Here is a 57,671-nt window from a genome sequence, read left to right on the forward strand (position 1 = left end):
CCCTGCGGTGGGCCGCACGCAGCTCAGCTAGCTCTTCATCGCTCAGTCGGTAGTCGTTCATGCGCTGGAGATTACCATGGTGAGCAGACGGTTAACGAGGGAGCCTGAGCCGAAAATTCGTATGAGACGGGTATATCTATAGCGTTAACCCGTGAAATCAATGAATAATCAATAATAAAGCATCTGCAAATAGCGGTGGAGCATATTTGAAATGGCGTTGTTTTTGAATTGAGGTCGAATTTTCCTGGTTTGGAAATTTGCAGGGGAGAATAGGTGTTTTTGAAGCGATATTTTGTGCTGGTTTGCGCCAGCTAAAGCAAACCCCAAAACAATTTTATCTACCCGGTCTGGCATTCCTCTAAAAATCAGGAAATTTCAGGAATGGTGTTGCCCCAACTGAACTCCGGGAGATCCTTGGGTTTGCGGATGTCGCCGATGATGGCGTTGTGTTGGCTGCTGGCATCGACGACTCCACAAGCAGGCAAGCTATCGGAGGCCACATGTGTCGAACTGTGCGAGGAAGGCCGGCTGTGAAATGGCGGATTGGAATTGAACGCGGTTCATGCGCATGGCAGGATCCTTATGGGAGCGTTGGCCGATTGAGTATGCGCTATTTTTTGGCGAAAAAATGACTCGGTTGAGGAATTTTTCTAATCAGTTGATGTTACGCAAGATGTCGATGAACTGCTAGATTGCGCGGATGAACCAAGATTTTTTCGAAATCTACATTGGGTTGGCCACGGTCATAGGGTTGGCGTCGATGCTTGATGAAGTCGTCAGTCATGATCAGATTACGTGTTTTCTGTCCGGGAGCGACTGGGCGTCATGAGACCTACTCTGCGCATGCAGTCCAATCATCTGTTCCTATCGATCTGCGCTGTCTTAAAGCTCGAATGCCTAAATCTAGTTCACACGTTTAATTGCTTCGTGTTACGCGCGAAACTCTATGTCGAGGCGCTTCAGCATGCCTTCAGCGAGCACAGGCACCTGAAGGCGGCTGCGTAACATCAGTAATCAAGTGATTGGAATGGCGAAAGGCGTTCTCGCCGATGCCCTCGACTCCGTGTGTGAGTAGCGTGAAGCCGTGCATATTTTGATGAATGGTGCCTATATGTCGCAAATTGACTCGAGCACTGGACTGCAGTAAGGCAAGTGGGTGGGAGGCACGTTTTCGGGCAACCGGGGATGTTCTCCAAACGGACTTCAACGCGGCTCTGAATGAGATCAAGCGGTTCACAGCAACCGGGACATGAAATGTGCCGGCGTGTTTTCTGGCGCAACTGAGCGTCAAGGGGCTTGAGTTAGACGACTCGTCGCGTCAACCAAGTGCGGATAAATCCGCCTAGTCAATTTTGACTGGGTTTTTTAGAGCAGAGTCTAGTCAAGATGCGAACCAACCTGCCTGTCACACAGATCGAGCACCAGATGGAGGACGCTCAGCTGATCGTCTCGCGTACCGATCTCAAGGGGCGAATCACGAAGGTCAATCTCGATTTTGTCGAGATCAGCGGCTTCACCGAGGAGGAGTTGATCGGCGCTCCGCACAACATCGTGCGGCATCCGGACATGCCTGCGGCGGTCTTCGAGGACCTGTGGAGTACCGTCAAGATGGAGCGTCCCTGGACGGGCGTGGTGAAGAATCGCTGTAAGAACGGCGACTTCTACTGGGTGGAGGCCAACATCTCGCCGTTTCACGAACAGGGCGACGTCGTCGGCTACATCTCGGTGCGACGCAAGCCAACCCGCGAGCAGATCGCCGAGGCCGAGGCGCTCTATGCCCGTTTGCGGGCGGGCAAGGCGGCCAAGCCGCTCTATGCGCGTATCCTCTCGCGCATCAACGATGTCTACATCACGCATGCTCTGTCTGGAGGTCTCGTCCTCATCGCGCTCCTGTTCACCCTGGCGTCGGGCGTGTCGCTTCTGAGTCTTCAGCATGCGACCGAGCGCATGATTCAGCTCACGGACAAGATTCAGGTACTGGATGACTCGAAGCAGGTGAAGGCGCTCTTCGAAGACGAGCGCACGAAATTGGAATCGATCGCGCGTCGTGCCCAGATTCAGGCGGTTGCCTATACCCTGTTCGCCATGTTTTTTTCGGCGTTGCTCGGCATCTGGCTGGTTCGCAAGATCTCATACCCATTGAAGGAGTCCTCGCGGCATCTGGACGCCTTGGCGGAAGGCGATTACAGCAAGCCGATCGTCGCTGGCAGTCGTGACGAGCTCGGCAATCTGTTGATGTCGCTCAAATCGGTCCAGGCCCGACTCGATTTCGACATGCAGGAGACCAAGCGCGTCGCCTTGGAGAACTTCACCATTCGCAGCGGGTTGGACAACGTCTCCATCCCCGTCAGCCTGTCCAACGAGCTGAATCAGCTCACCTATTTGAATCGGGCGGCGGAGGCGTTCTGGAACCAGTTGTCCGGCGACATCTCGCGTCGTGTTCCTGGCTTCAGCGTCGATCGATTGCTCGGGGCCAGTCTGGCTGATTATTTCGAGGACGAGGACGTTGGTTCGGCCTATCGCGAGAAGCTGACCGCGCTGCGGACCTTTGACATGGTGCTCTGTGAGCGCAACCTGCGTCTGACCGCTATTCCCATGTACGAGGCGTCCGGTAAATACCGAGGGCGCGTGACCCAGTGGGAGGACCGCACCTTGGAGGTGAGGGCGGAGGGTGAGATTGCGCGACTGGTGGTCGCCGCTTCTCAGGGTGATTTCGGTACCCGTCTTGAGTTGGAGGGTAAGGATGGCTTTTTCCTCCAGCTCGGCGAGGGACTGAACCGGTTGCTCGACATCATGTCGGCTGGACTGGCCGACGTTGCCGCCGTACTCAACGCCGTTGCCCGGGGCGATCTGACCCAAGGCATCGAGGCCGACTATGTCGGTACCTTCGGTCAGCTCAAGGATGACACCAACCTCACCGTTGGGCGTCTGCGCGAGGTCGTCGGGCGCATCCTTGAGGTCTCCGAGACCATCCGCAGCGCCGCCGGCGAGATCGCCGCCGGCAACACCGACCTCTCCGGGCGCACCGAGGAGCAGGCCGCCAGCCTGGAAGAGACGGCCAGCTCGATGGAAGAGCTCAACGCGACCGTCAAACAGAACGTCCAGAATGCCGACCGGGCCAACACCCTGGCGCAAGGTGCCAATGACATCGCCGCCAAAGGCGGCGACATGGTCCAGCGCGTGGTCGAGACCATGGGCGAGATACAGGACTCGAGCCGACGGATCGCCGACATCATCAGTGTCATCGACGGCATCGCCTTCCAAACCAACATCCTCGCGCTCAACGCGGCGGTCGAGGCCGCGCGAGCGGGCGAGCAAGGGCGCGGGTTCGCTGTCGTTGCCGCCGAGGTGCGCGCTCTGGCGCAGCGCAGCGCCCAGTCGGCCAAGGAGATCAAGGGCCTGATTACCGACTCGGTGGGTAAGGTCGAGGGCGGTGCAACGCTGGCCGGTGAGGCTGGGACGACGATGCAGGAAGTGGTCGAGCGCTTCAGTCAGCTGGTGCTGCTGGTCGATGAGATCACGCAGGCCTCGCGCGAACAGAGCGCTGGCATCGATCAGATCACGCTCGCGGTGGCGCAGATGGATGAGGTGACGCAGCAGAATGCGGCGCTGGTCGAGGAGGCGGCCGCAGCGGCCGAGAGCCTGGACGATCAGACAAGCGTTCTGGTCCGGGCGGTGTCGGTGTTCGATCTGGGCGATGGCTCAAGGCGGTCCAGCGGTGGCTCTCGGACGTCGTCCGCTTTGGCGGCGTTGTCGGCGCCGAGTCAGTCCGCTCCGTCGGTTTCTGAATGAGCGAGCCCGTGGGACGCCTCTGCGCGGGGAGCGGACTCAGATCGGTTCCAGCTGAGTTCGAGTCGCTCCGGCACGCCCGCTGAAGACGCGTAGATCCTCATTGATGCGTTCCCAGCAGGTTCCGCTCAGACGGTCGATCGGCCCCGAGACGCTGGCCGAGAGATGCAGGTCGGGCTCCAGCAGATAGAGCTTCAGCAGCAGCTCGATCGGTTCCTCGGTATCGCGAGGGTAGAGTTCCAGCTCCAGCTCGAAGGAGGTCGTGGCCAGACGCGGGCGTCTGGTCTCGACCCTGGCCAGGTCGCAGCTCGGCTCCGTGCAGCGCTGGCTCAGGGCGTAGGCCAGCTCGCGATCGCAGAAGACGCAGATCTGGGTCTCGATGTCGGCCAGATGCCGTTCGGCGTCGCGCAGTCGCTGCGGTGTGTCCACCTCGTCGCGGATCTGATTGCGCAGCACCCGACGCAAGCGATCGAACGCCTTTGGCAGTGTCCCGCTGTGGAATCCGCGTCGTAGGAATCCGCGCATGGTTTCGCCGTGGAGTCCGACGATCGCGGGTTCGATCAGGGCTTGGGGTAGATCCGGTCGGCGCACCACCATCAGTTCCGGCCTAGGTCCAGGCTTGTCAGTAATCCGCCCGTGGTTCGCGGCATAGACCTTCCAGTTTTCCTTCAGCTCCCAGACCAGGAAGCCGGCCAGACCCGGCAGAAGCAGCACCGTGAGCGTGATGAACGGATAGGCGATCCACTTGGGAAGCAGGGGTTCCAGAAGGTCCAGCATGAAGCCGGTGATGACCGGCAGGAAGGGCAGCATCAGCTTGTGTGCGATGGTCACGAGCGGGAAGTGCTTGACGGGGTTGATCTGTGGCTCAACCAGCACCGTGACGTAGAACTGGATCAGCGACTGGAGCAGGCTCCAGATCGGTACCAGCAGCGACTTGAGGGCGAGTTGCAGGATCGATTCGCCCAGATGATGGCTGAGGAGTTCCTCGATACGGTGCAGACCCTGCTGGAAGCGGCGGGTCAATTCTTTGAAGAACAGCATCAATTCCTTGATCAGTCCCATCACCAGGGCCTGGTTCAGTCGGCGCAGGGCCTGCATGCTCGAACTCGCCAGATTGTCGAGCAGTCGCCGTCCTCCAGGCGTGTTGTGGGCCAGCGTCCCCAGCGCGAGCGTGAGTGCCAAGAGCGAGACGCTGGGTTCGATCGGCTCGTCTTGGATGAACGAGGCGAGCCCGGCCACGGGCAGCACGATCAGCGAACCGGTCAGCGCGGGCCTCATCAGATAGCGATCCACACCTCGGATCAGGTCGGTGTTGAGCAGGGTGCTCACCGGACGCCAACGCAGCAGCCGACGCAGCCCGTCGTAGAGGACGAGTCGCAGTGTCCACCAGAGCGAAACGATGAAAACGTGGAATCCGGTCCGCCCGACACGGGTATGGGCGATGCCGTTGATTGCGAGTCCCAGGGCACCGACCAGCCAGAGGGTTGCAAGATGGAGCCTGGAGTGATGGTCCGTGATGAGTGCTGCGACGACATCGATCGTCTTGAGGCCGAGAAAGGCGAGGCCGAACGGTAGGATCAGATGACGCAGCACCAGACGTCCGGGAGGGGTGCCGAACAGCGGGGCACTGAGCTGCTGCAATCCCTTGATATAGAACTCGCCTGGTTGATAGAGCCCGGGTAGGCATCGCGCGGCCTGTCGGTCGAAGCGCGACAGTCGATCGCCGAGCATGAATTCGCGTGGACGGAGGTCCTGCAGCCGCAGTGCATTGCGCGCGACCATGTCGCGGAAATCCGTGAATCGGAGATGGCGCCGCCGCCGCACCACGTCCATGAGTTCGCACAGCAGCTTGTTGAAGGCGACCTGCTCGCGGTGATTCGACGGGGTGAAGTCGGCCTGTCGCAGCGCGCGTTCCAGGAGGGGCTTGAGTTTCTTTTCGTTCTGCACACTAACCCGTTCGGCGAGTGCCAGCAGTGTGCGCCTGTAGCCTTCTGTCTGCTGCGCGGACCAGCCTAAGCGTTCCAGTCGATTCATGGCGCTGTCGAGCGCGCGTAGTGCCTTGAGGTTCGCCTGGAAGGGAAGGATTTGCCGCAGCGGATCCCGGCCTAGGGTTAGCATCCAATGCACTGGGCGCAGGCGATAATAGGTCGTGCGGCTCTCCAAAAGGACGCGCTCGAGCGTCTTCAGCAGGCTGCAGGCGGTTCGGGATCGGCGCGACTCATGCACCGCCTCGCCCAGACGCTCGGTCAATCCGTTCAGCTCATGGGCGGTGAGTGGGGAGAGCTTCCATTGCGCCGCCAGCAGGTCGGCCAGCGCCTGCTCGATGTCGGATCGGCGCCGCGCTAGGATCTGTCTGACGCGATCGGCATCTGGGGCACAGGGCTCGCCCATGGCCTCGAAGCGGTGCTGAGCGCGGGCTAGGCGCGCGATGGCGAGCGAGTGGCGATCCTGATGCTCAGCCCGTTGGGCAAGTCGAATCTCGCGGCTGAAGAGGGTCAGATGGGCGCTCAGACGCATGCCTCTTGCCGGTTTACGCGGCCTCCAAGGTAAGCGGAAGAGGCCGGTGAGGACCAACATCAGGTTCAGGAAGGGGACTGAGAACGCCAGAAACAGATCGTGCAACCCGGTCCGCCAGTTGCGGCGCGGCAGCTGTGATCCCTGACGTAGTGCTGCCAGACAACGCGCCTCGGCGCCGTCACTCGCCCCCTGGAAAGGCGTCTCCAGGGAGACTTCATCGAGCGTATTGCTCTGCTCCCGATGCGATATCAGGGAAGGGGGCGAGCCGTTTGCCAGTGACGGATCCGTTTCGCGGTCTGGATCTCCGCTCAGATAGCTGAGTCCGAGTGGTAGGGGCGTGTGCCGCGCCGAAGGTCCGCAACGATGGTCGGGCCGGGAGCGTTCGAGCAGTTGGGGCAACGGGCCGTTCGTTTCTGGCGGTGGTAAATCGAGTCCACTCTCGGTCAGCCAGCGATCGAGTTCCGCCCAATCGCGGATGGCCGGAAAGAAATAGCCGCGAATACCTGGACTGAAATAGCGCAGCCGTGCAATCAAGGCCACGAAGGCCCGGCAGACCGGTGCATCATCCAGTCCGGGGGGTACGATGTCGTCGTGCTCCAGCACCTCACGGACCTCGGCGAAGGCGCGCAGTCCGATCATGCCCCGTAGCGCGGTCGGGCCGAAGCGTTCCTGGTCCTGATTGTCGTTGCGTGCCTCCTGCCAGGAGCGTGCAACCTCGCCCTCGAAGCGTCGCGCCCAGTAGTCTCGCAGCAGGCGGGTGAAGCTTGCCGCGTCAGATCGAACGCTGAACGGCGTCGGCAGCAGAATGACCTGATTCGGCAGATTGAGTCCCTCGACGACCGCCAGCGCCTCTGGATTCTCCGTCTCCAGCACTTCGAGGAATGACCGGGTCGGCATCAGGTAATAGGGCAGGGCCGGGATCGAGCCGTCGAGATCCGTGTCGTCCAGATGCTGGGCGATCAGGCGCTCCATGGCGCGAGGATGGAAGAGAAAGATCCCTTCGGCGGGTTTGAAGACGCGTGCTCGGAACTGCCGCTCTGCGGACTCGGCGGTGGTCAGAGGGGGGTGATGTGACACGGTGGCGCGATCCGTTGGCAGGTGAGGGCGGGCTCGGGCGGCTCGGGGTGCCTTTCAAGGGCCGATGAAATAGTCGATGTCGACGATGATTGCGGACAGGATCAGCGGTATAATCAACCGCTTCGGGGCATTTCGGATTACTTTAAGGAGCAATGACCCTCGATCATGCACTACCGAGTCTTCTATCTGTTCGAACGGTCCGGGGAATCCATCTCATCGGCGAGTGCCGTCGAGATGAGTGCCCGCGCCATTTGCGAGCAACTGCTTCCGCGTCTGCAAGGCGCGGACGACTATCTGGGTATCATCGATAGCCAGGAGAATACCTTGCAGATCCTATGCGATCCAGACAGCGACCGTTATTGGGTCGAATTGCCGCTCGACGCGGCCAAGGCATCCTATGGGCGCCACATGGGCTTCGACGAACTACGTGATCTCATGTTGACGCTGCCGGAGGTGTTCGACCGCGAGGCCATTCCAGGGCTCGAATATCGACCTTGGTGAGAGGTCACCTCATTATTGCGGGGGCTCACTCTTCATGGTGCCTCGCACCAGCCGAATGAGCCCATTCTGCGCTTTTCCGGGGCGATAGTAGCTTCCCTTGAAGAAACTGACGCTCCACACCCGTCCTAAACCACCGCTGTCGATCGATGAGGTCCAAAAAAGCGATCCTTGAGTGTTCGGGAACACTTGGGGGTTGATTGAGGGCGATGGGTGGCAGCGCTCCACGATGCTGAGCAACTCCTCGCCGGTCGGTAGACGCCAGCCATCCTTCGTTTGCGCCTCGATGAGTCTGTTGGCCCTGTCCCAGGTGACCGATTTGGGACGACCGCTACAGACGTTCTTTTTGGCGTCCCACGTCTGACCCAACGCGCACCGCTGCCACTCCAAACTGGTGGTTTTGTGCTTTACGGCCTTGCCGTCCTCGATGACCGAGAAGTCGCTCGATGGCGTGGTCTCGGCCACGCCCTTGAGGCAGGCATCTGCGGCGTCCGGGATGTCGGCTGCGAGTACCAATCCTGTCAGCGATAGGGTCAGGCATCCGGTCGAAAGAAAGGTGAGTGCTCGTCGCGGAGGTGTCATCGGGTTCGTCGAAGGTGTTTCAACGGATCCTTAGCTGAGATCGGTCCGCTCAGGGTAACAAAGTGGTGCCCTTGTCTTCAGCATGTGCGGATCGGTTCTGTGATCTGGTTTGAATCCTGAGTATGCTCTGACTTATTGAGCCACTCGGTGCTTGGTTGCGCCCGAGAGGCGGCGCGATCGATTCCTGGCGCGGTTTGCGTCGATCCACGGGATTCATGCGGTCAATAGGTCGCGATGCAAGAGGGTTTTCGAGGTCGGATGGATCCTGTCCGCAATCCCAGGCATGGGGTTCGCTGTTTCGGGACGTGCATGGACAGACTTGTATCCCGTGCGATTCGACCCACCTCGGTTATGGACAGTGCTGTGAATTCGTTAAACTGGCCCCATGATTATCGACGCACCAGAGTCATGGATCGATGGGTTGCAACTAAAATGGCCGTTTCGACCTGACGCTATCGATCTTTTTTCGCCGGGTGTCGCCGCTTCAGCGGATTCGGACACCAATCCATGCGTCTCCCGTCGAGGCGCTTCAATCAGGAGGATCAGATGTTGAGAAAGGTTTTCACCAGACTGTGTGTTGGGGTGCTGACGGTTGGGTCGCTCGGCGTCCTACCTATGGCCAGTGCGCAGACGTCCGTCCCGGTCGCGGGGGCCGCTACCAGTACCACGTTGAGCGGCACGGTCACCGTGGTCAATGTGGAGAAGCGCATGCTGACCATCAAGACGGATGAGGGGCGCTTCGTGGTGCTTCGTGTTCCGCCCGAGGTTAAGCGGCTCGATCAGATCAAGATCGGCAATGCCTTGACCGTCACCAAGACCCAGCTGTTGCTGCTCGATCTCGTGAAGGGCGATGCCCCCGCCGGGGTCGGTGTTGACAAGGAGTCCTCCATGATTCAGGGGCCAGCGAACAAACCTTCGGGCGCGATCATCGATTCGGTCACGATCAAGGGAGTCGTCGAATCCGTCGATCAGAAGGCGTCGACCGTGACGGTCCGCGGCCCCGCTGAGGTGCGAACCTTCAAGGTCGAGGATCCCGCCCTGCTGGATGCGGTCGCCCCGGGCGACGGCGTTACCGCGACCTATGCAACCGTCATTGATGGCGAGGTCACATTCCAGTAAGCGTTACGCCATCAAGCCTTGATGGCGCTTGAGTCCGCACCGTTCTCCGTGGGGGTCACCTCCACGGAGAACATTTGACCAAAATCAGCTAGCATGTTGCTGCTGCTCTTGGACGGCGAAAGATCGAGGATGCCCGGTTTCAATGGGCGCATCCTGTACCTGAAATCGCAGGCTGTTCAATAAATAGGTGGCAGCCGTGATGCGGACTGCTCGACCCCCCAAAAACCCCATCGGCTCGGTCGCCGGCCTCAGCGTGTCTCCCACGATCAGGCCCCGATCCACGCTTCCTTTTTTCATGCTTTTCGATCGTTGCGCTCAACTGGCGACGGAACACGATGTCTTGCGTTGCGAGACGGTTTGGACGGTGTTCTCGGCCAAGAACGACGAGCGTTTGGATTCGAGGGGCGCAAAGAGGTCTGCATCATGTCTGGGTCCATAAGACGAATAGTGTTGGCGCTTGCGGCCTTGATGGCGATTGCGTCGCCCGTCTGGTCGCAGACGTTCCTGTTTGCGGATGCAAACGAGGTCGGCGTTCCCGAGGCGTTGCGCGATTGGATTCCCTGGGTGCTCGACGCAGGACAGGGGGGCGATCGTCGTGCCTGTCCATCGGAGCCGAACGGCCCCGCCCGGATCTGCGTCTGGCCAGGTCCTCTGATGCTGGATCTGGGCTCGCGGGGCGGACGCTTCTCTCAGGATTGGCATCTGTTCGCCGAGGATTGGGTTCGGCTTCCCGGCGACGCGGATGCCTGGCCCAGGAATGTGATGGATGGTGATCGTCCGGTTCCCGTGGTCGAGCGGGACGGACACCCGGCGGTGAAGCTGGATGCTGGGTCTCATGCATTGACTGGAGCGTTCGTCTGGTCGGAGACGCCGGCCTCGCTCGCCACCGCCCCTGGCACCGGGTTATTGAACCTGACGCTGGATGGCGCGCCGCAATCGCAGCCGCGTCTGGAGGGAAAGGGGCGTCTCTGGCTCTCCGATGCGGCGCGGTCGCGTTCTGCGGATCTGGAGGAGCGGCTGAGTGTTCAGGTCTTTCGACGCCTGGACGACAGCCTGCCGTTACGGGTTCTGACGCGTCTTGAGCTTCAGGTCTCCGGTGGGGTCAGGGAAGAGCGCCTGGGTCCGGTGACCTTGCCGGATGGCGTCCCCATTGCGATCGAGAGCCCGCTTCCCGCGCGGCTTGGGTCGGACGGCTCATTGCGACTGGAGGTGCGGCCTGGTCGCTGGGTGGTCGAAGTGACCGCCTACCATGCGGGCTCGGTCCAGTCTTTGGCGCGACGCCAATTGCCGTCGCCCTGGCCGGCGCGGGAGGTGTGGGCCTTCGCCGCGCATCCCGAGCTGCGCCGAGTCGAGATCCAGGGCGTGGAGTCCATCGATCCCAGACAAACCCCCATTCCAGACGATTGGGCGCGTCTGCCCATCTATCTCGTCGGTCCCGAGGACCGGATGCGTTTGGTCGAGCAGCGTCGGGGCGATCCGGATCCAGGTCCGGATCGACTCGCCCTAGAGCGTGACATCTGGCTGGATTTCGATGGCGCGGGCTACAGCGTCCGGGATCGGATGCGGGGGGATCTGAACCGGCTTTGGCGTCTGGATGCCGACTCCGAGCTGCATCTCGGACAGGTCAGGGTGAACGGTACGCCATCGCTCATCACCCGGCTCGATTCCTCGGCGCCCGTCGGTGTCGAGGTGCGTCAGGGTCGGTTGGATCTGGTCGCCGACTCTCGGATCGAGGATGAGCCGGGTCGGCTTCCGGCCTCTGGGTGGCTGCCGACACTGGATCAGGTGCGCGCCCATCTACATCTTCCTCCTGGCTGGGATCTGCTCGCCGTGTCGGGCGTCGACAACGATGCCCGGACCTGGTTGACACGCTGGACGCTGCTGGATCTCTTTCTGGTGCTCATTCTGACACTCGGCGTCGGCCGAATTTGGGGATGGGGTTGGGGTCTGCTGGCCTGGGTTGGACTGAGTCTCACCTGGCACGCCCCGGGCGCACCCCAACTGGTGTGGTTGAACCTGCTGGCCGCCGCAGCCCTGCTCAGGCTGCTGCCTGCGGATGCGATTCAGAAGGGCGTGACGAGGCTCAGATGGCTGGTGCTCTGGTACAAAAGACTGACGTTGGTCGCGCTACTGGTCATCGGATTGCCCTTCCTGGTCTCTGAGGTGCGTAGCGCGCTCTATCCGCAGCTTGAGCGCGGTGGCGGCGGGTTCGGGATGGCGGACACCTTGGTGGGAGGCTTCGGGCGCAATGCAGTGCCGGAAGCAGCGCCCAATGCCGACTTTGAGGAGATCCTTAGCGATACAGAGGTCGCCGTGAAACGCGCGCCGGCCTCGTCTGCTCGGGTACCCGAGCCGCTGCCTCCGCCTCCGATGATGGATCCGAAGGCACGCATCCAGACCGGACAGGGCGTGCCCGACTGGCACTGGAGCCGCTTCGATCTCACCTGGAACGGGCCGGTCGGTACCTCGGACGTGGCGCAGCTCTGGTTGTTGACGCCGACCTGGAATCTGGTGCTCTCCCTCCTGGGATGTGCGCTGCTGATTCTGCTCGGTCTGCGTCTGGCCGGGATCGATTTCCCCAGACGCGTGGGGCGTTTCGCCACCCTGCCAATCCTGGTGCTCGGCGTCTGGACGGCGGCCCCGATGGACTCTGCGGTTGCGGCCGAGGTTCCCTCGCCCGAGCTCCTGCGGGAGCTTCGAGCACGCCTGCTCGCTCCCCCTGATTGTCTGCCGAGCTGTCTCGACCTCCCGATGCTCGGAGTGCGCGCGACGCCGGATCGGCTGACCCTGGAGCTCACACTGGATGCCGCAGTGGACATGGCGGTACCCGTGCCGGGCGGTGGCGACTGGATGCCCGTCGATGCGCGGCTCGATGATCGGCCGCTCAAGGGTATGAGCCGGGATTCGGCGGGCCATCTGCTGGTCCCACTGGAGGCCGGTCGGCATCGGCTCAGGCTCGAGGGCCCGCTACCCGCGACTAATCAGCTCGACCTGTCATTGCCCCTGGCGCCCCGAGCCATGACGCAGGATGTCGAGGGTTGGCGGCTCGAGGGTTTGGATGCGCGAGGGCGTGCGTCCGGTCAGATTCGGTTCGTTCGTCTGTCCGAGACGCGACTTTCGGCCGAGCGGGAGCTGGTTCAGGGGGCCTTGCCGCCGCTGATCCAGGTCGATCGCCGTCTGTCGTTCGGGCTCGATTGGCGGGTCCAGACCCGGGTGATCCGGCTCTCATCGCCCGACTCTCCCATCGTGACCGAGATACCCTTGCTGCCGGGCGAATCGGTTCAGACGCCGGGTCTGAGGGTGCGTGACGGGCAGATCCAGATCGCGCTGACTCCAGGACAGACGCGTCTCGATTGGTCCTCGCGCCTTGAGCCGAGCGCCGAACTCGATCTGACGGCGACGTCCGATGCGGGCGTCGCCGAGGTTTGGCATCTGAATGTCGGCCCCATCTGGCACCTGGATTACGAGGGACTGTCACCGATCCATCATCCGGGCGAGGGACGGACCTTGCCGACCTGGAGACCCCTACCGGGCGAGCAACTGCGACTCCGAATCGTCCGTCCGGTCGGAGAGCCTGGCCCCACGCTGACCATCGATCGTGTCGACCTCAAGGTCGCGCCGGGACCGCGCGGGAGCGATGTTCACCTCGACCTGGCGGTGCGTAGCAGTCAGGGTGGTTCGCATGCGATTCGGTTGCCCGAGGGGGCTGAGCCGGTCGAGGTCCGTGTCGATGGACGCAGTTTGGCCGTGTCCTCCGGGACGCGCCAGATCGATCTGCCGCTGGTTCCGGGCGAACAGCGGATGCAGGTCACCTGGCGCGATCCGGCACCGCTTGCGCTCGGTTTTACGCCGGCCGGGCCGGATCTGGGAAGCACGGCGGTCAACCTGAATCTGTCGCTGCAACTGCCTCGGGATCGCTGGGTGCTTTTTGCCACGGGGCCGCGACTGGGACCGGCGGTGCTCTTCTGGGGTGTGCTGTTGGTTCTGACCGTGCTGTCCTGGGGGTTGGGGCGCAGTCGGATGACGCCCTTGCGGATGCACGATTGGTTGTTGCTGGGAATCGGGCTGGCGCTAGCCGAGGTCTGGGTCGGACTGCTGGTCGCGGGTTGGCTCTTCGCCCTGGGGTGGCGGCGTCGGCTCGACGAGACCGGCAGCGCTTGGCGCTACAACCTGACTCAGGTCGGTCTGGTGCTCTTGACCCTGGTGGCGCTGGCGGGTCTGGTCGGGGCGGTACAGCAGGGATTGCTTGGCCGGCCCGAGATGCAGATCATCGGCAATGGGTCATCCGGTACCTTGCTGCGCTGGTACGCAGACCGAGGTGGTCCGACCCTGCCGGAAGTCTGGGTGCTCTCGGTGCCCATGTGGGTCTATCGGGCGCTGATGCTCGGGTGGGCGCTCTGGCTCGCCTTCCGTCTGCTCGATTGGTTGCGCTGGGGTTGGGAGGGGTTTGCCCATCCCCAACTTTGGCGTGAGCGTAAGGCGGTCAAGGTGGCCGCCGATCAGACGGTTGGCGATCGGGCGCCTGGTCGACCATGACCTGAGTCAAGGCGGCCGTCGACTCCTCTGTCGAGAATCGAGGTATCGCAAGCCACCAGCGACGGTCATCGATCCACAGACGACCCTGGTGGTCGAAACCTCTGACCCAACAGGATCCGGCCATGTCTTCTCGTATCACCGACGCCTTTTCTCAGGACCACCACCGCTGCGACCATCGACTGGCGGCGGCCGAGTCAGCGGCGAAGGACAGCGACTGGGCGCGCATGACGGGGGCCGCCCAGGATCTGGTCGAGGCGATGGAGCGACATTTCGAGCAGGAAGAGTCCTCGTTGTTCCCCGCCTTGTCGGAGTGCTTCCCGGCTTCGGCGAGTCCGATCGAGGTCATGTGCTCCGAGCATGCCCAGATGCGCCATCTGTTCGAGGATCTCCAGGAGTCCGTTCGGGGGCAGGATCGCAGCGCCTATCTCGGTATCCTCGAAACGCTGCATTTTCTGGTGCAGCAGCACAACTACAAGGAAGAGAGCGTGCTCTATCCCCTGGCGGACAGGGCACTGGGCGCTCGCGCGGGCGATTTCGCTGAGCGTATGGCCGATGTCTGAACCCGTCGTGCCCCAGGTGTTGGATGTCAGTCGGCTGGCGCCTCCGGAGCCCTTGGAGCGCGTGCTGGACGCCCTGGCGGATCTGCCGGCCGGGCGACCGCTCTGGGTGCTGCATCGGCGCGAGCCCTTTCCACTCTACGACCTGCTCCGGCGCATGGGGTACGGCTGGCGCACGCTAGGCGAGGATCCGCGTGTCGAGATCCTCATCTGGCCGCTCGCCAACCCGCCCTCGGAGGCCGAGTTGGCCTGGAGGATTCCGTCCTGAACACCGCTGGGCTCAGTCTCGATCAGGCCCCGCCGATCGGCATTCCGTTCGCCTTCTTCATGGCGGCTCCCCTGTTCGCGCTGCTCGCAGCCCTGATCTTGGTGCTGGAGGGCGATCAGATTCTCGCGACGCGCTGGAGCCCGGCGACCCTGGCGACGATCCATCTTCTGGCGCTGGGATTTCTGACCCAGATCATGTGCGGCGCGCTCTTTCAGATGCTGCCGGTCTTGGCCGGTTCTCCTGTGGCGCGCGCGCTTCTGGTCGGGCGTGCGACTCAGATCCTGCTGACCCTGGGAACACTGTTCCTCTGTTTTGGGCTCTATTGGGGTCATCAGGGACTGCTGGTGCTCGGTGGGCTGACGCTCGCCGTCTGCGTGCTCCTGTTCGGTTGGGCGATCGGTGCCGCGCTGCGACGTGCCCGGGGCGCCCAATACACGGTGATGGCGATGCGTTTCGCCCTGATCGGTCTCTTCGTGACGCTGGCGCTTGGACTCTTTCTGATCGCCGGGCTGCTGGGTGCCGAGAGCGTCCGTTTTGCGCGATCCGACTTCGCCCGTTGGGTGGATCTGCATCTGGCCTGGGGGTTGCTGGGCTGGGTCGGGGTGCTCGTCATGGGCGTCGCCTATCAGGTGGTGCCCATGTTCCATGTGACGCCTGGCTATCCGCGCTGGCTGATGCGGAGCGCGGTTCCGGCCGTGGTTGCCGGGCTCTTGATCGCCACACTGGCGATGGGGCTCGGTATGGGCGTCTGGGCCGGGTTCGGTTTGGCCCTGACGGGCGTCCTTGTCTTCGCGCTGGTGACCCTGGACCGTCAGCATCGGCGCGAGCGGCCGCGGGTCGATGCCACCTTGCTCTATTGGTGGACGGCGATGACTTCGGCCATGCTGGCCGCACTGCTTTGGGCGTGGGGCGGTCGGGCCGAGCCGATCGGCGTTCTGGCCTTCGTCGGGGTGGGCATCGCGCTGCCGAGCGGGATGCTGTTCAAGATCATGCCCTTCCTCAGCTGGTTCCATCTCCAGTATCGGCAGCTCTCCGGGCGCCGTTTCGACGTGCGCATCCCGCACATGCACGCCTTTATCCCCGAGCGTTCGGCGCTGATCCAGTTCGGTCTCTATCTGGTGTCTCTGGTCTTGTTGCTGCTGGCGGCGATTTGGCCGGAACTCGCCTTTTCGGTCTGGCTCGTCCGGCTGGGAGGGCTCGCCACAGCAGGCGCGATCGGCTTTCTCTGGTGGTTGCAGCTGCGCTGCTCCGCCCAGTATCGAAGCTTCAGCCGGCGCTTGGCCTGATCGGCGGGCGGTCTTCCGCCTCGCTCAATCGCGAGAGGAGGATGTCGATCAGTCCCGGATGGGTTCCGACCAGTGGGGCGATGTGAAGCCGCAGCTCAGGGTGGCGCGTCTGAATGGCGTCGCAGATGTCCCTGATGTCGCCGCCGGGACCTGCATGTCGTCCCGGCCCGAGAAAGAGCATGGAGAGTCGAATCGGGCCGTGACTCTTTCGGGCGATGCGGTCGAGTACCGCTTCGAGCAGCGGGCCGTTGAAGTCGTACTCAGAGCCTGGGCGGCGTTCCATCACCGCCTCTTGGAGCTGAACGTCGGGGCCGAGTCGTTCGGCGAGACGCGCGCCGAGCCAGCGGCGGACCTGGTTCACCTCCGGGTTGGGCGAGCCGTGATCGACCAGGACAACGCTCGCCCGTTCGATATCCGCCTCTCGAGACGCCTGATCGAGATTGTCGAACAGGATATCCACCAGACGTGGTTCGCCTTCTGGCAGTGGACAGAGTTCGGGTGCGATCCGCAGCCGGCAGGGGCCGAATCGACGCTCGACTTCGGAAACCGATTCGGGAATGAACCGCGAGAGCGCGCGTGTCGGGCCGAAAAAGAGCGGGAGCAGGACGAGGTCGCGCTGGTCCGCTGCAAGCAGCTGTTCGAGCGCCTGGGTGAAGGTCTCGGCGGGTTGTCCGTCGAGTTGCTCGGGATCGATGTGGTCCGAGTGGAGCAGTGAGACGGGCTGGACCGGCTCGCCGATGCGCTCTGACAGCAGACCGGCGAGCCGGCGCAGATTGAGCGTCGATGCGGCGCGCTTGGATCCGTTGTCGACCAGCAGGATGCGGCGCATCGTTCAACCTGGCGGATTGTTCGACGAGGCGTCCGAGGCCGCCCGGTTGCGCGACCAGGCGTTTGGATCGAGCGTCACCTTGGCCTGGGTCGGTGTCTTGTGCGAGCCCTCGGGGCGGGTGCCGATCCAGAGCGCGACCAGTCCGAGGATGCCGCCGACCAGCAGGGCGATCGGCCAGGTCGGTCGCACGATCAGGATCCAGATGAGCAGGCTTGAGCTCATTCCGATGATGGCGGCCTTCTTCCCGGTTCGGCAGATTTCTCCGCTCTCAAGGAAGCGTCGGATGGATTCGCCGAAGCGCGGATGATTGACCAGGAAGCGAACGCGTTGGGGGTGGCTACGTAGCCACAGCCAGGCCGCGCAGATCCAGAAGACGGTGGTGGGCATCAGCGGCACCAAGATGCCGACGAATCCCAGGCCGAAACAGAACCAGGCCAGCAGGTTGTAGACCATGCGCCGTCGCGGACTGATCTGGGCGTGTTTGGGTTCGAGTGGCGGCTTGTCGGCCTGCATGCGGGGCTGCTCCGGGTTGGTGTCTTGCGTCCGGTCCGCGAGTCCGCCTTGATGCGTGCTCGAATCTCGACGCGCGATGCGCTGGAGAAACCGGATGAAATCGGTAAGTTTTAGGCGAGCAACTATAGCCGGTTTCAGGCCAGGTTGTCTTTCGGGCGCGCCTGGGTCAACTCGGGTCCGGGCAGGATTGGAGGTGGGAACCGCGGAAAGGGCACGGCGAGGGCCGTGCCTGCGCTTTTGCGTGGATCAGGATCCGGGTCGAGTCCGCGACGGAACCTGAACGCCGTGATCCGCCAACCACTGGGTGTCGAGCTGCCAGTCCACACTCTTCACTTGGGGTTGGGCCAGCATCAGCCCCATGGCCCGCTTTTGGTGATTGATGAGATCCTGCTGGGCGGCGACCATTTTGGGGTCGTCCTGCGCTAGGCCTGCGAGATTCGGATGGATGATTTCGAGGAAGCGCATTGCGGGGATGTCGTAGGAGCGTGGTGTCGAGATGGTGGCCACGCCGTTCTCCAGCGAGCGCACGCGGAACTGGTAGGGATAAGAGGCGAGCGTGGCGTCCGATGTCAGGATCTTGTCGAGATCCCACGTATGCGGTTGCCAGGAGGATTTGATCCAAAACACCAAAGCCACCATGATGAGGAGGCCGAGCGCGATACTGTAGTTTCGTGTAAAACGGTCCATGCGTTTTCTCGATTAGGTCAGAGTTTTCGAAAGGGTTGCGCCGCTGGAATGGCTTGCGACAGCCGAATGCGGTGCGCGTTCTTTATAGAATGGCGCTATTGACGGGGTAAGACCCATGAAGATTATCAATTTATAGTCTGACGGAGTGAGTTTGCGGCTATGCAGCACACAGACAGACAGTTGCTACTTGCCGGTTTGACTGGCGCCCTGGAAGGGTTGAATGGGATAGCAGCTCCTGCCCAGCTTGAAGAGGCTGTCCGCGAGCGTATCGCGGCGAAGCTTGTCGATTTTCTGCAGGCATCCAAGACGGTCGTGGGGACTCAGGCCACCGTTCTGATCGCGGATCTGCGTGGTTTTACCGCCATGATGGAATCGCTGCCGACGATCCAGATGGTGGGGCTTCTAAATCGTTTCTTTACTGCAATGTCGCAGGTCGTGGAGCGCAACGGCGGTATCGTCGATAAGTTCATGGGCGATTCGGTCATGGCGCTCTTCGGTGCCCCGGTGCGGCGTAGCGACGATCTTTTGCGCGCCTTGATCTGCGCGGTCGAGATGCAGCAAGCCATGGCGGATCTGAACCGCCAAAGCGAGGCCCAGGGCGAGCCCCGGATCTACGCTGGAATCGCGGTCAGTACGGGTGACGTCATGGCCGGCAGCTTCGGCTCCGACGTCTATCGCGAGTACACGGTGATCGGCGATCCGGTCAATCTGGCGGCCCGGATCGAGTCCTATACGTTGCGCGGACAGATCCTGTTGAGCGAGGCGGCCTATCGTGGCGCGGTCGAGCAGATCAAGATCGGTGCCGTTAACGAGGTGATGGTCAAGGGTAAGTCGAATCCAGTTAAGCTCTATGAACTGAAGGCGGTCACCCACCCTCGAACGCTTGCGGTACCCTCCATCGAGGTGCGTAAATCGCCGCGTATCCTCGTCGACTTCCCGGTCGTCTTCCGCCGGATCGAGGACAAGCGCATCCTCTCCGAGCGCTTTGTCGGCAAGGTCAACGACCTCGGCTACTTCGGGATGAGCGCCGATCTGCCATTGATCCTGCCGACCTATTCCGAGGTGATCATGTCCTTGTCGCCGGGCTTTGCCGGCGAGAATCCGGTCGAGGTCTATGCGCGCGTCCTGCGTTCTAGGCGCGACAGGGGCGGCTATCGCACCAATCTGCAATTCACGACCATCGACACCCCAGGGCATCTCAAGGTGAAGCAGTATGTCGATCACATGCTCTGGGGGAAGTGAGACCGTCTTTTGTTAGGCGTCGGAGCGACGGATCTCGGCGAGGAACTCGGGAATGCGCTGCTCCAGCCAATAGACGGGGTGTCTGGGTGAGCGTCCGGCGACGAAGCCGACATGCCCGCCATGCTCGGCGAGTTCGAGTGTCACTCCCGGACCGAGTTCGTGCTCCCAGGGTAGGGTGGTGGGGAACATGAAGGGGTCGTCCTTGGCCTGGATGATGAGAGTGGGAGTGGCAATGGTCTGCAGGAAGGGGCGGCAGCTCGCTCGATTGTAGTAATCGAAAACACCGTCGAATCCGTTCAATGGGGCTGTGACCAAGTCGTCGAACTGATTGAAATCCCGGATTTCGTCCAGATTCACCGAGAGCGGCATGGAGCGGCTGGCGAACTTACGTCGCAGATTGAGCCTCAGCTTGTCCAGCAGGTAGCGCCGGTAGATGCGCGATGCCCCCATGTCGAGACGGAGCATGGCGTCGCGCAGAACGAATGGAACCGAGACGGCGATCCCTGCTCTAACGAGCGGCGTGGTCTGCTCGCCCAGATACTTGAGTAGCAGATTCGCTCCGAGCGAGAAGCCGATCGCGGCCAGCGGCATTCCCTCTGGATCCTGTTCGAGTTCAGCCAGAACCTCGGCCAAATCCTCGCTCGCCCCGGAATGGTAGGCGCGGTCTAGACGATTGGGCTCGTCCGAGCATCCACGTAGATGCATGAAGATCGGCTGGTAGCCGGTGGATTCGAGCGCCTGCAGCAGCGTGCCGGCATAATGGGATTCGAGATTGCCTTCAAGCCCGTGGATGACCAGGACGCGCGGTCCGAGCGGACGTCCGACGGCCAGGTCGATGAAGTCCCCGTCGGCGAGTTCGATGCGCCGTGGGGTCAACGGCAGCTTGGGCCGAGGTCGAGTCAGGCTCGGCCAGAGCGTCTGAAGATGGGGTCCGGGCAGCCACCAGGCTGGCTGGAAACTGCTTTCGATGATGTGTCCGTGGTTTGGGGCGAGGCGTTCGTCGGCGCTGTTCACTGGAGATGTTGTCGGAGATTCTGGGTGCCCCAGTGTCGCACAAAGAGAACGTTTACAGTGATCGATGGGGCGAAAGCAGATCTGACGCCATCCGCTGGTCGGCCGTGCGCTTCGTCGACGCGTTGAGGGGGATAGCACTTGTCCCCTATACTGATTACTTATATGAATATGCGGTTTTTCCGCTTGGATCAGGAACCAAACAGTGATGCGGAAACTCTTTCCGGCCCTCTTCGCCCTATGCCTCTGTGGCGTCGCCAATGCAGAGGATCTCCTTCAAATCTATGACATGGCGGTGGTGAGCGATCCCGCTCTGCGCGAAGCTGAGCAAACCCTGTTCGCGACCCGAGAGGCGAAGCCCCAGGCGCGTGCACTGTTGCTCCCATCCTTCAGTGTGTCGGGTGACGTGCAATATCAGGACGTGGATTCATCCGGCCATTCAACCGGGGGATTCGCCTTCGACCGCCAGGATAGCTACGCCACTCAGGGGCTGCAGGCGGTAGTCAAGCAGTCCGTCTACAGCCGGGCGAATTGGCTCAGCCTCAAGCAGTCTGACAACGTCATCGCTCAGGCCGAGGCCCAGTTTCGAAATAATCAGATCGATCTCATGGTGAGAACCACCGAGGCCTATTTCGACGTCCTGCGGGCCGCCGACGCCGTCACCGTTCAGGAGGCGTATCTGCGCGCCAACGAGCGTCAGTTGGAACAGTCCAAGCAGCGTTTCGAGGTGGGGCTGGTCGCCATCACCGACGTCAACGAGAGCCAAGCCGCTTACGATAGCGCGCGCGCCGAACTGATCACGGCCAAGAATGTCCTGAACAATGCCTGGGAGGCATTGCGCACTATCGTGGGGCCGGCGAATGTGCCACTCGCGCGATTGGGGGACAAGCTTCCACTGGCGCCGCCGAAGCCCAATTCGCTCGATGCCTGGGCGAACACGGCGATTCGGAGCAACTACGGTATCATCGCCGCGAGCGAGGCGGCGAATTCGGCCAAGCGTGAGATCGATATCCAGCGCGCGGGTCATTATCCAACGGTCGACCTCCAGGCCGGGTATGACCTGTCACGCTCCGACGCCGAATACAACACGGATTCCGACACCGCCTTCGTGGGTCTTTCGGTCAACGTGCCCATCTTCCAGGGTGGTGCCGTGACCTCGCGAACCCGCCAGGCCGGCTATCAGTTCCGGGCCGCACAAGATCGTCTCGATCAGACTCGGCGTTCCGTCAATCAACAGGTTCGCGATGCCTTTCGTGGCATCCTTTCCAGTATCGAGGACGTGAAGGCCCGGCAGGCGGCGATCGTTTCGGCACGCTCGGCCCTCGAATCGACCCAGGCAGGACTGGAGGTCGGTACCCGTACCCAGGTCGACGTGCTCAATGCGCAGCGCAATCTGTTCCAGGCCGAATACGACTACCTGAGCGCCCGCTACAACTATATTATCAACGGGGTCAAACTCCATCAGGCGACCAGCACACTGACGCGTGATGTGCTGGCCAAGGGCAACGCCTGGTTGAATCCTTCGGACCTCATTACGCCTCCTGTCAACTGATCATGTCTGGAAGCAGTTTCGGAAAGCTCTTCGTCGTCACCGGATTCGGTGAGAGTCATGGTCCGGCGATCGGTGGTGTGGTGGATGGCTGCCCACCCGGGCTGGAGCTCTCGGCGGCGGATCTGCAGGTCGATCTCGATCGGCGCAAGCCGGGGCAGTCACGCCATACGACGCAGCGCAGGGAGTCCGACACCGTCGAAATCCTGTCAGGGGTCTTCGAGGGACGAACCACGGGCACGCCGATCGGGCTGCTGATTCGCAACGAGGATCAGCGCTCGAAGGATTACTCCGAGATTGCCGATCGCTATCGTCCGGGGCATGCCGATTACACCTACGAACAGAAGTTCGGTGTGCGCGACTATCGTGGTGGCGGACGTTCGTCGGCGCGTGAGACGGCGGTGCGCGTCGCGGCCGGGGCCATCGCCAAAAAATATCTGGCCGAGCGCTGCGGTATCCGGATACGTGGTCATCTGTCGCAGCTGGGTACGATCCGTCCGGTTGGTTTCGATTGGGATCAGGTCGAGCGGAACCCCTTCTTCTGGCCCTGTGCCGAGTCGGTTCCTCAGCTCGAATCCTACATGGACGATTTGCGTCGCGAGGGCAATTCGGTCGGTGCGGCGGTGACCGTCGTCGCAAGCGGTGTCCCGACCGGTCTTGGCGAGCCCGTCTTCGATCGGCTGGATGCCGACATTGCGCACGCCATGATGAGCATCAATGCCGTCAAGGGTGTCGAGATCGGCGACGGCTTCGCCTGCGTTGCGCAGAAAGGGACCGAGCACCGCGATGAGATGACGCCGGACGGTTTCCTCTCCAATCATGCCGGTGGCATCCTGGGTGGCATCTCGTCGGGGCAGGACGTCGTCGTGCGGATCGCGCTCAAGCCGACGTCGAGCATGCGTCTTCCGGGGCGCAGCATCGATCGCTCCGGGTCTCCGGTCGAGGTCGTCACCACCGGGCGTCACGATCCCTGTGTCGGCATTCGCGCTACGCCGATCGCCGAGGCCATGCTGGCGCTGGTGCTCATGGATCATCTACTGCGCCAACGCGGTCAGAACGCTGACGTGACCGCGCCGATCCGGCCGATTCCGCCCCTCGCATCCAGCTGATGCCGCGCTTGGGTCCGCCTTCGTCGTTTTGATACGGCGGCGTGGCGGACCGCTTCCCTCTCCACTCCCCGACAAGGACCTCGTCCAGGTCCCTGATGAGCCCTCATCCCATGCCCTACTGGCGTCTGTCCGGCTACTATTTCTTCTATTTCGCCTCGCTCGGTGCGCTCGTGCCCTTTTGGGGGCTCTATCTTCAGGCCGACGGATTCGATGCGCTGGCGATCGGACAGTTGATGGCCATCCTCTCGGCCACCAAGATCGTTGCCCCCATGCTCTGGGGGCACGTCGCCGATCGGACGGGGCGGCGAATTCGCTTGGTTCAGCTCGGGTCTTTGCTGTCGCTGCTGGGCTTTCTCTGTGTCTTCGTCGTCGAGGGCTTTTGGGGCATGGCCCTGGCCCTGCTGCTGTTCAGTTTCTTTTGGAACGCCTCGTTGCCGCAGATGGAGGCCATTACCTTCAATCATCTGCGTGCGCGTCCGACAGGCTATGCGCTGGTCCGTGTTTGGGGTTCGGTCGGCTTCATCCTGGTGGTGGTGGGGCTTGGGGCCTTCGTCGAGCATGGCTCGCTGGAGAGCGTGCCCGTCTGGGTGCTATTTCTGGTTCTGGGAATTTTCGCGACCACCTTGGTGATTCCCGACAACGCTTCGGCGGCGGGCGATCGCGCCTCGCCGTCGCTGCGAGATCTGCTGAGTCGGCCGGAGGTCCTGGTCTTTTTTGCGGCCTGCTTCCTGATGCAGTTCAGCCACGGCATCTATTACGCCTTCTATTCCATCCATCTCGAATCGGCGGGCTATTCCAGCGCGGCGGTCGGTCAGCTTTGGGCGCTCGGCGTCATTGCCGAGGTGATCGTCTTCCTGGTGATGCATCGTTTGCTCGAACGTTTCGGCGCGCGACGGGTGGTGCTCTGGAGTTTGGGTTTGGCCGTGGTGCGCTGGTGGGCGATCGGGGCCTTCGTCGATATTCTGTTCATTCAGATCGGTGCGCAGCTCCTGCATGCGGCGACATTCGGCACCTTTCATGCCGCGGCAATCCATCTGGTCCATCATCTCTTTCCGGGGCGAACCCAGGGGCGAGGTCAGGCACTTTATAACAGTATCAGCTTCGGTGCCGGCGGGGCGGCGGGAAGCCTGATCGGCGGGGTTCTCTGGGCCGGATCTGGGCCGCTCGTCACCTTTGGCGTTGGCGCGTTGGTGTCGGCTCTGGGGTTTTTCATACTGTGGCGTTGGACGCGGGAGTCGTTCGGGCAGGGTGCATGAGCGTCTTTCCAGGCATCTTGGATCGGTCGGCGAAAAGGAATGACGCGTCGCTTCAGCATGTTATGATCGACAAAACTCACGCCCGGCGCATTATCCGGTGTGGCTGTCCGGCTACTCGTTGCGTTCAGGCAATCCCCATTTCATCACGTACACATCGACAGGCGCACCGCTGCCATGCCAGTCTCTCAGGGTTCTTATCGCGTTCGTTCGGGGCGCCGTTATCCTCCAGGAGCGACTGTGGAGGACGACGGGGTCAATTTCTCCGTCTTCAGCCGCCATGCCACCGGGGCCGAGCTGTTGCTCTACGAGGGCGCCGACAGCGAGGAGCCTTTCCAGATCATTCGGTTGGATCCTAGGGTCAATCGCACCTTCTTTTCCTGGCATCTGTTGGTCGTCGATCTTCCGCCAGGGACGCATTACACCTGGCGCATGGAGGGGCCGAACGATCCGCATATCCACGGCTGGCGATTCGATGAGCGTATCGAGTTGGTCGATCCCTGGGCGCGAGGGGTCAACGTCAGCGCCTGGGATCGTTGGCGTCGGCAGCGCGAGGGCGTCATCGACCACGATTCTCCCAGGGGGATCGTGTTGGCCGAGGAATATAACTGGGAAGGCGATACGCCGCTGCGCCTGGCGTCAGAGCAAACCATCATCTATGAGGTGCACGTCGGCGGCTTCACGCGTCATCCAAATTCGGGCGTTCGGCATCCGGGTACCTTTCTCGGCCTGATCGAGAAGATCCCCTACCTGAAAGCGCTGGGTATCACCCATATCGAGTTGATGCCGGTTATGGCCTTCGACGAGCAGGACGTTCCGGAGGCCGGCTGGGATGCGGGTCTGCGCAATTTCTGGGGCTACAGCACCTTCGGGTTCTTCTCGCCTCATCCAGGCTACTGCGTCACGCCGGAACAGGGCACGCATCGTCGCGAGTTCCGCGATATGGTCAAGGCCCTGCATCGGGCTGGCATCGGGGTGATCCTCGATGTGGTCTTCAACCATACCAGCGAAGGCGGCGGCGAAGGGCCGGCCCTGACCTTCAAGGGGTTCGGCAACGAGACCTTCTATTGTCTGGACGGCATCGATAAAGGCATCTATCTGGACTTCACCGGTTGCGGAAATACCGTCAACGCCAATCATCCGCTAGTGACCCATTTCATTCTCGATGCGCTGGAATATTGGGTGCGCGAGATGCACGTCGACGGCTTCCGCTTCGATCTGGCGAGCGCCATGGCGCGCGATGCCGACGGGCGTCCGATGGCCAACCCGCCGGTGCTCTGGGAGATCGAACTTTCCGATACCCTGGCCGCCTCCAAGATCATTGCCGAGGCATGGGACGCGGCCGGGCTCTATCAGGTCGGCAGCTTCCCCGGCTATCGCTGGATGGAATGGAACGGACGCTATCGTGACACGATTCGTCGCTTCGTCCGAGGCGACACGGGGTTGGTGCCGGAGGTGGCGACCCGTCTATCGGGGAGCAGCGATCTCTATCAGGCCAATCTGCGTAAGCCGACCAACAGCATCAATTTCGTCACCTGTCACGATGGCTTCACGCTCTGGGATCTGGTTTCCTACAATCGCAAGCACAACCTCGCCAATTGCGAGGGCAATCGTGACGGGACCAACGACAATCTGAGCTGGAACTGCGGCGTGGAGGGCGAGACGCAGGAAATCGAGGTGTTGAGTCTGCGTCAACGCCAGGCCAAGAACCTGCTCTCCCTGCTGTTCCTGAGTCAGGGCATTCCCATGCTGCTGGCCGGCGACGAGGTGCTCCGGACCCAGAAGGGCAATAACAACGTCTGGTGTCAGGACAACACGCTCGGTTGGTTCGATTGGTCGCTGGTCGAAACCAATGCCACGATGCTGCGGTTCGTCCGTGGGCTGATCGCGCTGCGCAAGCGTCACCCGAGTCTACAGCGGCGCCATTTCCTGTCCGGTCAGTCGGTTTCCGGCAGCGATCTGCCGGACGTGACCTGGCACGGCGAAAAAATCGGCGAGCCCAACTGGGACGATCCCGGGAACCAGGTTCTGGCCTTCACGCTCGGGCCGGCCAATTCGGACGAGGCCATGCTGCATGTGATGGTCAATATGAGCTCAGGAGCGCGCCGCTTCGAGATTCCCTCGACCGATGATCTGAACTGGTATCTAGCCCTGGATACGGCGCGTGCTGCGCCGACCGACCTCATCGAGCCATCCGCTCAGACACTGGTCGAGTCGAGCGCCTTGCTGGTTCGTTCGCGTAGTCTCATGGTCCTGGAAGGCCGTTGACCCGGCGTCTTCGATAGGCCGGGGTTCGCGGCGAGCCTTGCGGTTCGGCCTTTGACCCTCATCCGAGCTTTGTTTAATGTTGTCGCGAGCGGCGCCCGATCGCTTACGCGACTCTTTCGCTCGGTCGATCGCTCGTGGCTGGCTGACCGTTGACTGAGATGCTGAGGGTTATGCGGTCCGCTCACTGTGAGGATTCATGACTGCGACCAACCTCTATCACGCGCTCGGTCTGCATATGCATCAGCCTCCGGGGAATCTGCGTTCACTCATTGAATGCAGTCCGGACGAGGCCGATTCGATCATGCGCTGCTACGAGCGCGCCGTTCGCCATGCCGAGCGATACCGGGACGTGGCCAAGCTGCACGTCGGATTCTCGGGTGTACTGCTCGAGCAACTGCTGGATCCGGACATCGTCGATCGGTATCGTCATGTCGTCGACATTCCCCTTATGCTCCAGCGTTATCGTGACGCCGAGAATATCGAGCTGGTCGGGACGGGCTACTATCATCCGATCTTTCCGCTGATTTCTAGGCTGGATTGGCCCGAACAGCTTGAGCGCGGCCGCGCCATTATGGAGCGTGTATTCGGTCGCGCCCCACGCGGTTTCTGGCCACCAGAGCTGGCCTTTTCGGTCGAGATGATCCCGGATCTGGTTCGCGCCGGCTACGAGTATGTCGTCGTCGACGGTGTCCACGCGCGCCCCGAGGACGGTCTCAGCGATATCTTCCGACCCTATAAGGTCTGTTACGATGGGGTCTGTATCAGCGTTGTCCCGCGCGACCGCGATGTGTCGCAGGCGCAGGGGAGCGGGCTGGATCTCGTCTGGTTTCAGGATGCGGTGACCCGGCGCGTCGCCGGCTCGCCGCGCCCTGAGGCTCGACGCCTGGTGACGAGTTGGTCGGATGGTGAGAACGGTGGCTGGTTCCGGCAGCTGCAGGAGTCTTCGGGGTTCTTCGGCGATTTCTTTACCCCTTACATGGAGGCGCGGCGTTCCGGGAGCTGTCCGATTGAACCTGTGTGCCTGACCCAGTATCTCGCCGAGATGCGCTCCCTGCCGTGCGCGAGCTTTCAGACCAGCGCTTGGGGGGCGGTCGAGGGAGAAGATCTGGCGCGCTGGGCTGGAAACCCGCTTCAGAGTGAGGCACTTGCCGAGGTTCGGCGACTTGCCGCGCGTTATTGGGAGTTCTGTCGGGCCAGGCCCAATGGCTATGAGGTCGCCGCCGAGGCCATGGTGCGCGCGCGGCGTCTGATACTGGAGGCCGAGACCAGCTGCTTTCTTTTCTGGGGAGATGCCTGGCTTCCGCATCTCTATGCCCGCACCCAGCCGGCCGAGCAAGCCTTGGACGAGGTGGAGCGGTCCTTGCTGGGACAAAGCGGCATGGATGACGTCTAGATACCTGGCCCCATCGACTCGCCCCTGGGCTCGAGTCTTCGATGCATAGGATTCCAAAACCTTTTGATTCGACAACCAGTGTTTGACTCGGCAACCCAAAGGGTTGCACTGTTCCTGCGGGGGATCTGACAATCGACAGCCATTCGGATCTCAACAAGGGGTGTGTGGATTCTGGCGCTCGCGCTCGGGACGCGACCGCCGATTCGAAAACAGCTCCCGACCTGTCTCCTCCCTCACATCGGCTCGATCCGGTCTTCCCTCACATCATCAGCGGGACGCGGGTCGCCATCTTTACCGGCGAAGGTGGTCGGCTGCACGCCAATTGGGCTCTGCAACCGAACGATCTCTCCAGGTTCGTCGACGCCTTTCCGCCGGATGGAGGGACGCTGTTCCCGGTCCTGCGTCTACAGCGGCTGGAGGCGGAAGGTCGGTCGACGCCGGTCGAGGAGAAACGGCTGTTTTTGCCGGGGATTGGCGGGGAGGGCGAGACCATCTTCCAGTTTGGACAGGACCATGCCCGCTTCCAAGTCGAACTTGGACTCGTCAACGCCAATGGCGGGTGGCTATCGCTGGCCCGTTCGAACGGGTTGCAGCATGTCTCCAGCCTCGGTCTGCCCTTTTATGATGACGAGGGTCAGACGCATGTACGAGAGGGAGCGGGGCTCCTGTCCTATGCGTCTGAGGCGAAGGGCTCCGACGGGTCGTTGGCTATTGACCACCATGGCTCGGTCGAGTCAACTCCGGCCGATTCATCTCAGGGCGGCGTCGTTCGGGCACCGGGTGCGGGTGCGGGAGAGGCGGAATCGGTCGATGACGAACATCGCTCGGCTTGCGACGCGCACGGTGGCCTGGAGCAGCCATCGCCGCAGACTGAGACCGATCACGCATTCCAGATCCCACGTTTGGATTATGGTAAGCCGGTATCGAGAGGAACTCAGCTACTGCTTGAGGCCGAGCTTCGCATCCAGGGTTGGGCGGAGCCCAATTCCGAGATCGATCTGTTCGGCCATCGCTATCTCGTTGGACCTGGTGGGCGTTTCCAGTTTTTGGTCAAGGTCGATGATCCCGATCTGTTGCGTCGGGCGTTGGATCTTCAACCGCCTCCCGAATTGAGCCGCCCACGTGAGGATTGATACCGCGCGAGGATCGGGATCGAACATCGTCGGACCGCTCGGATATCAGCGGGTCAGGAGATCGGGCGTATGCATATCGCCATGGTGAGCGCCGAGTGCGCCCCCATTGCTAAGGCCGGTGGCCTTGGTGATTTCGTACAGGGCTTGAGTCACGAACTGGTCAATCGCGGCGAATGGGTCGAGGTCTTGCTTCCCTATTACGACGTCGCCAAGCTCGACGCCGTCGAGGATCTGTGCGAGGTCCAGCCCAGCCTGTCGGTTCCGCATCATGACGCCCGCATCGAGTGCAGGGTGCTCGCGGGCGAGATCGGCGGCGTTTCTGTGCGTTTCATCGATCCTCTGGGGCGGGACTATTTCCGCCGACAGCGGATCTACGGCGAGCCCGACGATGCCGAGCGCTTCGCCTTCTTCTCCCGAGCCGTGCTGGAATATCTGCTGCAATCCGAGCGGTCTCCAGACATCCTGCATTGTCACGATTGGCAGACCGGACTGATTCCCGTGCTCTGGTCGGAGGTCTGCAAGCACTCGGGGCTCGCCGAGATGCGTCTCTGCTACACCCTGCACAATCTGGGCTATCAGGGGCGGGTGGAGGAGCCGATTTTGCGCCAGGTGGGACTCGATCCGGCCAGGCTGATGCACTCGGATCGGTTGCTGGATCCTGGCGACGACCGTCTGGCAAATCTCATGAAGGGCGGGATTGTCTTTTCCCATTTCGTCAATACGGTCTCGCCGCGCTATGCCTGGGAGGTACAGAACACCGATCAGGGCATGGGGCTGCAGTCCCTGTTCCAAACCTATGCACATAAGTTCGGCGGGGTGCTCAACGGGATCGACGACGCTGTCTGGAACCCCGAGCGCGACCCGCTGATCCCGGTCAACTTCGGCCCCGATACGCTTCCGCTCAAGGCGGTCAATCGTCGGGCGCTGCGCACGCGTGTGGGGTTGCCCGAGGTCGACACGCCGATCTTCGCCGTCGTCAGCCGTCTGGACCGTCAGAAGGGAGTCGATCTCATTCGTCATGCGATCCGCTTTCTTGCCGCCGAGGCGTGTCAACTCGTCCTGCTCGGGTCGGCGCTCGATCCGGCGATCGCGGAGGAGTTCAGTCGACTCAAGGCCGAGACGGATGACAGCGCGGGCTGCCGTCTCGTGTTGGCCTACGACGAGGCATTGGCCCATCTCATCTTCGCCGGATGCGACATGCTCCTCATCCCCAGTCTCTACGAGCCCTGCGGTCTCACCCAGATGATCGCCATGAAATACGGCGCGGTGCCAATCGTGCGCCGCGTGGGCGGACTGGCGGATACGGTGCACGACGCCAACTATTCGGACAAGCCGTTCGTATCGCGCAACGGTTATGTCTTCGACGATCCGACGGAGGAGGGGCTGGAGGGTGCTCTGAAGCGCGCCTTGGGACTGTGGCGCCGTTTTCCGGAATACTTCCGTCAGCTCAGGGTCAATGGCATGCGGACCGACTTCTCATGGCGTCGGCCCGCCGATCGATACAGGGACATCTACGCCCACGTTCGCTCGCTGTAGGTGCGAATTCATTCGCACTGCAAGCGTCTGAGCTGCGAATACATTCATATCTACGAAAATCGGAACTCTGTTGCTGGACAGCGCCTTAGAGCGCCCTCGCCGCAGCGATCGTACGTGGGCGCTCAATGGGCCGTTTGCCCTGATGCATGAGCACGCGAATGCTGGTCAATGCGCTGTCGCCTACGTCCGAGAACTCGATGCCGAGGCACCAACGGTTCTCGGAGGTCGTGGGCGAGATCCAGGTAACGGATCCGACCGCCTGGATACCTTCCGGGATTTCGGGCGACTCCATCTCGACGAGCAGTCTGGACTTGAGCGGGAAGAGGCGGTCGCTGCAGATCTGAAGACCGCCCTCGCTGATATTGCGTCCCTCCACTTGGTGCATGCTCACGACGCGGCTCTGGAGTTCGAGGCTCAGTGGGAGCAAGCGTGCCAGGCAGTCCCAGGAAACTCGTTTCGAGGTACGTCGTTCGTCCGCGCTCGTATCCGAGATCATCGCATGCTCCCCTGATCGATCCTGTTGATAACGGTGTCTAACCGGGCGAGAAGTATAGACTGCTTCAAAGACTTTGTTACAAGTCATCCTACGCGTTGCGGGAGGCAAACGATTGCCGCGCGTTCAGGGGCGGGAGGTAATCCAGCAGCGGTGCTACCAAAAACGCGTCCTGACGTTTATTTCCCCTGGAAAATCGTGGTAACCGGTTGTGTATCCGTCGTCTGCGCGTAACGTCAGCAGCAAAAAAGAGTTCGTCCCGCCTGCATTCGTGTGCTTCTGTCCAGGCGCGCGTGGATTGCCGATGAGGCGCACCACGACGCAGATTTTCCTTTGATAGCGAGAGGTTTTCTCAACTAGGCAGCGAGAAAATGTAATGATATAACATATTAAACCATCGTCTAGAGCGAGTCTTATGCTATGCCGGGCAGTCTTCTGGCCAGATCCATTGCACCTGAGTCCAGTCGGCATCGGTTCTCCGATCAGCATTGGGATCTGCGTCATGTCACCGAGCTCGAGGTCAATCTGAGCCTGTGGCGGCGTAAACCGATCGATTCCGTCGAGCGCGAGGTCGCCGGTCTGCGGGCGACGGACCTGCCGGATGTCCGCTGCCGGACATCACCGCCGACCTTCGACGCGGACATGGGCGTGCTTCTGAAGGGACGGGGCCTGGACCCGCAAGCCTTCGACGACTGGCGTGCCGATCTGCGGCGGCTCGCGGATCTGTTCTTTGCACTCTGCGGGGGGCGTGATGTGACCGCGCGCCTGGAGACGACCGATGTCGACGGTTGCCCGCGCTTCCATGTCGATCGCACCCATCTGCGTCTCTTGTGCACCTATCGCGGACCCGGTACCGAGTGGCTGACCGACGCGCAGGTCGATCGCGATGCCCTGGCCAGCGGCGCCCCCAACGAAGGCATCATCCGATTCGGTGAGCCGCGTCGGTTCGAGCCCTTCTGGGTGGGCATCCTCAAGGGCGATGCCTATCCCGGTAACGCCGGCCGAGGGCTGGTGCATCGCTCTCCGCCGATTGCCGGCTCGGGGCAGACCCGCGTCCTCTTCTGTCTGGATTGCTGAGCCATGGAATCGCTCATCGCCGCCGACATGACGACCGAGTCGCCCACCTGGCGACGTGTGACCCAGCTCGTCGATCTGGCCGAGGTCTACGATCCGGTCGTGCAGGTCTGCGCTTGGCCGCGCGAGATGGATCCGGACGTCTCGCAGTACCTGGCTGGGCTTGAATCGACCGCACGTGTCCAGGCGATCGAAACACTGTCGGCGGCCGGTCGGCCGCAGCTCAACGCCTTGCCCGCTGGACCTGGGCGGGACGCCCTGATCGACGATCTGTCACGGCTGAGCGAGGTCCTCTGCGATCTGGTGGAGTGTCCGGCCGTCGGTCTGCGTCTCGCGCGCGTGGATCATGCCATGTGCCCTGGCTGGCATATCGATCGTGTCGGCATGCGGCTGATCTGCACCTATCAGGGGCCCGGCACCCAGTGGCTGGAGGATCAGGACGTCGACCGTCGCGACCTTCGCCACGCCCGGATGGGCGATGCCGCCTTCATCCAGGCCGCCCCGGGGGAGGTCGTCCTGCTCAAGGGGGCCTTGTGGCCGGGCAACGAGGCGCTCGGCGCCGTGCACCGCTCGCCCGGGATCGCGCCCGGTGCCGATACGCGCACCCTGGTTACGCTCGACCCGCTTTGGCACGACTGAGACCGCCCATCGTTCCGATCGATCAGCCTACGGATACAGGAGAGCCCAGATGCACCCGCAACCTACCCTCGAACACAAGCTGCCGGTCACGGTGCTGTCCGGGTTTCTCGGCGCCGGCAAGACCACGCTGCTCAACCACATCCTCAACAATCGCGAGGGGCGACGCGTCGCGGTGATCGTCAACGACATGTCCGAGGTCAACATCGACGCCGCCTTGGTCGACAAGGAGGTCCAGCTCAACCGCGCCGAGGAGAAGCTGGTCGAGATGAGCAATGGCTGCATCTGCTGCACGCTGCGCGAGGATCTACTGGTGGAGGTCAGCCGGCTGGCGAAGGAAGGCCGTTTCGATTACCTGGTGATCGAGTCCACCGGTATCTCCGAGCCGCTGCCGGTGGCCGAGACCTTTACCTTCCAGGACGAAGGGGGCGCCAGCCTGTCCGATGTGGCGCGCCTGGACACCATGGTGACGGTGATCGACGCGGTCAACTTCGATGTCGACCTCGAGCAGGCCGACAGCCTCCAGGCGCGCGGCGAGTCACTCGGCGAGGAGGATGCGCGCACCGTCTCCGACCTTTTGATCGACCAGGTCGAGTTTGCCGACGTCATCGTCCTCAACAAGATCGACCTCATTACCAGCGCCGAGCGCGAGCGACTGCGTCATGCCCTGCGTCAGCTCAATCGGCATGCCCAGATCATCCACGCCAGCTTCGGACAGGTTCCGCTGGACCAGGTGATGGGCACCGGGCGGTTCGACTTCGCCCGTGCCGCCCAGTCGCCGGGCTGGCTCGCCGAGATCCGCGGCGAGCACACGCCCGAGACCGAGGAATATGGCATCGGCAGCTTCGTCTATCGCGCCCGCCGTCCGTTTCATCCGGTGCGCTTCGCCGAGGCGCTCAAGACCGATTGGCCCGGCAACGTCTTGCGCTCGAAGGGCTTCTTCTGGCTGGCCTCCCGCCCCGATGCGGCCGGCGAATGGTCGCAGGCCGGCGGCATCGTGCGCCATGGACCGGCCGGAATCTGGTGGGCCGCCGCGCCCCGCGAGCATTGGCCGACGGACCCCGAGTACCTGGCACGGATCGAGGCCGAATTCGACGGCGAGTATGGCGACCGCCGCCAGGAGATCGTGTTCATCGGCCAGAACCTGCAGCCCGAGCGCACCCGCGAGATCCTCGATGGCTGCCTCTTGAGCGAGGAGGAGATGGCCGCGGGACCAAGGGCCTGGAAGGCGTTGGACGACCCATTCCCCAGGTGGTTTGCCGAGAAGAGCGAGGACTGATCCCATGGCCGACGAGACCGAACGCTACGCTGCGGAGCTGATCCCCAGCGACTACGCCAGCTGGCGCTATTGCATCGAGGTTAAGTGCGGTCTGGCGCTCGAGCCAGACTTTCTCCGCGCGCGCATCGCCGTCTTGAGCGATCCCGGCCACGAGGAGACACAACGCTTCGCCCGGCTTTACGGCGATACGCACCTGAATCGGATCTTGGCCTGGTTTCGGCAAGCCGCCGCCGAGGCGTGATCCGCGTCATTGGAGGCCATGAGATGCACCAAAGCGAGCAAGCGCGGCACGCGCAACCGGTCATGTCCGCCGACGGCGGACCCCCCATCGACGACCACTACATGGGGCCGCGTCAGTTGGCCTATTTCAGACAGAAGCTCCTGGACTGGCGGTCAGCCTTACTCGCCGAGACCGACGCGACCCTCGCGGAGCTGGTAGACGACAGCCACCATGAGGTTGGCGATGAGCTCGACCGCGCCAGCCGCGAGGCCGCCCAGACCCTGGAGCTGCGCACGCGCGACCGCGACCGCAAGCTCCTGGGCAAGATCGATGCGGCCATCGCCCGCATCGACGACGGCAGCTATGGCTGGTGCGAGGAGACCGGCGAGCCCATCGGCTTGGCGCGGCTCGACGCCCGCCCAGTTGCGACGCTCTGCCTGGAGGCGCAGGAGCGGCGCGAGCTCCGGGAGCGACAGACGGGACCGGGTCTCTGAGAAGCATCCAGGCGACTTGGGGCTTTGTTGCCTTGGCAATCTGTTGCACAACGGCAGCTCTCACCGATCTGCAGGCCGACCGACAACCAGGAGGAATGTCCGTGCGAAGAATCTTGTTACTGCTGTTGCTCATGCCGGCCATGGGCTTCGCTGAGCCATTGCGCGTGTTCGCCAGCGTGATCCCGATCCAGACCTTTGTCGAGAAGATCGGCGGTGAGTACGTGGACGCGCGGGCCATGGTGCGCCCCGGCTTCGATCCGCATTCCTACGATCCGACACCGCAGCAGATCGCCGCCTTGGCGGATGCCGTGCTCTACGTGCGCACCGGAGTGCCGTTCGAGCAGGCTTGGATGGAGCGGATCCGGTCAGCCAACCCGAGCATGCAGGTGGTCGACGCGCGTGATGGCATCACATTGCGCGAGCTGGAGGCCCATGATGACGAGGATCACGACCATGGTAGCGGAACCGAGCAAGACCATGAGCAGGATCCCCATGTCTGGACCAGCCCGCCGTTGGTGAGGCACATGGTCGGTGTCATTCGCGACGCGCTCACCGATCTAGACCCCGCCCATGCGGCTGACTTCGCCCGCAACCACGATGCCTTCGCGGCCGAGCTGGACAGCCTCGATCGCGACCTGCACAAGCGGCTCGATCCACTGCCCAACCGCAAGTTCATGGTGTTTCATCCGGCCTGGGGCTACTTCGCCGACACCTACGGGCTGACCCAGGTTCCGATCGAGCGCGAGGGCAAGGAACCCGGGCCACGCGCGCTGGCCGCGCTGATCGATCAGGCGAGGGCGGACAGGATCAAGGTGGTCTTCGTGCAGCCCCAGTTCGATAAGCGCCAGGCGCGCCAGGTGGCGCAGGCGATCGATGGCGCCGTGATCCCCATCGACCCCTTGGCCTCGGATTATGTCGACAACCTCCGCCGGGTCGGACGCGAGTTTGCGCAGGCGCTGCAGCCTTGAGCCTTCTCAACCCTTCCCGTCCCCATCTGTCGGTTGCCAGGCATGTGTCCAAGGGAGCGCCTGGTGGATAGCACGCTGGTGAACCAGGTACTGGAGCATGCCGAGATCGTGTGCCGCGCGCGCGGGGTGCGGTTGACCGAGCAACGCAAGACCGTTTTGCGATTGCTCTGTGCCTCGGACAAGCCGGTGAGCGCCTATGAACTGCTGAATCGGATGCGGGGCGTCGTCAAGAACCCCGCGCCGGCAACGGTCTACCGGGCGTTGGACTTCCTGCTCGAGCAAGGGCTGGCCCACAAGCTCGAGAGTCTGCACGCCTACGTGGGCTGCACGCACCCGGATCACCCCCATGCGAGTCAGTTTCTGATCTGCGACGACTGCGGCGAGGTGATCGAGGTCGAGGATGCTAGCCTTGCCGAGACTTTGAGGGCCGCCGGTCAGGCCCTTGGGTTCAGCGTCAAGCGGCCGATCGTGGAGGTACTGGGAACCTGCGCGCGCTGCAATGCGAAACAAGAGGATGAGGCGTAAGCCGCGCCCCGTCCAATTAAGTGAACCTGTCTACTCGATTCTTTTGGAGATTCTCGATCGTGAATTGGAAACGCATTGCCTTGACGGCCTACATGCTGACGCCTTTGACACTGGTCGCCCCCGTGGCGATGGCGGCCGATGAGCTGGATCACGAACATCGCCAGCATGGTGCGCATGTTCACGGAGAAGGAGAGCTTCTCATTGCGCTCGAAGACGCAACGCTGGAAATGAGCTTCAGAATCCCGGGCATGGATCTGGTCGGTTTCGAGCACGCGGCCACGACGCCCGAGGAAAAAGAAACCATACAGAATATGAAGGCCTACTTGCGGAATGGCGATCAGGTGTTCGAGCTGACAGGATCGCCTGAGTGCCGACTGCAGCGTTCCAGCGCCTTGTTTGCCATGACCTCACATGCCCACCACCATCATGATGGAGATGAAGAACCCGGCCATGCCGACCACCATGAGGAACACCAGGATGGTGAGCACTCGGGGCATGCGGAGTTCCATGTCAAATATACATACGCGTGCGCGCAGCCGGAGCAGCTTGAGACCATTGTCTTCAAGATCTTCGAGGGACATGAAGCGATACAAAAGGTCAAGGCCGTGACGATCGTCGCCGATGAACAATCGGCCGCGACGCTGACGGCGGACCATCCGACGATCAGAATCAAGGAATGTCGATTGGAGCTTGGTGGTCGGTGTTTGATGTAAGGCTCGCCTCGGATGTGGTCGCGACTGGAATCATCGGAGGTTGAGGCGTTGGTTATCGAGATCGAGGATCTGGAGTTCCGCTGGCAGCCGGGCGCACCCAGGGTGCTGGCTATCGAAGATCTGAGGGTTGCCCAGGGGGAACGTCTCTTCATCAAGGGTCCCAGCGGCAGCGGCAAGAGCACCCTGTTGAGCCTGATCTCGGGGGTGACGACCGCCGCCACAGGCTCGGTTCGCGTCCTCGACCAGGCCCTGGAGCGGCTCGGCAGCATCAAGCGCGACCATTTTCGTGCCGATCACATCGGCTACATCTTCCAGATGTTCAATCTGATTCCCTATCTCTCGGTGGTCGACAATGTGACCCTGCCATGCCGGTTCTCGGCCCGCCGCCGCGCCAATGCGCTTTCACGGAGCAGGGATCTCGACACCGAGGCGCGACGTCTGCTGCGGCAGCTCGATATGGATCATCCCGATCTCCATCGGCGGGCGGTCACGACCCTGAGTGTCGGTCAACAACAGCGCGTGGCGGCCGCCCGCGCCTTGATGGGCGCGCCCGAGCTGCTGATCGCCGACGAGCCGACCTCTGCGCTGGATGCGGATCGGCGCGAGTCCTTTATCCAGCTTTTGTTCGACGAATGCCGCGCGTCCGGCGCGACCCTGGTGTTCGTCAGCCATGACGCCTCGCTGGAGCCGCTGTTCGACCGAACCCTGGACCTCGCCGCCGTCAATCGCGCGGCTCCGCCGGCCTTGGCTGGAATGGGGGAGGGCTGAGCCATGGCGATCCTGTCTCTGGCTTGGAAGAGCCTCCTGAACCGCCGCTTCACCGCGTTGCTGACGCTGATCTCCATCGCGCTGAGCGTCACCCTTCTGGTCGGCGTCGAGCGGCTGCGGACCGAGGCGCGGGCCAGCTTCGCCAGCACCCTCTCGGGCACGGACCTGATCGTCGGCGCGCGCAGCGGTCCGGTGCAGCTGCTGTTGTATTCGGTGTTCCGTATCGGCGACGCGACCAACAACATCTCCTGGGAGAGCTACCAGGACATCGCCGCGCATCCCAAGGTTGACTGGACCGTGCCCATCTCGCTCGGCGATTCCCATCGCGGGTTTCGCGTCTTGGGGACTACTGGAGCTTACTTCGAGCACTACCGCTACGCGCGTGATCGCCGGCTGGTCATCGACCAAGGGCAGCGGTTCGAGGATCTCTACGACGCCGTGCTGGGTGCCGAGGTTGCCGAGAAACTGGGGTACCAGATCGGCGATGCGATCATCGTCGCCCATGGGGCCAGCGATGTCAGCTTTGCGCGCCACGACGACAAACCCTTTCGCGTCTCGGGGATACTGGCCCGAACCGGGACGCCGGTCGATCGAACGGTGCACGTCAGCCTGGAGGCGATCGAGGCCATCCATGTCGATTGGCAGAGCGGCGCGCGGATTCCAGGCCTGTCGATCTCGGCCGAGCAGGCCAGGGCAATGGATCTGACCCCAAAGGCCATCACCGCCTTCCTGGTCGGACTCAAGTCCAAGATCGCCACCTTCCAGGTCCAGCGTTTCATCAATGAGTATCCAGAGGAGCCACTGTCGGCCATCCTCCCCGGCGTCGCGCTCAGCCAGCTCTGGGATCTGATCGGAATCGCCGAGAACGCCCTGCTGATCGTCTCCGCCTTCGTGGTCGTGGTCGGACTCTTCGGCATGCTGACCGCGCTCTTGACCAGTCTCGACGAGCGCCGCCGAGAAATGGCCATCCTGCGTTCGGTCGGCGCGCGCCCCGGCCATGTGTTCGCCTTGATCATGGGGGAGGCCGGCGTTCTCACGCTGCTGGGTCTGGTGTCGGGGATGGCCTTGCTCTATCTGTCCCTGATCCTGGGCCAGCCCATCATCGAGAGCCGGTTCGGGATCTTCATCCCCCTGGGCGGTCCGACGCCCTATGAATGGATCCTGCTCGGCGCCGTGCTCGTCGCGGGCGTTCTGGTCGGCAGCATCCCCAGCTACCGGGCCTACCGCTTGTCCTTGGCCGATGGGCTGTCGGTGCGGATCTAGCTCGGACCGAGGCTGCGACATAGGACGCGCCCCTCTTTCCAACTCAACTCAAGAACCTCTATGAAGCCTCTACACACAAACCCGGCGGTCAGCGGTACAGGCCACCATTCATCGTTGATGTCCAGGTGTCAAGTCCCCGAAGATTGTATACCCGCTTTTTGAATAGTTCGGGGCGCTTCTCAGCCCAATCCTTGAGGGCTTGAATCGGAGCGATGTGCCCGAGTGCTTTTTGCGGAATGTGCTGGTTGTAGACCTGAACGTAGCGGGTGATGGTTTGCTCGAGACTCTGTGAAGAATCGAAGCGTGTGGTGGCCAGCACCTCGGCGATGCGCCCATTGAAGCGCTCGACCATGCCATTGGTCTGTGGGGTTCTGGGTTTGGTCAGGCGATGCTCGATGACGTGCTGGGCGCAGACCTGATCGAAGCGATGCTGCCCGGTCGGCGAGCGCTCGCCCGTGGCGCAGAAACGGTCGGTGAACTCTTTTCCGTTGTCGGTGAGGATCTTGGAGAGGGCGAACGGCGCCTTGGCGATCAGGCGCTCGAGAAAGCCACTGGCTGAGGCCGCCGACTTATCGTCGAGGATCTCGACGTAGACCCAGCGAGTGGCACGGTCGATCGCCGCGAAGAGGTATTTTCGGCGGTCTTCATCGGGCATCTGGGGCAGGTACTTGACGTCGACATGGACGAAGCCGGGGGCGTAGTCCTTGAAGGTCTTCACCGGACGCTTCGCGGTGTCCGCCTCCTGCGGGATCAGGGACTTGAGGTTGGAGACCCCGTGGCGACGCAGGCACCGATCGAGTGCCGAACGCGAGGCCTCGGGGTGGATGAATTCGCGGGTAACCGCCAACAGATCGTCGAGCGGCAGCAACAGCGTTTCACGCAGGGCCACCACGAGGACTTCCTGCTCGGGCGAGAGCGTCGTCGAGAGGCGGTGTGGGCGGTGCGAAGCATCTTCGACCACCGTGCGTCGTCGCCACTTCCTCACCGTCTGCACCGAGAGATTGTACTGGGCGGCGAGGACCTTGCTCGGCAACGTGGAGGCTTGCAGTTCACGACGAATCGCTGGGGTCGTGCGGGCGTTTTTGTGCAGGCGGATGTCCATCGGCAATCAGGTTCTCGGTCGGTTGTCAGCAGGATGACTGTGATTTCCGCGAGTGGCTGCTTCATGGCTCAAGTGCTCTAGCACCTCGCGGGCACGGAACAAAGGATAGCTCCGTCGAGGCAGATAATCACACGGGACGTAACACTTAAGAATGTCGCCGTCAAGGGCGGGGCGTAGAGGCATTCATGTGGCGACATGAAAGCCTAACAACTGATTTCGCCGTTTGCGTGTACGATACCATCCTCCGCTCGTGGTTTACACAAAATCCCCTCGTGTGATGTAACGCCTTCCGTGCATCTTGCTCGCCAAGGCGTGATAAACGGAAGAACGGATATCTCCCCATGCTGCCTCTCCCGCCCGAGCTGTCCTCGTGGTTCGACGAGACCTTGTCTCGGCACGAGATCCCCGTTTACCAGCGGCCGCACTATCGAAAGCGGCTGCGTTTCTATCTGGATTTCTGCGCGAAGTATGGCCACCGGGCGTTGGAGCGGAGCAGCGTCCGCGCCTTCCTGCGCAAGCTCGCGGAGAAGGGCCAGGATGACTGGATGCGCAAGCAGGCCGTGGACGCTGTGCGGCTGTACTTCGTGCAATGCCGGGAGGCTGGGGAGCACCGGGACGATCGGGATTCCGATGGGATCTCGCGCCCGCAAGTTCCTTCCGCATCAGCGCGCGCTCGGCGCGCCCAGGTGCAACTGACCAGCACCGAGCGCCGGATCGCGGAGATTCCACCAATCTGCGCGGAGCCTGCGGGCCGCATCGTCGACGAAGCGGGCCAGAAGCACGCCGGCGCACGTCAGCGGACCGTGCCGCTGCCGGAGGTCTTGCTGCCGTCGCTGAGGGATCAGCTCGAGACCGTGGCCCGCGTCCACCGCGCGGATCTTGCTGCGGGATATGCCGGCACCTTTCTCCCGGACCGCTTCGAGCAGACGTCGCGGTCGGCGGCGACGGAGCTCGCCTGGCAATGGCTCTTCCCGGCGGCCAGGTTGACCAGGATCCCCGGTACCTCGGAGCGGCGCCACTATCACCTTCACGAGACGGCCCTGCAGAAGGCGCTCCAGGCGGCGGTGCGGGCGTCTGGGATCCCAAAGCGGGCCTCGGCCCATACGCTGAGGCACAGCTATGCCTCGCACCTGCTTCAGGCCAACTACGACATTCGCACGATCCAGGAACTGTTGGGCCATAGCCGCGTGAAGACCACGAGGATCTACACCCACAGGGTGCCCAGTGTTACGGTGAAGGAGGCGAAGAGCCCGCTGGATTTTTGATATCTGGCTCCCCGGCCTTTTCGATGCCTGGGACAGAGGCATCGTTCGCGCGGCAAGCAATGGTCGAACGCACGCCTTGAGATCCCCGACATTCATCGCGAGAACCCGAGATGCCTGAATCCCTGATCCCCGTGACCCTGCTGACCGGCTTCCTCGGCAGCGGCAAGACCACAGTGCTCAATCACCTGGTGCGTCGGCCAGGGCTCGCCCGTACCCTGGTCATCATCAACGAGTTCGGCGAGGTGGGGCTGGATCATCTGCTGATGAGCCGCCTCCCAGACGACAGCGTCGTGGAGATGTCTAGCGGCTGCCTCTGCTGCACCATCCGCGGCGACCTCGTCAGCACGCTCAAGGATGCGCATTGGCGTTTTTCACGCGGTGGCGAGTCGCAGTTCGACCGTGTCGTCATCGAGACCACGGGGCTCGCCGACCCGGCACCCATCGTTCAGACGCTGATGACCGTGGGCGTCATCACTCGGCGCTACCGGTTCGACGGCGTCGTCACCACGGTCGACCTCACCAACGCCGAACGGACGCTGGATACCCAGCCGGAGGCGCTGAAGCAGGCCGCGATGGCGGATTGTCTGCTGCTGACGAAGGCGGACCTCGCCGAGCCCGCCGCGGTCACAGCACTCGAGCAACGTCTCCTCGCGATCAACCCCTCGGCGCGCCGCCTGCGCGTGCATAACGGCGCCGTCGCGCCGGACAGCCTGTTTGGACTGGGTCTGTTCGACCCGGCGACGAAGATCCCGGATGTCGCGCGCTGGCTCAATGAAGAGGCCTTCCTGGACGCCCAGGATGCGCATGGTCATGACGCGCACCTGGGGCATGGCCATCATCACGACCATGATCTCAATCGCCATGACGAGCGTATCGGCGCATTCTGTCTCGTTCTCGATCAGCCGCTGGACAGCGGACTGATCGATGCCTGGCTCGACCAGCAACTGTCGCTCTGCGGCAGAGACATGCTCCGCATCAAGGGGATCCTGAACGTTCAGGGGCGCTCTGGCCCCCTGGTCATACAGGGCGTGCAGCATGTTCGGCATCCAACCATGGAGCTCCCCGCCTGGCCTAGCGACGACCGCCGCTCGAAGCTGGTCTTCATCACCCGGGGTATTGCGCGGGAGACCATCGAGGCATCCCTCGGCGCCTTCATCAACGCTTGGCAGCAGGGGGAGACGTCCCCTGTCGGTGCCGGCAAGGATCGACAGGCGAACCCGACATGATGTCGTCGTTATAGGCCGCCGGAATGATCGAAGCTGATCGGAGTATGAATATGCGAACAACCAAGGCCCCGTTGAGCGCGGCCCTGGTCCTGGCGCTCTTGCTGCTGAGCGCCTGCGGGCCAACATCGGACAATCCGTCCGAGGCGTCGGATCCGGCTGGCTCCCGAACTGGGCTGACGGCCGAAGAACTGGCCGTCGATCCGCCCTCGGACGAGATCGCCGAACTCGACTGGGACGCGCTGATCCCCGAGGACTGGCGTCCGGAGAAGCTTCTGGAGGGTCTGAGCACGGACGGGACAAGCCTGGACGACATCTCGGACGATGACCCGCGCGCCGCACCGATCATGCAAAAGCTCATGGCGCTATGGCAACAGGCACCAGTCGTGGACGCGCTAGAGGGTACCCGGGTGAAACTGCCCGGCTTCGTGGTGCCTCTGCAATTCGATTTGAGCGACGTGAGCGAATTCCTGCTCGTGCCCTATTACGGCGCCTGCATCCACGTTCCGCCGCCGCCCGCCAACCAGACCGTCCATGTCGTCCTGCCCAAGGGCGATGCCTACAACGGCGGTGTCTTCGACACGGTTTGGGTGACCGGTATCCTCAAGATCGAGCGCTTCTCGAGCGAGATGGCCGATGCGGGCTATCGCCTCGAGGCATTCGAGATCGCGCCCTATCCCTGAGCTGGGTGGAGCTCCGAGGAGTCACCCGCACTCTCAATGGTGACGCGACCGAGGACACCAACTACTGGCAATGGCCAAGATGCAGGTCATTGCCCTTGGCAAAGTGGCATTGGCGGGGTAGGGGGCGCGGGATGCTCGCGTTTGTATCGGGCGATCTTCGGCTCGAGACTTTCTCGTGGCCAGTACCTCGGAGCGCCGATCTCCTGCAGACAGGATGCGTTCCAATAGGGGGCAGCTCCTGATGGCGATCGGCCGAGCGCGACTGCGCGCGCGACGGCATTGACGTCGGCCGCCTCAGGATAGATGTACAGGGTGGTTGGATCCCCGTTCGTGAGCTCAACGATCTCTCGAGCGTCCTGCGGTGGCCAGCTGGTGCAGCCGCTGCTGCGGCCGCTCGAGTAGTCCACCAGATTTCCCAGTGGCACGTAGCCCTTGTCATTCGCATAGGGACTGTCCGGATCGCGCAGTAGACAGGCCCCTTTGATCAATACCGCCGCGTGTCCGCCGAGTGCGCGCTGTTCGGCGTTTGCCGTCTCGCCCTCACCCTCGAAGGGTATGAATGGGCGGACCAGAAGGGCATTCTGCTTGGCGGAGACGCGGTAGTAGCCCTTGAAAGAGGCTCGTGTCTCGCCGGTCACATAGACTCCGCCCGCCGTCAGTCTCGAACCCAAGGCATTGCTGAAATGCTTCGCGCACCGTTTGTCGTTCTTGAAATCCGCGATACCGCTCAACGTGCGACCGCTGCCATGGCCTGACGAGATCGCGCGAAAGGACCGCTTGGCCTCGCAGATGATGAAGAACCGGCGCCCCGGTCGGCCATTGCGCTCAGTGTGCGGACGGGTGGCGTCCATGGCGAAGTAGCAAGGATTTCTGACGGCACCTTGCCTCACCTTGCGCAGGTAGAGCGCTCGCGCCCTTTCCAGGACTGGTGACGCGATTTGTCCTTCCCCTTCGCCGACATGGGCCTTCAACCAGGTCGGGATGCCCGAGGAGCGATCCCCAGCGAAGGAACAGGATGAGATCGCAAAGGCGATGAACGCGATGAGGAGAGCGTGGCTCATGTGGTATCTCTGGTGGGCGGGCAGGTATGCGTCCGTCCTGCCGCACGGGTTCGGTCGCGCTGCCGTGAAGGCCGCGAGGCCCTTCAAGAAGACAGATCTCACTCGCATCAATCAATCCTCTCATCGAAACCTGTTGCGATTGGTTGGAGCTTCGTCCGCAGCATAGCGCCGCTCGTCGATGATCGCTTCATCGCCTTGCGGGTTGCGGTGTGCTCGTGCGAACTCGACGACGATCTGCCGATGTCGAGCGGGAGTCAAGTCCCCGACATGTGCTGGGATATAGCGGCTGATGGTTTGCTTTGGTCTGTGGGATTCTGGGTTTGATCCGTGGCTTTTCAGTGGGGTGGCGATCCGGGCGATGCCCGACTCGCCAGGACTGGACGCTCGGCTTATCCTGCCCGATCTCTGTAAGACCAGACCTTCAACACCGACTCGGACCGCCGCGATGACCCTGTCCTCCAGCTCTTGCCCCCCCCAGATCATGGGTATCCTCAACCTGACGCCTGACAGCTTCTCGGACGGTGGTCGCTATCTGGATCCCGCCGATGCCTTGGCTCGGGCGCTCCTGATGCTGGAAGAGGGCGCCGATATCATCGACGTTGGCGGCGAGTCGACACGTCCAGGATCCCAGTCGGTCGCGGCGGAAGAGCAGATCCGTCGCGTGCGCGGTGTCATTTGCCGCTTGCGGGAGCGTATCCCGGCCGAGGTGCCCATCAGCATCGACACGACCCTGTCCGAGGTGGCCGAATCGGCTTTGGATGCCGGTGCGAATTGGATCAACGACATTTCGGCCGGGTTGGACGATCCGCACATGCTGGCTCTGGCCGCCGAACGCGAGGTGCCCATCGTGCTCATGCATCGCCAGGGTCGACCGGACCGGATGCAGGACGATCCGTGCTATGGGGACGTTGTGACCGAGGTGCGCGATCATCTGGCCTCCAGGATCGAAGCGGCGTTGGCGGTCGGCGTGAAGACATCCAATATCCTGCTCGATCCAGGTATTGGATTCGGCAAACGCTCCGAGCACAATCTGTCGCTGCTCGCGGGGCTTCAATGCTTGGTGGATTTCGGTTTTCCCGTCCTCCTCGGCACCAGCCGCAAGCGTTTTATGGGCGCTATCTGCGGTGGTGTCGAGCCGGCGGCGCTCATGCCGGCAACCTGTGCGACGACCACGATCGGCGTGATGGCGGGGGTGCGCGTCTTCCGTGTCCATGATGTCGCCGGTAATCGCCAGGCGGCGGATGTGGCTTGGGCGATCCGCAAGGCCGGGCTCTGACCTGCGTTCTTGCTGCTTCGTCGGCCGTCAGGCGCGTCCTCTGGCTCGGCGTTTCTGCACCTTGGTGTACAATTCCCGCCCTGTCATGCCCTGGATCTTTGTGAGACAGCAGACCCTGGGCCCTTCAGATGTATCGGTCATGGGCGGAGTGGAATTTGGTTAAAGCATCCGATCCAGAAGCGGCGCATGCCCGTCTTCCGTCCGACGCAAGCGAGAATCAGCCCAAGACATCAAGGACGTTGAGGCGTGTCCTGGGTGAGCGCGTGCGGCGACGTTCGGGTCGTGCGCCGCGTTCCGTGATCGGATGGTTTCTGCACTTCCTCTCCAGTGCCTTCGGACAGCCGCTGCAGATCATGGCCATCGGTTTCGTCGGGGCGGCGGTCTTCATCAACGTCACCTTGCCGGAGATGCCGGACGTCGAGACCTTGCGCAACGTCCAGTTCAAGGAGCCGCTGCGCGTGTACGCGTCGGATGGCTCTCTGATCTCCGAATTCGGGATCCAGCGCCGCCGACCGGTTGCGCTCAAGGATGTGCCGCCAATCGTTATCCAGGCCTTTCTCGCCACCGAGGACAGCCGTTTCTTCGAGCACCAAGGGGTTGACGCGGTCGGCATGGGGCGGGCGCTGCTCAGCTATCTGCAGACCGGCACCAAGGCGCAGGGTGCCAGCACCATCAGCATGCAGGTCACGCGCAATTTCTTCCTCACGCCGGAGAAGACCTTCCAGCGCAAGCTGATGGAGGTGCTGCTGACGCTCCATGTGGAGCAGACCCTGACCAAGGAGGAGATTCTCGAGCTCTATCTGAACAAGATCTTCTTCGGGCACCGGGCCTATGGGATCAGCGCCGCTGCAGCGCTCTATTACGACAAGCCGCTCGATCGCCTCACCGTAGCCGAGGCGGCGATGCTGGCCGGTATTCCCAAGGCGCCCTCGGCCAATAATCCGACGACCAATCCCAAACGCGCGCTGGAGCGGCGCAATTACATCTTGGGACGCATGCTCGAACTGGGATACATCGGTCAGGAGGAATACGCGATCTCGATCGCGACGCCCGATATGGCGAGCCTGCACCGCCGAGAACCGGACCTGGAGGCCGGCTATGTCGCCGAGATGACACGTGCCGAGATGATCCGTTTCTATGGCGAGGACGCGATCAATCAAGGCTACCGGGTGACCACCACCATCGATCCCCGTTTGCAGACGCAGGCCCAGGAGGCGGTGCGCGCCTCACTGAGGCGGTACGACCGGCGTCATGGCTACCGTGGCCCCGAGGACGTGGTCCAGATCGCCGGCATGAGCGAAGACGACATGGACGCCTATCTCGCCAAGGCCATAGCGATTCCCGATCTGGTTCCAGCCCTGGTGACGCGGGTGAGCTCGCGCGGGGCGGATCTCTACCTCGGTGAGGGCAAGCGTCTCTCGCTCAGTGCCAAGCAGCTCTCCTGGGCCCGTAGCCGTCGCAACCTGGCACGCTGGCGCGGCCCGAAACGTCGCTCCTCCAACGCCGTTGCGACCGGTGATCTGATTCGCCTCAAGGAGGACGGGAAGGGTGGTTGGATCCTGAGCCAGATTCCGGCCGTTGCCGGGGCACTGGTCTCCGTCGATCCGCGCGATGGGGCGGTGCGTGCCCTGGTCGGCGGCTACGCCTATACAGAGACCAAGTTCAATCGCGCGATCGATATGCGCCGCCAGCCGGGATCCAGCTTCAAACCCTTCGTCTATGCCGCCGCACTCTCCAGGGGATGGACCCCGGCGAGCCTGGTGAAGGATCAGGCCGTCAAGCTGCCGCGCCGCGAGCGCTGGAATCCCAAGAACGCCGACCACAAGGAGCTGGGCTCCATTCGTTTGCGCAAGGCGCTGGCTCTCTCGCGCAACCTGGCCAGCATCAATCTGCTGCAGAGTCTCGGGATCGAGGAGGCCCAGTCGTACATCGGACGGTTCGGGTTCGGCCCGGAGGCCATGCCCAAAGGACTCTCGATGGTGCTCGGCACCGGGGAACTCTCGCCGGTCAAGCTGGCCGAGGGCTATGCGGTGTTCGCCAATGGCGGCTATCACGTCATCCCCTATTTCATCCAGCGGATCGAGGATGGCAACGGACGGGTCCTGTTCCAGGCCAACCCGCCCAGCGCCTGTCTCGATTGCTGGTACACGCGGGGCTCGGACTCCGCGACGACCCAGGGCCTCGATCCGGCTCGTCAGGCCAAGCGGATCATCGATCCGCGCACCGCCTTTCAGATGACCTCTCTGCTGCGCGAGGTCGTCGAGCACGGCACCGGCCGACGCGCCTTGAAGCTCGATCGTCCCGATATCGTCGGTAAAACGGGCACGACCAATGACGTTCGGGATTCCTGGTTCGCCGGATTCCAGGCGGATTTCGTCACCGTCGCCTGGATGGGGTTCGACGATTTCGGCAAGCTCGGTCGCGGCGAGGGTGGCGGCAAGGCCGCGCTCGGGATGTGGGTCGATTTCATGAAGCAGGCGCTGGATGGGCATCCGGTCGCGACGCTCGATCCGCCATCCGGTCTGATCGAGGTACGTGTCGATCCGGTGCGCGGGGTGGAGACGACCGCCAAAAATGGAATTCTGGAGTACGTCCAAGAGGAATTCAGGCCCATGCAGGCCGCGTCGGAACCGGTCGCGGCCGAGTCGAGCGCCTCCAGTCGATCCTCTGCTTCGGTCAAACGCTCGGCGCCCCGGGTAATGGACGATCTTTTCTGAGTCCGCTGGCCTCCAAGCCGATGTTGATCCCGGCGTGGTCAGGGTTGTGAGGCCATTTGTGCCCCGAGCTTGTTTGAATCTCGCGTCCGCAGCGGTAGACTCTTAACCTTTTCACCCAACCACCATCAACGAGGTCCTCCGTGGTCGCCCCCGAGTCAGATTTCCACCGCATCAAGCGGTTGCCACCCTACGTCTTCAATATCGTCAACGAATTGAAGGCCGAGGCACGAGCGCGGGGGGAGGACATCATCGATTTCGGCATGGGGAATCCCGACCAGCCGACACCCCAGCATATCGTCGACAAGCTGGTCGAGGCATCGGCCCGCAAGGACACCCACCGTTATTCGGTGTCGCGCGGTATTCCGCGCCTGCGCCGCGCGATCTGTCACTGGTACCGCGATCGTTTCGACGTGCATCTGGATCCGGAGACCGAGGCGATCGTGACCATCGGCTCCAAGGAGGGTCTGGCCCATCTGGCTCTCGCCACCATGAGTGCCGGGGATACGGTCCTGGTTCCCAACCCGGCCTATCCGATTCATCCCTATGGTTTCATCATCGCTGGCGCCGACGTGCGGCACGTGCGATTGACGCCGGAGGTCGATTTTTTCGAGGAGCTGCAGAAGGCGATCCAGGAGTCTTGGCCCAAGCCCAAGATGCTGGTCATCAACTTCCCCGGTAATCCGACCACCCAATGCGTTGATCTGGATTTCTTCCAGAAGGTCATCGACATCGCCAGCGAGCACGGCATCTGGGTGGTGCACGACATCGCCTATGGCGATATCGCCTTCGACGGCTATAAGCCGCCGTCGATTCTGCAGGTTCCGGGGGCGAAGGAGATCGCCGTCGAATTCTTCTCCATGTCCAAGAGCTACAACATGCCCGGCTGGCGTGTCGGCTTCATGTGCGGCAACAAGACCCTGGTCTCGGCGCTCGCGCGCATCAAATCCTATCTGGATTACGGTACCTTCACGCCGATCCAAATCGCGGCCATCGCCGCCCTGGAGGGACCGCAGGACTGCGTGCGTGAGATCAGCGACATGTATCAGAGCCGGCGCGACGTGCTCTGCTCGGGTCTCGATGCGGCAGGCTGGCCGATCGAGCCGCCCAAGGCCACCATGTTCGTCTGGGCCCCGATCCCGGAGCCGTATCGCCACATGGGCTCGCTCGAATTCTCCAAAAAGCTTCTGCGCGAGGCCAAGGTGGCCGTATCGCCCGGAATCGGTTTCGGCGAGTACGGCGACAACCACGTTCGTTTCGGCCTGATCGAAAACGAGCACCGCATCCGTCAGGCCGTCCGTGGCATCAAGGAGATGTTCCGTCGGGATTCGCGCGCAGGGGCCTGATCCCACATTCTGAAATTTGGAACCGCGAAGGTTCGTGCCGCCTGGCATGCCGAAGTTGCATGCCAGGCCATGTGGCGCGCGCCCCCGATGGGGACGGCCATCTGGGGGTACGCCTGTGCGGTCCATCAAGGCTATTGAGGTGAGATGAATGGAACCGGTGAAGGTCGGATTGTTGGGTCTTGGGACAGTCGGGGGCGGGACGGTCGAAGTCCTGACCTCGAATGCGGCCGAGATCGCGCGACGCGCCGGACGCGGCATCGAGATCGCATTCGCTGCGGCGCGTGAATATCGCCCCGAGAGCATCAATGGGTTGGATCGCATCGGTCGAATCGGCGATGACGCCTTCGCCGTGGTCGAGGATCCGGAGATCGAGATCGTCATCGAGCTGATCGGGGGCTATTCCCCGGCGCGCGAACTGGTGCTCAAGGCGATCGAGAACGGCAAACACGTGGTGACCGCCAACAAGGCGCTGATCGCCAAGCATGGCAACGAAATCTTTGCCGCGGCGCGCGAGCGCGGCGTGGTCGTTGGGTTCGAGGCGGCGGTTGCCGGTGGTATCCCCATCATCAAGGCGCTGCGCGAGGGCTTGGCCGCCAATCATATCGAATGGATCGCCGGCATCATCAACGGTACCGGCAACTTCATTCTCACCGAGATGCGCGACAAAGGCCGCGATTTCGCCGACGTGCTGGCCGAGGCCCAGGCGCTGGGCTATGCCGAGGCGGATCCGACCTTCGACGTCGAGGGGATCGACGCGGCGCACAAGCTCACCATCATGGGCTCGCTGGCCTTTGGCATCCCCTTGCAGTTCGAGCGCTGCTTCACCGAAGGGATCTCCAAGATCGGCGCGATGGATGTCGTCTATGCCGCCGAGCTGGGCTACCGGATCAAGCATCTGGGAATCGCCCGGCGTTCCGAGACCGGAATCGAACTGCGGGTGCATCCGACGCTGGTCCCTGAACGGCGTCTGTTGGCCAATGTCGATGGGGTCATGAACGCGGTGCTGGTCAAGGGCGATGCCGTAGGGCCGACGCTCTATTACGGGGCCGGTGCCGGCGCGCTGCCAACCGCATCCGCTGTGGTGGCTGACCTGGTCGACGTGGTGCGTAGTCTCACCACGGATCCAAACAACCGCGTGCCTCATCTCGGCTTTCAGCCGGACGCGCTGGCCGATACGCCGGTGCTGCGTATCGAAGAGGTCGAGACCGCCTATTATCTGCGGATCTTCGCGCTGGATCAGCCGGGTGTCATGGCACGCATTGCCAGCATCCTCGGCGAGCAGGGCATCAGTATCGAGGCCATCAAGCAGAAGGAGCCCGGAGAGGGCGAGACCTATGTGACCATGGTGATGCTGACCCACCGCGTGCTCGAAGGCCGCATGAACGAGGCGATTGCCCGCATTGAGGCGCTCGATTCAGTGCAGGAACCGGTCATGCGGATCCGCATGGAAACCCTGTCGGGCTGATTCTTTCCCCCATCCTATACGTTCGATCGCGCCCCGTCGTTGTGGCGGGGCGCTCGATCTCCTGTTCGATTACTGACCGACGTTCTGCCGCAATGGCGAATCGATCGGGTGACCTCAGGCGTTTCATCCGCGACACCCGATTTGGCGCAACCGCGTCTTGGTGCAGAATTCATTCACCGTGTTTTCAATAGAATTTTCATCCGTGCTTTGGTGCTATAGCCGCCGCCGTTGATATCATGCTCGCGCGATCGAGTTTGGAGCTGGCTCGTTTGGTGTGGTGCTGCTGGCAAGCGGTCATTCGTATGGCATGATCTCTTGTACGGCGGGCGCGACAGATCCATTCGGAGGTCGGTTTGATGTCAAGGATCCAGGGTTCGGCCATGGGCGCGGTTTGCGACTCCATCGGAAGATGTCACCGGGGCGGGCGCGGCAGCGTGCGACAGTGAGATACCTCTTTGCCGCGCTCTTGACGCTGATCTGTTGGCCGCAGTGGCAATCGTGCTGGGCGGGCGTCGAGATCGAGGTGGATCAGGGCTGGGAGTATCGCTGGGGCGATTCGCCCTTCACGGCGGATGGGGAGCCTGTCTGGGCGCAGGAGGAGGCATCGGATCAATGGTCCTCCATTGTCTTTCCCTCCAATCCGCCAGGGCGTGGATCGCAGACGAATGTCTGGTACCGCGTGATCCTGCCAGATGGGGATTGGCGCGATCCGGTGCTCTATATCTTCAGTGTCGATCTGATCGTCGAGGTCTATCTCGATGGTCGCAAGATCTATCAATTCGGCCATTTCGACCAGGCGGGTAAGGGGCGGTTCGAGGGTTGGCCCTGGCACATGATTCCGCTTCCGGTCGATTGCTCGGGAAAGCGGCTCTATTTCCGTATCTATTCCGATTACCAGGACATCGGTCTATGGGGGCAGATCCGAATCATGGAGCGGGTGGATCTCCTGCAGGAGATCGTTCGCAACTCGATCGAGCGTCTGGTCACCAGCGGCATCTCGATTCTGATTGCCTTCCTGTCGCTGATCTTCGGGCTATTTAATCGGGAACGCGGCAATTTCGGCTCCATCGCGCTCTTCGCCCTGGCCTCTGGGTGCATGGTCCTCAGCGGCAGTCAGCTCAATCTCCTGCTTTTCGACCGCCCGCTATTCTGGGATTACATGGGCGCGATCAGCTATTACACGGTCCCGGTGGCCATGGTCATCCTGCTGGAGCGCTGGCTGAAACCGATCCGGGTGCCGTGGATGGGCTTGATCTGGAGGTTTCATCTTCTCTATCTGGTCGGGGCCGTCGGCCTGTCGCTGGCGGGGGTCGTATCGCTCGCTGATACCTATCCGATTTTCGATGGATGCTTTGCGATCTCCTTGACGCTGTTGCTGATTCCAGCGGTCCAGATTGCTGCGCGCGGTAGCAGCGATCAGAAGGCGCTCCTGGCGGCCTACGCCGTGCTGAGTCTGCTGCTCCTGCTCGACATGGCGGTCGCGCATAGCCTGGTGCATTGGTTTCAGGTGCCGATCGCCTGGGGGGCGCTCGCATTTTCTCTGGCGGTCGTCATCATCTCCTTGCGTCACTATGCGCGCACCCAAACGGCCTTGCGGGCGATGAACGTCTCCTTGGAGCAGGAAGTCAGGAAACGCACGGCTGCGCTCGCCAGGCTGGTGCGCCGCGAGCGGCAACGCGCGAGGATGCTTGGAATCGAGAACAAGAAGCGTGCGGAACTCGAAAACATACTCACCGATCTTCAGAACAGTGGCGGGGTGATCGAGGCGAATGAGATCCTGATCCGCTGTCTTCCGGCACTCTGTCGGCCCCTCGCCGGGGCCTATTACCAGCGCGATGAGCCCGAAGGCGTCTATCGTCTGCTGGACTTCTGGCTCGATCCTTCCGGCCCGGATAGAGCGCCGCCGCCCGTGTCGGTTTCGGCCACTGAGGTGTTTCGTCTGTTGTCCGATGACAACCACTGGCGTCTTCCACTCCTCTATGAGGATCCTCGCCGTGGCGAGTGCGAATTGGGCATGCTGTGGCTGCGGATACCGGAGGCTCCGATCGACGGAGAACTCTCGGGTACCGGGACCTCATGGCGGCAGCTCATCGATTTGGGGCTGGAGAAGATCGGTCTCGTCTTCTCGCAGCTGAGTTTGCATTCAGAGCTTCGCCGACTGTCCTACGAGGACGGTCTGACCGGGGTCAAGAATCGCCGTTTTCTCGACGAGGTGTTCAGTCGAGAAGCCGCGCTGGCCAAGAGGCACGGTCGAGCCCTCTCGGTCATCATGTGCGACGTCGACCATTTCAAGCGTTTCAATGACACCTATGGCCACGCCGCTGGCGATGTCGTGCTCAAGCGGGTCGCCGGGCTGCTCGCGAGTGTCTTTCGTCAGACCGACCTGATCTGCCGTTACGGCGGCGAGGAATTCTGCGTCCTCATGCCTGGGACGCAGGTCGAGGGATGTCAGCAACGCGCTGAGGATCTGCGGCAGCGTGTCGAGTCGGAGTCCTTCGAGTACGAGGGGCACGCGCTCGGACCACTCACCATTTCCGTCGGCATCGCCGCCTGGCCCGAGATGCCGATTGCGCCCGAGTCGCTGATCGTCTTTGCCGACCAGGCGCTCTATCGGGCCAAACAGTCGGGACGGAACCGGGTCGAAATCTACCATTAACCGCTGATTGGCGGCTTCCGTCCTCTCTGCGTTTGAGTTGTGCTCAGACGTCCCGCCGTTTGTAGCCGCTGATCATGCCGGCGATGAGGTTTTCGCCATGGGCGAAACTGGAGAAGAGCACCCCGCCCACATGGGCCAGGATCAGGCCAAGCGAGAGGAAGGCGAAGAATTCGTGGACCTCTTCCAGCGCCTCTCCCTCGAATCCGCGCGCATCGACGAGCGAGAGCCCTGTCAGTCCGGTCGCACCGATGCTGATCAGGAGCGCCAGGATCATGGCGCCACCCGCCGGGTTGTGTCCGAGATAGCGTGGTGCGCGGAAGGCGATGGCGTCCTTGATGTAGGCGAACACCGCACCAGGTCCGCGTACGAAGTCGGTGAAGCGTGCGTGACGGGTTCCGATCAGGCCCCAGAGGATACGTACCCCAATGAGGCCGAGCGCCAGATAGCCCGCCCAGATATGCACGCCGAGCAGTTCGTCCTCGACGATGAAGGCCGTCGCGAAGGCCGCGACCAGGGTCCAGTGGAAGACTCTGACCAATGGGTCCCAGACTCGGACCCGTGTTTCGGGTTGCGGACCGGTCTTGGCTTGAGCGATGTCTGTATGCATGGATGGGGTTCCTCGGTGGATGTGGATGATCGATCGCGTTCTCTGAGTGACGCGATCTGAGGCCAAGATAGGGGATGGCCCCTGACCGAGCGCTATCGGGGACTGTCAGCATTCGGTCAGCCGAGGAACGGGAGGAGGGAAGGGGGCGTGCGCCAATCCCTGGCGCCTTCGCATCATCGTGCCTGTGCGTTCAGCTTGTCGGCTGTTTGAGCCCGAGTAGATGATGGAAGTTGGCCAGACGCTCGGGTGCGATGGAGCCGGACTCCACGGCCTCGCGAATGGCGCAGTCCGGTTCATGGGCGTGATCGCAGTCGGTGAAGCGGCACTGGCCGATATGTGGCTTGAATTCGCGGAATCCCTGATGCAGCCCATCGCGGTCGATAGCCCCGAGTCGGAAGCTGCGCACTCCGGGCGAGTCGATCAGCGATCCGTCTCCCGACAGCCGATAGCAGGTCGCCGCCGAGGTGGTGTGACGGCCGAGTCCGGTCGCCTTGGAGAGCCGTCCGATCTGGATCTCCCGATCCGGTAGCAACGCCTTGACCAACGAGGATTTTCCAACCCCCGACTGACCGACCAGGATGCTGGTCTCGCGCGCCAAACGGGCGATCAGTTGGCTGAGCGATTCGGGCTCGCGCAGGCTGACCCAATGGGTCTCGTAACCGATGGCGTCATAGTGCGAAAACTGTCTCTTGAAGTCCGCCTGAGCGTCTGCGTCCAGCAGGTCCATCTTGTTGCCGACGATCATCGCCTCGACCCCCATCAACTCGGCTGCGACCAGATATTGGTCGACCAGATAGCCGCTGGGCGCGGGTTCGGGTGCGATCAGGACCACCAGTTGGGTGAGGTTCGCCGCCAGCGGTTTGTCCCGTCCGTTGAAATCCGGTCGGCTGAGCAGGGTCGTGCGCGGCTGGATGGCGGTGACCACGCCCTGACCGTCGCCCGTCATCTGCCAAACCACGCGGTCGCCGCACACCGGGTGTCCGATGTTTTGGCGCGAGAGACAGTGGATGATCTGCCCTCGGTCGTCCTCTACGGCGAGGTTGGCGCCGTGCCGGACCACGACCCGGCCTTCTTGGGGTTCGGACTCGGCGTCTGATTCGGCCAGCACCGCGTCCGTTCGGGCCGCGAGCCGTTCGCGACGCCGTTCCTGGATGGTGCGGATGCGCTCGATCTGTCGTTCGGAAAGCCGACGCTTTGGCATCGGGTCAGTTCGCGAAATGGTAGAAGTGCTGATTCAGATAGCTGGCGATCTGGTCGACGTCCTCGTCGAACCATTGCAGTCCCAGGCCGAGCTCGCAGCGCTGAACCTGGCTCTTGAGACCCTCGAACGAGGTTATCTTGTGGTTCGTTCGGGTGTAGACCTCGCTGCCGTGACAGCCGAGACAGTGGTTCTTGTAGAGGGTTTCGGCCGATTCTTCGGCGCTCGCGTTGACGGCGCAGACGAGCAGTCCGGTGCAGGCAAGAATGCGGAGGTGATGGCGTTGGGTCATTTGTTTGGGCTCCTGGTGAGGGTGATTCGCGCTCTGCGTTCCGAGGTCTATTGTAGAGGCTGTTGCAACGCGTCACAGCCTTCGGCATGTGACAGGCGTGTGCAATGAGGGTGGGGCGAGTGAGATAGACTCCTCTATCCCACACCGATCAACTGAGCCGCGACAAGAGTAATTGGAGCATGAGCGAGAGCGACAACAACCTCATCTGGATCGATCTGGAGATGACCGGACTGGATCCATCCAGCGACCGCATCCTTGAGATCGCCACCATCGTTACCGACAGCAATCTCCAGATCCTGGACGAAGGCCCGGTGTTCGCGATTCACCAGGACGAGGCCATCCTGTCTGGAATGGACGACTGGAACTGCGAGCATCACGGCGCCTCCGGCCTGCTGGACCGGGTGCGTGCCAGTCATGTGACCGAGGGTCAGGCCGAGGCGGCGACGCTCGCCTTTCTCGCCCATTATGTTCCGGCCGGGGCGTCCCCGCTGTGTGGCAACAGTATTTGTCAGGACCGGCGTTTTCTTGCTGGCTGGATGCCCAAGCTCGAGGCCTACTGCCATTACCGCAACCTGGATGTGAGTTCGCTCAAAATCCTGGCGCAACGTTGGGCGCCCGAGGTGGCTCGCAGCTTCAAGAAGACCGGGCGCCACCTCGCGCTCGACGATATTCGCGAATCGATCGAAGAACTCCGTCACTATCGGACGCATTTCATCCGTTCCTTCTGAGCCCGAGGATGAGCGAAAAGCCGACTGCGTCATTTCCCTACAATCCAGTCGGGCTTGCGGATCGTCCACGCGCTCTTTAACATTGCCGGCCTTTTCCTCGGCCAACTGACCAATCCAGTCGGTCCGATGCGCTTGCAACGCAGGTATCCGCCTCGTCCCGGATGCCGGCATGTCTGGGGATCGCCTGACGACAGGACTCTCCGCTGGGTGTGCATCACCCGACTCTCTTTTGGGCGCTCGTGGACTGAGCGTCCGATCCATTCACCAACTGACAGCCGTGGATTGGCTGAGGGAGGTTGCCATGTTGACCACTCATAACGTCGCCGATGCCGCCAGGCACAGCGACGGCATCCTGAGGCCGCGACGGTTTCAGGTCTTTACCGACCGCCAGTTCGATCAGATCGATCAGCTGAAGAGACTGGATTCGGAACAACGTTTCGCCATGCGGGTGGTGGCGAGCGTTATGCCCTTCCGCGTCAACCAATATGTGCTCGACGAACTGATCGACTGGGACCGGGTTCCCGATGATCCGCTCTTTCAATTGACCTTTCCTCAGCGCGGAATGTTGTCCGAGTCCGATTTCGACCGCATGGCCGATCTGCATCGGCGGGATGCGGACAAGGCCGAGATCCAGGCGCTAGCCAACGAGATCCGAGAGCGGCTCAATCCGCATCCGGCCGGCCAGCTGGACCTCAACACGCCCATGGAGGAAGGGCGTCCGCTGGAGGGGCTCCAGCACAAATACCGCGAAACCGTGCTTTTCTTTCCCACCCAGGGGCAGACCTGTCACGCCTATTGCAGCTTCTGCTTCCGCTGGGCGCAGTTCGTCGGCGACAAGGCGCTCAAGATCGCCAGCAACGAGGTCGGCAT

The 57,671-nt window shown here is 62.3% G+C and carries 47 protein-coding genes and 1 pseudogene (1 of these 48 running past the window's edge); 36 read left to right on the forward strand and 12 right to left on the reverse strand.

Annotated features, from left to right (window positions below):
- Positions 1 to 834: 834 nt before the first annotated feature.
- Together THIDRDRAFT_RS27300 and THIDRDRAFT_RS27090 are read left to right on the forward strand one after the other, a co-directional pair.
- Positions 835 to 1,005 (forward strand): annotated as a pseudogene (locus tag THIDRDRAFT_RS27300) (IS701 family transposase); the annotation flags it as partial.
- A gap of 381 nt (positions 1,006 to 1,386) precedes the next feature.
- On the forward strand, positions 1,387 to 3,792 hold the full coding sequence (locus THIDRDRAFT_RS27090; RefSeq protein ID WP_007040529.1) for a methyl-accepting chemotaxis protein: 2,406 nt from the start codon (positions 1,387 to 1,389) through the stop codon (positions 3,790 to 3,792).
- 36 nt (positions 3,793 to 3,828) lie between these two features.
- Here THIDRDRAFT_RS27090 and THIDRDRAFT_RS09040 read toward each other — a convergent pair whose 3' ends face one another.
- On the reverse strand, positions 3,829 to 7,383 hold the full coding sequence (locus tag THIDRDRAFT_RS09040) for a hypothetical protein (protein WP_007040530.1): 3,555 nt from the start codon (positions 7,381 to 7,383) through the stop codon (positions 3,829 to 3,831).
- A 165-nt stretch (positions 7,384 to 7,548) separates the two neighbouring features.
- Between THIDRDRAFT_RS09040 and THIDRDRAFT_RS09045 the strand changes: the two genes are divergently transcribed.
- The gene (locus tag THIDRDRAFT_RS09045; RefSeq protein ID WP_007040531.1) at positions 7,549 to 7,884 is read left to right on the forward strand and encodes a hypothetical protein; all 336 of its coding nucleotides are present in this window, start codon (positions 7,549 to 7,551) and stop codon (positions 7,882 to 7,884) included.
- A gap of 12 nt (positions 7,885 to 7,896) precedes the next feature.
- Here THIDRDRAFT_RS09045 and THIDRDRAFT_RS09050 read toward each other — a convergent pair whose 3' ends face one another.
- Positions 7,897 to 8,463, reverse strand: coding sequence for an Lcl C-terminal domain-containing protein (locus tag THIDRDRAFT_RS09050; RefSeq protein WP_007040532.1), 567 nt, complete (start codon positions 8,461 to 8,463; stop codon positions 7,897 to 7,899).
- Between the two features lie 546 nt (positions 8,464 to 9,009).
- Here THIDRDRAFT_RS09050 and THIDRDRAFT_RS09055 point away from each other — a divergent pair.
- From THIDRDRAFT_RS09055 to THIDRDRAFT_RS09080, 5 genes are all read left to right on the forward strand, one after another.
- Positions 9,010 to 9,582, forward strand: a complete 573-nt coding sequence (locus tag THIDRDRAFT_RS09055) for a copper-binding protein (RefSeq protein WP_007040533.1) — start codon at positions 9,010 to 9,012, stop codon at positions 9,580 to 9,582.
- Positions 9,583 to 10,005: 423 nt separating this feature from the next.
- On the forward strand, positions 10,006 to 14,118 hold the full coding sequence (locus tag THIDRDRAFT_RS09065) for a hypothetical protein (protein ID WP_007040535.1): 4,113 nt from the start codon (positions 10,006 to 10,008) through the stop codon (positions 14,116 to 14,118).
- Positions 14,119 to 14,240: 122 nt separating this feature from the next.
- Positions 14,241 to 14,678, forward strand: a complete 438-nt coding sequence (locus THIDRDRAFT_RS09070) for a hemerythrin domain-containing protein (RefSeq protein WP_007040536.1) — start codon at positions 14,241 to 14,243, stop codon at positions 14,676 to 14,678.
- A complete protein-coding gene (locus tag THIDRDRAFT_RS09075; protein WP_007040537.1) occupies positions 14,671 to 14,943 on the forward strand; it encodes a DUF2249 domain-containing protein in 273 nt (90 codons plus the stop codon). Before THIDRDRAFT_RS09070 ends, THIDRDRAFT_RS09075 begins: the two co-directional genes overlap by 8 nt.
- A gap of 59 nt (positions 14,944 to 15,002) precedes the next feature.
- Positions 15,003 to 16,229: a hypothetical protein gene (locus tag THIDRDRAFT_RS09080; RefSeq protein ID WP_007040538.1), complete on the forward strand. Its 1,227-nt coding sequence runs from the start codon at positions 15,003 to 15,005 to the stop codon at positions 16,227 to 16,229.
- Here the strand turns inward: THIDRDRAFT_RS09080 and THIDRDRAFT_RS09085 are convergent.
- The 3 genes from THIDRDRAFT_RS09085 to THIDRDRAFT_RS09095 all read right to left on the reverse strand — a co-directional run bounded on the left by THIDRDRAFT_RS09085 (position 16,210) and on the right by THIDRDRAFT_RS09095 (position 18,258).
- Positions 16,210 to 17,058, reverse strand: coding sequence for a sirohydrochlorin chelatase (locus tag THIDRDRAFT_RS09085; protein ID WP_007040539.1), 849 nt, complete (start codon positions 17,056 to 17,058; stop codon positions 16,210 to 16,212). The genes THIDRDRAFT_RS09080 and THIDRDRAFT_RS09085 overlap by 20 nt on opposite strands.
- A gap of 3 nt (positions 17,059 to 17,061) precedes the next feature.
- Positions 17,062 to 17,571 (reverse strand): YbaN family protein, encoded by a 510-nt coding sequence (locus THIDRDRAFT_RS09090; protein WP_007040540.1) that lies wholly within the window; start codon positions 17,569 to 17,571, stop codon positions 17,062 to 17,064.
- Positions 17,572 to 17,817: 246 nt separating this feature from the next.
- Positions 17,818 to 18,258 (reverse strand): hypothetical protein, encoded by a 441-nt coding sequence (locus THIDRDRAFT_RS09095; RefSeq protein ID WP_007040541.1) that lies wholly within the window; start codon positions 18,256 to 18,258, stop codon positions 17,818 to 17,820.
- A 159-nt stretch (positions 18,259 to 18,417) separates the two neighbouring features.
- Here THIDRDRAFT_RS09095 and THIDRDRAFT_RS09100 point away from each other — a divergent pair, with 159 nt between their 5' ends.
- Positions 18,418 to 19,500, forward strand: a complete 1,083-nt coding sequence (locus tag THIDRDRAFT_RS09100; protein ID WP_007040542.1) for an adenylate/guanylate cyclase domain-containing protein — start codon at positions 18,418 to 18,420, stop codon at positions 19,498 to 19,500.
- Positions 19,501 to 19,512: 12 nt separating this feature from the next.
- On the opposite strand, the gene THIDRDRAFT_RS09105 is transcribed toward THIDRDRAFT_RS09100, so the two are convergent.
- A complete protein-coding gene (locus THIDRDRAFT_RS09105) occupies positions 19,513 to 20,514 on the reverse strand; it encodes a hydrolase (RefSeq protein ID WP_007040543.1) in 1,002 nt (333 codons plus the stop codon).
- Positions 20,515 to 20,719: 205 nt separating this feature from the next.
- Here THIDRDRAFT_RS09105 and THIDRDRAFT_RS09110 point away from each other — a divergent pair, with 205 nt between their 5' ends.
- The 7 genes from THIDRDRAFT_RS09110 (at position 20,720) to THIDRDRAFT_RS09140 (ending at position 30,752) form a co-directional block, all read left to right on the forward strand.
- Positions 20,720 to 22,063, forward strand: a complete 1,344-nt coding sequence (locus THIDRDRAFT_RS09110; RefSeq protein WP_007040544.1) for a TolC family outer membrane protein — start codon at positions 20,720 to 20,722, stop codon at positions 22,061 to 22,063.
- A 2-nt stretch (positions 22,064 to 22,065) separates the two neighbouring features.
- On the forward strand, positions 22,066 to 23,169 hold the full coding sequence (aroC, locus tag THIDRDRAFT_RS09115; protein WP_007040545.1) for a chorismate synthase: 1,104 nt from the start codon (positions 22,066 to 22,068) through the stop codon (positions 23,167 to 23,169).
- Between the two features lie 110 nt (positions 23,170 to 23,279).
- The gene (locus tag THIDRDRAFT_RS09120; protein ID WP_007040546.1) at positions 23,280 to 24,425 is read left to right on the forward strand and encodes an MFS transporter; all 1,146 of its coding nucleotides are present in this window, start codon (positions 23,280 to 23,282) and stop codon (positions 24,423 to 24,425) included.
- A 174-nt stretch (positions 24,426 to 24,599) separates the two neighbouring features.
- Entirely contained in the window at positions 24,600 to 26,690 is a 2,091-nt protein-coding gene (glgX, locus tag THIDRDRAFT_RS09125) for a glycogen debranching protein GlgX (RefSeq protein WP_040844417.1), read from the forward strand.
- A gap of 196 nt (positions 26,691 to 26,886) precedes the next feature.
- Positions 26,887 to 28,083: a polysaccharide deacetylase family protein gene (locus THIDRDRAFT_RS09130; RefSeq protein ID WP_007040548.1), complete on the forward strand. Its 1,197-nt coding sequence runs from the start codon at positions 26,887 to 26,889 to the stop codon at positions 28,081 to 28,083.
- 164 nt (positions 28,084 to 28,247) lie between these two features.
- Entirely contained in the window at positions 28,248 to 29,216 is a 969-nt protein-coding gene (locus tag THIDRDRAFT_RS09135) for a hypothetical protein (RefSeq protein WP_007040549.1), read from the forward strand.
- 69 nt (positions 29,217 to 29,285) lie between these two features.
- Positions 29,286 to 30,752 (forward strand): glycogen synthase, encoded by a 1,467-nt coding sequence (locus THIDRDRAFT_RS09140; protein WP_007040550.1) that lies wholly within the window; start codon positions 29,286 to 29,288, stop codon positions 30,750 to 30,752.
- Between the two features lie 85 nt (positions 30,753 to 30,837).
- Here THIDRDRAFT_RS09140 and THIDRDRAFT_RS09145 read toward each other — a convergent pair whose 3' ends face one another.
- A complete protein-coding gene (locus tag THIDRDRAFT_RS09145; protein WP_007040551.1) occupies positions 30,838 to 31,248 on the reverse strand; it encodes a PilZ domain-containing protein in 411 nt (136 codons plus the stop codon).
- A gap of 417 nt (positions 31,249 to 31,665) precedes the next feature.
- On the opposite strand from THIDRDRAFT_RS09145, the gene THIDRDRAFT_RS09150 reads away from it, so the two are divergent.
- From THIDRDRAFT_RS09150 to THIDRDRAFT_RS09195, 10 genes are all read left to right on the forward strand, one after another.
- Positions 31,666 to 32,322, forward strand: a complete 657-nt coding sequence (locus THIDRDRAFT_RS09150) for a DUF1826 domain-containing protein (protein WP_007040552.1) — start codon at positions 31,666 to 31,668, stop codon at positions 32,320 to 32,322.
- A gap of 3 nt (positions 32,323 to 32,325) precedes the next feature.
- A complete protein-coding gene (locus THIDRDRAFT_RS09155) occupies positions 32,326 to 32,958 on the forward strand; it encodes a DUF1826 domain-containing protein (protein WP_007040553.1) in 633 nt (210 codons plus the stop codon).
- 49 nt (positions 32,959 to 33,007) lie between these two features.
- Complete coding sequence (zigA, locus tag THIDRDRAFT_RS09160) at positions 33,008 to 34,234, forward strand: zinc metallochaperone GTPase ZigA (RefSeq protein WP_007040554.1); 1,227 nt, start codon at positions 33,008 to 33,010, stop codon at positions 34,232 to 34,234.
- Positions 34,235 to 34,238: 4 nt separating this feature from the next.
- Positions 34,239 to 34,475 (forward strand): hypothetical protein, encoded by a 237-nt coding sequence (locus THIDRDRAFT_RS09165; protein ID WP_007040555.1) that lies wholly within the window; start codon positions 34,239 to 34,241, stop codon positions 34,473 to 34,475.
- A gap of 23 nt (positions 34,476 to 34,498) precedes the next feature.
- The gene (gene dksA, locus THIDRDRAFT_RS09170) at positions 34,499 to 34,948 is read left to right on the forward strand and encodes an RNA polymerase-binding protein DksA (RefSeq protein ID WP_007040556.1); all 450 of its coding nucleotides are present in this window, start codon (positions 34,499 to 34,501) and stop codon (positions 34,946 to 34,948) included.
- 101 nt (positions 34,949 to 35,049) lie between these two features.
- Complete coding sequence (locus tag THIDRDRAFT_RS09175; RefSeq protein WP_007040557.1) at positions 35,050 to 35,916, forward strand: metal ABC transporter solute-binding protein, Zn/Mn family; 867 nt, start codon at positions 35,050 to 35,052, stop codon at positions 35,914 to 35,916.
- Between the two features lie 42 nt (positions 35,917 to 35,958).
- On the forward strand, positions 35,959 to 36,441 hold the full coding sequence (locus tag THIDRDRAFT_RS09180) for a Fur family transcriptional regulator (RefSeq protein WP_007040558.1): 483 nt from the start codon (positions 35,959 to 35,961) through the stop codon (positions 36,439 to 36,441).
- A gap of 59 nt (positions 36,442 to 36,500) precedes the next feature.
- Complete coding sequence (locus THIDRDRAFT_RS09185) at positions 36,501 to 37,154, forward strand: DUF2796 domain-containing protein (RefSeq protein WP_007040559.1); 654 nt, start codon at positions 36,501 to 36,503, stop codon at positions 37,152 to 37,154.
- 48 nt (positions 37,155 to 37,202) lie between these two features.
- A complete protein-coding gene (locus THIDRDRAFT_RS09190; protein ID WP_007040560.1) occupies positions 37,203 to 37,922 on the forward strand; it encodes an ABC transporter ATP-binding protein in 720 nt (239 codons plus the stop codon).
- Between the two features lie 3 nt (positions 37,923 to 37,925).
- Positions 37,926 to 39,185 carry an ABC transporter permease gene (locus tag THIDRDRAFT_RS09195; protein WP_007040561.1) on the forward strand — a complete coding sequence of 420 codons (1,260 nt, stop codon included), beginning with the start codon at positions 37,926 to 37,928 and terminating at the stop codon, positions 39,183 to 39,185.
- 88 nt (positions 39,186 to 39,273) lie between these two features.
- On the opposite strand, the gene THIDRDRAFT_RS09200 is transcribed toward THIDRDRAFT_RS09195, so the two are convergent.
- Positions 39,274 to 40,287, reverse strand: coding sequence for an IS481 family transposase (locus THIDRDRAFT_RS09200; protein ID WP_007040562.1), 1,014 nt, complete (start codon positions 40,285 to 40,287; stop codon positions 39,274 to 39,276).
- 341 nt (positions 40,288 to 40,628) lie between these two features.
- Between THIDRDRAFT_RS09200 and THIDRDRAFT_RS23720 the strand changes: the two genes are divergently transcribed.
- The 3 genes from THIDRDRAFT_RS23720 (at position 40,629) to THIDRDRAFT_RS09215 (ending at position 43,458) form a co-directional block, all read left to right on the forward strand.
- The gene (locus tag THIDRDRAFT_RS23720; RefSeq protein ID WP_007040563.1) at positions 40,629 to 41,552 is read left to right on the forward strand and encodes a tyrosine-type recombinase/integrase; all 924 of its coding nucleotides are present in this window, start codon (positions 40,629 to 40,631) and stop codon (positions 41,550 to 41,552) included.
- A 110-nt stretch (positions 41,553 to 41,662) separates the two neighbouring features.
- Positions 41,663 to 42,778 carry a CobW family GTP-binding protein gene (locus tag THIDRDRAFT_RS09210; protein WP_007040564.1) on the forward strand — a complete coding sequence of 372 codons (1,116 nt, stop codon included), beginning with the start codon at positions 41,663 to 41,665 and terminating at the stop codon, positions 42,776 to 42,778.
- 50 nt (positions 42,779 to 42,828) lie between these two features.
- Positions 42,829 to 43,458 carry a DUF3299 domain-containing protein gene (locus THIDRDRAFT_RS09215; RefSeq protein ID WP_007040565.1) on the forward strand — a complete coding sequence of 210 codons (630 nt, stop codon included), beginning with the start codon at positions 42,829 to 42,831 and terminating at the stop codon, positions 43,456 to 43,458.
- Between the two features lie 86 nt (positions 43,459 to 43,544).
- Here the strand turns inward: THIDRDRAFT_RS09215 and THIDRDRAFT_RS09220 are convergent, their stop codons facing one another.
- A complete protein-coding gene (locus THIDRDRAFT_RS09220; RefSeq protein ID WP_040844421.1) occupies positions 43,545 to 44,519 on the reverse strand; it encodes a hypothetical protein in 975 nt (324 codons plus the stop codon).
- A gap of 445 nt (positions 44,520 to 44,964) precedes the next feature.
- Here THIDRDRAFT_RS09220 and folP point away from each other — a divergent pair, with 445 nt between their 5' ends.
- The 5 genes from folP (at position 44,965) to THIDRDRAFT_RS09245 (ending at position 53,976) form a co-directional block, all read left to right on the forward strand.
- Entirely contained in the window at positions 44,965 to 45,795 is an 831-nt protein-coding gene (gene folP / locus THIDRDRAFT_RS09225) for a dihydropteroate synthase (protein ID WP_007040567.1), read from the forward strand.
- Between the two features lie 155 nt (positions 45,796 to 45,950).
- Entirely contained in the window at positions 45,951 to 48,512 is a 2,562-nt protein-coding gene (locus THIDRDRAFT_RS09230) for a penicillin-binding protein 1A (RefSeq protein ID WP_245535809.1), read from the forward strand.
- 140 nt (positions 48,513 to 48,652) lie between these two features.
- Positions 48,653 to 49,855 (forward strand): alanine transaminase, encoded by a 1,203-nt coding sequence (gene alaC, locus THIDRDRAFT_RS09235; RefSeq protein ID WP_007040569.1) that lies wholly within the window; start codon positions 48,653 to 48,655, stop codon positions 49,853 to 49,855.
- 148 nt (positions 49,856 to 50,003) lie between these two features.
- Entirely contained in the window at positions 50,004 to 51,320 is a 1,317-nt protein-coding gene (locus tag THIDRDRAFT_RS09240) for a homoserine dehydrogenase (protein WP_007040570.1), read from the forward strand.
- 442 nt (positions 51,321 to 51,762) lie between these two features.
- Positions 51,763 to 53,976: a GGDEF domain-containing protein gene (locus THIDRDRAFT_RS09245; RefSeq protein ID WP_159105400.1), complete on the forward strand. Its 2,214-nt coding sequence runs from the start codon at positions 51,763 to 51,765 to the stop codon at positions 53,974 to 53,976.
- 43 nt (positions 53,977 to 54,019) lie between these two features.
- On the opposite strand, the gene THIDRDRAFT_RS09250 is transcribed toward THIDRDRAFT_RS09245, so the two are convergent.
- The 3 genes from THIDRDRAFT_RS09250 to THIDRDRAFT_RS09260 all read right to left on the reverse strand — a co-directional run bounded on the left by THIDRDRAFT_RS09250 (position 54,020) and on the right by THIDRDRAFT_RS09260 (position 56,073).
- A complete protein-coding gene (locus THIDRDRAFT_RS09250) occupies positions 54,020 to 54,583 on the reverse strand; it encodes a cytochrome b/b6 domain-containing protein (RefSeq protein ID WP_007040572.1) in 564 nt (187 codons plus the stop codon).
- Positions 54,584 to 54,773: 190 nt separating this feature from the next.
- Complete coding sequence (rsgA, locus tag THIDRDRAFT_RS09255) at positions 54,774 to 55,784, reverse strand: ribosome small subunit-dependent GTPase A (RefSeq protein ID WP_007040573.1); 1,011 nt, start codon at positions 55,782 to 55,784, stop codon at positions 54,774 to 54,776.
- A gap of 4 nt (positions 55,785 to 55,788) precedes the next feature.
- On the reverse strand, positions 55,789 to 56,073 hold the full coding sequence (locus THIDRDRAFT_RS09260; RefSeq protein WP_007040574.1) for a hypothetical protein: 285 nt from the start codon (positions 56,071 to 56,073) through the stop codon (positions 55,789 to 55,791).
- Between the two features lie 179 nt (positions 56,074 to 56,252).
- On the opposite strand from THIDRDRAFT_RS09260, the gene orn reads away from it, so the two are divergent.
- Positions 56,253 to 56,801, forward strand: a complete 549-nt coding sequence (gene orn, locus THIDRDRAFT_RS09265) for an oligoribonuclease (protein ID WP_007040575.1) — start codon at positions 56,253 to 56,255, stop codon at positions 56,799 to 56,801.
- A gap of 301 nt (positions 56,802 to 57,102) precedes the next feature.
- Positions 57,103 to 57,671, forward strand: the 5' end (the start) of a protein-coding gene (locus THIDRDRAFT_RS09270; protein WP_007040576.1) for a KamA family radical SAM protein. 814 nt of this gene lie beyond the right edge of the window; only the first 569 of its 1,383 coding nucleotides appear in the window; its start codon is at positions 57,103 to 57,105; its stop codon lies off the right edge, out of view.

The organism is Thiorhodococcus drewsii AZ1 (assembly GCF_000224065.1).
Lineage (GTDB): Bacteria > Pseudomonadota > Gammaproteobacteria > Chromatiales > Chromatiaceae > Imhoffiella > Imhoffiella drewsii.

Excerpts from the sequence above, each read along its gene's own strand:
- THIDRDRAFT_RS27090 (WP_007040529.1), top strand. The coding sequence starts at position 1,387 with ATGCGAACCAACCTGCCTGTCACACAGATCGAGCACCAGATGGAGGAC.
- THIDRDRAFT_RS09045 (WP_007040531.1), top strand. The coding sequence starts at position 7,549 with ATGCACTACCGAGTCTTCTATCTGTTCGAACGGTCCGGGGAATCCATC.
- THIDRDRAFT_RS09050 (WP_007040532.1), bottom strand. The coding sequence starts at position 8,463 with ATGACACCTCCGCGACGAGCACTCACCTTTCTTTCGACCGGATGCCTG.
- THIDRDRAFT_RS09055 (WP_007040533.1), top strand. The coding sequence starts at position 9,010 with ATGTTGAGAAAGGTTTTCACCAGACTGTGTGTTGGGGTGCTGACGGTT.
- THIDRDRAFT_RS09065 (WP_007040535.1), top strand. The coding sequence starts at position 10,006 with ATGTCTGGGTCCATAAGACGAATAGTGTTGGCGCTTGCGGCCTTGATG.
- THIDRDRAFT_RS09070 (WP_007040536.1), top strand. The coding sequence starts at position 14,241 with ATGTCTTCTCGTATCACCGACGCCTTTTCTCAGGACCACCACCGCTGC.
- THIDRDRAFT_RS09075 (WP_007040537.1), top strand. The coding sequence starts at position 14,671 with ATGTCTGAACCCGTCGTGCCCCAGGTGTTGGATGTCAGTCGGCTGGCG.
- THIDRDRAFT_RS09080 (WP_007040538.1), top strand. The coding sequence starts at position 15,003 with ATGGCGGCTCCCCTGTTCGCGCTGCTCGCAGCCCTGATCTTGGTGCTG.
- THIDRDRAFT_RS09085 (WP_007040539.1), bottom strand. The coding sequence starts at position 17,058 with ATGCGCCGCATCCTGCTGGTCGACAACGGATCCAAGCGCGCCGCATCG.
- THIDRDRAFT_RS09090 (WP_007040540.1), bottom strand. The coding sequence starts at position 17,571 with ATGCAGGCCGACAAGCCGCCACTCGAACCCAAACACGCCCAGATCAGT.
- THIDRDRAFT_RS09095 (WP_007040541.1), bottom strand. The coding sequence starts at position 18,258 with ATGGACCGTTTTACACGAAACTACAGTATCGCGCTCGGCCTCCTCATC.
- THIDRDRAFT_RS09100 (WP_007040542.1), top strand. The coding sequence starts at position 18,418 with ATGCAGCACACAGACAGACAGTTGCTACTTGCCGGTTTGACTGGCGCC.
- THIDRDRAFT_RS09110 (WP_007040544.1), top strand. The coding sequence starts at position 20,720 with ATGCGGAAACTCTTTCCGGCCCTCTTCGCCCTATGCCTCTGTGGCGTC.
- aroC (WP_007040545.1), top strand. The coding sequence starts at position 22,066 with ATGTCTGGAAGCAGTTTCGGAAAGCTCTTCGTCGTCACCGGATTCGGT.
- THIDRDRAFT_RS09120 (WP_007040546.1), top strand. The coding sequence starts at position 23,280 with ATGCCCTACTGGCGTCTGTCCGGCTACTATTTCTTCTATTTCGCCTCG.
- glgX (WP_040844417.1), top strand. The coding sequence starts at position 24,600 with ATGCCAGTCTCTCAGGGTTCTTATCGCGTTCGTTCGGGGCGCCGTTAT.
- THIDRDRAFT_RS09130 (WP_007040548.1), top strand. The coding sequence starts at position 26,887 with ATGACTGCGACCAACCTCTATCACGCGCTCGGTCTGCATATGCATCAG.
- THIDRDRAFT_RS09140 (WP_007040550.1), top strand. The coding sequence starts at position 29,286 with ATGCATATCGCCATGGTGAGCGCCGAGTGCGCCCCCATTGCTAAGGCC.
- THIDRDRAFT_RS09145 (WP_007040551.1), bottom strand. The coding sequence starts at position 31,248 with ATGATCTCGGATACGAGCGCGGACGAACGACGTACCTCGAAACGAGTT.
- THIDRDRAFT_RS09150 (WP_007040552.1), top strand. The coding sequence starts at position 31,666 with ATGCCGGGCAGTCTTCTGGCCAGATCCATTGCACCTGAGTCCAGTCGG.
- THIDRDRAFT_RS09155 (WP_007040553.1), top strand. The coding sequence starts at position 32,326 with ATGGAATCGCTCATCGCCGCCGACATGACGACCGAGTCGCCCACCTGG.
- zigA (WP_007040554.1), top strand. The coding sequence starts at position 33,008 with ATGCACCCGCAACCTACCCTCGAACACAAGCTGCCGGTCACGGTGCTG.
- THIDRDRAFT_RS09165 (WP_007040555.1), top strand. The coding sequence starts at position 34,239 with ATGGCCGACGAGACCGAACGCTACGCTGCGGAGCTGATCCCCAGCGAC.
- dksA (WP_007040556.1), top strand. The coding sequence starts at position 34,499 with ATGCACCAAAGCGAGCAAGCGCGGCACGCGCAACCGGTCATGTCCGCC.
- THIDRDRAFT_RS09180 (WP_007040558.1), top strand. The coding sequence starts at position 35,959 with ATGTGTCCAAGGGAGCGCCTGGTGGATAGCACGCTGGTGAACCAGGTA.
- THIDRDRAFT_RS09195 (WP_007040561.1), top strand. The coding sequence starts at position 37,926 with ATGGCGATCCTGTCTCTGGCTTGGAAGAGCCTCCTGAACCGCCGCTTC.
- THIDRDRAFT_RS09200 (WP_007040562.1), bottom strand. The coding sequence starts at position 40,287 with ATGGACATCCGCCTGCACAAAAACGCCCGCACGACCCCAGCGATTCGT.
- THIDRDRAFT_RS23720 (WP_007040563.1), top strand. The coding sequence starts at position 40,629 with ATGCTGCCTCTCCCGCCCGAGCTGTCCTCGTGGTTCGACGAGACCTTG.
- THIDRDRAFT_RS09210 (WP_007040564.1), top strand. The coding sequence starts at position 41,663 with ATGCCTGAATCCCTGATCCCCGTGACCCTGCTGACCGGCTTCCTCGGC.
- THIDRDRAFT_RS09215 (WP_007040565.1), top strand. The coding sequence starts at position 42,829 with ATGCGAACAACCAAGGCCCCGTTGAGCGCGGCCCTGGTCCTGGCGCTC.
- THIDRDRAFT_RS09220 (WP_040844421.1), bottom strand. The coding sequence starts at position 44,519 with ATGAGCCACGCTCTCCTCATCGCGTTCATCGCCTTTGCGATCTCATCC.
- folP (WP_007040567.1), top strand. The coding sequence starts at position 44,965 with ATGACCCTGTCCTCCAGCTCTTGCCCCCCCCAGATCATGGGTATCCTC.
- THIDRDRAFT_RS09240 (WP_007040570.1), top strand. The coding sequence starts at position 50,004 with ATGGAACCGGTGAAGGTCGGATTGTTGGGTCTTGGGACAGTCGGGGGC.
- THIDRDRAFT_RS09250 (WP_007040572.1), bottom strand. The coding sequence starts at position 54,583 with ATGCATACAGACATCGCTCAAGCCAAGACCGGTCCGCAACCCGAAACA.
- rsgA (WP_007040573.1), bottom strand. The coding sequence starts at position 55,784 with ATGCCAAAGCGTCGGCTTTCCGAACGACAGATCGAGCGCATCCGCACC.
- THIDRDRAFT_RS09260 (WP_007040574.1), bottom strand. The coding sequence starts at position 56,073 with ATGACCCAACGCCATCACCTCCGCATTCTTGCCTGCACCGGACTGCTC.
- orn (WP_007040575.1), top strand. The coding sequence starts at position 56,253 with ATGAGCGAGAGCGACAACAACCTCATCTGGATCGATCTGGAGATGACC.